Raw genomic sequence first — 55,713 nt, 5'->3', positions numbered from 1 at the left:
GCCGATGTGCTATCCACGCGGCGAATTTCTCGTCGGCGACAGCGACGTGCACCTCGGCGAGATCGGCGGCGTGCCGTTCTACATCAGCAAGCCGCAGTTCGAATACTGGAAGCACACGCAGCTGATCATCGACGTCGTCGAAGGTCGCGGCGGCATGTTCTCGCTCGAGAACGGTCGCGGCGTGCGCTTTCTCGTGCGCTCGCGCCTGTTCGAGGATGCGGAGATCGAACTGTTGCGTGAACGCGGGAGACTGGGTTGAGCGCATCGCGTGCGTCTTCGCCTCGCGCGCCGCGCCCGCACGGGCGCTCCGCCCTGCTCGCCGTGCTGGCCTGCGCTCCGGTCTTCGCCGACGAACCCGCCGCGGTCGATCTGCCCGACATCGTCGTTACCGCGACGCGCGGCGAACGCCCGGCGTTCGAGGTTCCCGGCGCGATCGACGCGGTCAAGGTCGAAGCCGGCAGCTCGCTCGGCATCAATCCATCCGAATACCTGCAAGGCATTCCCGGCCTGCTCACGCGCGACCGGCAGAACTACGCGCAGGACGAGCAGATCTCGATTCGCGGTTTCGGCGCACGCTCGACCTTCGGCGTGCGCGGCGTACGCCTCTACGTCGACGGCATCCCGGCGACGATGCCCGATGGCCAGGGGCAGGTATCGAACTTCCCGCTCGGTTCGGCCGAGCGCATCGAGGTGCTGCGAGGGCCGTTCTCGGCGCTGTACGGCAACTCCTCGGGCGGCGTGATCCAGATCTTCACCGCCGACGGCGGCGACCATCCCGAGCTGCGCTTCGATGCGGCCGGCGGCAGCTACGGCACGCTGCGCCTCGGCGCGAACGCGCGCGGGCGCGTAGGCATCGTCGGCTACAACATCGACCTCTCGCAGTTCCACACCGACGGCTACCGCGGGCACGGCTACGCCGAACGCAGCAACGGCAACGCCAAGTTCAGCGTCGACTTGGGCGAGGGGCGCAAGCTGACGCTGCTCGCAAACGCGGTGGCGCTGCCGAATGCGGACGACCCGCTCGGCTTGACCCGTGCGCAGTTCGAGGCCGATCCGCGCCAGCCGGTCACGAGCGCGGCGCAGTTCGACACGCGCAAGAGCGTGCACCAGCAGCAAGGCGGCGCAATCTACGAGCAGTCGCTGGGCGATTCGCAGAGTCTGCGCGTGCTCGGCTACGCCGGTCATCGCGACGTCGAACAGTACCAGTCGATCCCGGTGGCGACGCAGAAAGCGCCGACCAGCCCCGGCGGCGTGATCGACCTCGACGGCGACTACGGCGGCGGCGACGCGCGCTGGAGCTACCGTGGCGTCCTCGCCGGCCGGCCATTGGATGTGTCCGCCGGGGTCAGCTACGACCGCCAGAACCAGCATCGCCAAGGCTACAACAACTACCTCGGCACGATGCTCGGCGTGAAAGGCGTACTGCGTCGCGACGAGCAGAACCTCGTGTTCAATTTCGACCAGTATGCGCAGGCCACCTGGAGTTTCGCCGAGCATTGGCTCGCCAGCCTCGGCGCACGCCACAGCGAAGTGAAATTCTCCGCCGCCGACCACTACATCGCGCCGGGCAATCCCGACGACAGCGGCCGCGCGAACTACGCGGCGACGACGCCGGTCGCAGGCCTGCTCTACCGCGTGAACAGCCAATGGCATCTCTACGCTTCCTACGGGCGCGGCTTCGAGACGCCGACGTTCAACGAACTCGGCTATCGCCCCGACGGCAGCGCCGGCATCAACTTCGGCCTCGTGCCCGCGCGCAGCCGCAACAGTGAAGTCGGATCGAAATGGCGCTTTGCGGGTGGCGAATTCGATGTCGCCGTGTTCAACGCCAGCACGCGCAACGAAATCGCCGCGGCCACCTCGAGCGGCGGTCGCACGACCTATCAGAACGTCGATCGTGCGCGCCGGCGCGGTGCGGAATTCAAGCTCGACCTGCCGCTCGCCGCACGCTGGCACGCACAGTTCGCCTACACGTATCTTGACGCGAAATTCCTCTCGCCGTTCCTGACCTGCCCGGCGGCGTCGACCTGCACGAAACCGAACACGCCGGTCGCCGCGGGGGCGCGCATCCCGGGCGTGCCGCGCTCGAACCTCTACGCCGCGCTGCGCTGGGGCGAAGCACTCGGCTGGAACGCGACGATCGAAGCGAACGCCGCAAGCGCGACGCCGGTCAACGATCTCAACAGCCAATACGCGCCGGGCTACGGCACACTGTCGCTCGGCACCGGCTACGTGTTCGAGACCGCCGCGACGACCGTTTCCACGTTCCTGCGCGTACAGAACCTGTTCGACAAGAACTACGCCGGATCGATCATCGTCAACGAGAGCAACGGCCGCTACTTCGAGCCGGCGCCGGGATGCTCCGTGTTCGGCGGCGTGCACGTCACCTGGAAGCAATGATCCGATCTTGTGCCTGGCCGCGTGAGGCTCAATTCGCAATACCGCACCGCGCAGCGATGCGGGCCAATTGCGCACTGTTGGTTGCGCCGAGCTTGTGACGAATCGACGTCTGCAGATTCGCCACCGTTTTCGCGCTGAGGCGAAGACGCTCGCCGATCGCCAACGGCGAATGGCCACCGACGATCAAGGTAAAAATCTCGAACTCGCGCGGCGACAGCGCGTTCAGCGCATCGGCCTCGCCCACCGAAACCTCGCTGCCCAGCGTCCTGGTCACATCGCGGCTCAGATAGCGCTGACCCAGGGCTACGGCACACACGGCCTCCACCAGCACCTCGGGTGCGCTGGCTTTGGTGATGTAACCCGTCGCCCCCGCTTCAAGCGCCTTGCGCACGAAGATGCCTTCGTCATGCATGCTGAAGATCAGCACTCTCGCCGAGTTGTCCCTGGCCAGCAGCCGCCGCGTCAGCTCGATGCCACTGCTGCCGGGCAGGCCGATGTCCACCACCGCCACGGCCGGACGAAGCCGTGCGAAGTCGCGATAGGCCTGCTCGGGGTTCGACGCCTCGGCGCAGACAATGATGCGCGGGTCGCGTTCGAGCAAGCGGCGGTAGCCTTCGCGCACCACCGCGTGATCGTCCACCAGCAGGACGGTGATCGGTTCACTCATGACTTGCTTCGCTGTGCACAACCGGAATACTTGCGACAAGGCGGAAACCCCACCCGGGCGCGGTTTCGATGCGCAATTCGCCACCCAGCGCCTCGATCCGCTCGCGCATGCCGATCAGACCGAGGCCGGCATTGCCGTCCTCGTCGCGGCTCCGGCCACAGCCATCGTCGGATATCTGGATGCGCAGTTGCGCCTGCCCCTCGTCTGACTCCGCCCGCCATACACGCACTGCCACACGCGACGCGTGCGCATGCTTGACCACATTGGTCAGTCCTTCCTGCACGATGCGGTAGGCAGCAAGGCTGACCGCATTGCCGAGGCTGCAGAGATCGCCATAACATTGCAAGGTCACCGCTGCTTGCGGCAATCGTTCGCGCCAGCCGGCGATATGGTGTTCGAGCGCCGCCTCGATACCCAGTTCATCGAGCCCCACGGGGCGCAGCTGCCGGATCAGCCCCGCCACCGCTTTCTGCATGTGATCGAGATTGCCCACGATCGAGCGGGCAATTTCGCCGATGTCGTCGGCCTGCCCGCGCCGCTGCGCGAGCGATACGGCGTCGATCTTGACCGCGTTGAGATACTGGCCCAACTCGTCGTGCAGTTCGCGACTCAGGCGCGCGCGCTCGGTCTCCTGCGCTTCCGCGTATTGACGGACGAGGCGGCGGTTGTCCAACAACGCCACAGCCAATTGGCGCTCGGCCTGGACGCTATGCGCCAGGGCCCGGCGCGTCTCACGGTAGCGTCGCCACGCGTACCACAACGAGCCGGTCGCGATGACGAGCAGCACCCCGGGAGCCTCGTCCAGCTGCAGGTTTTCGGCAAGGTGGAACTCGCCGGCAAGGAACTCGGCGAAATCCCAGTGAGCCGAAGCAAACGCGGCCAGGATCGACAACGCGACCACCAAGGCCAAATCGCCGCGCCAGCGCGAATGCTGTGTCGGCGGCGGCACAATCTGTGCGATCTGCGGTCGGCTCATGCACGCATTTTCGGCGGAATCGTCCGCCATGCAAGCCGCAATACACGTCGGGAATTTTTCCCGCCCGTGGGCTGGCAGACTCGCGCCCTGCTCGTTGCGCACCGACAAGATTTCCAAAGTGCGCGCTGCGGCGCAGAACCCATCACCACAGGACGACCAGGGGTAGTCGAATGACGCGTGCGATTCCGGTAAAGAACCCGTTTGCGCCCGCCGCGCTTGCTGCGGCCTTGCTGGCCACGACCGGCAACGTCGCTTTCGCCGTCGTCGCGGACGCGGACGCGAGCAGGGACGCTTCCGCGAAACTGCCGGTCGTCAACTTCGACACGATCGAAGTGACGCCGCTCAACGGCGGCGCACAACCGCGCAACGCGATCGCCGCGCCGGTGCAGACGGCCAGCGGCGACGACCTGCGCAACAGCAACGCGATCGACCTGACCGAATTCCTCAATCGCAAGTTCAGCGGCGTGTACTTCAACGAGTCGCAGGGCAACCCGCTGCAGCCCGACGTCAACTACCGCGGCTACACCGCATCGCCGCTGCTCGGCACGCCGCAGGGACTCTCGGTATACATGGACGGCGTGCGTCTCAACCAGCCGTTCGGCGATGTCGTCAGCTGGGACCTGATTCCGCGCAGCGCGATCGCCGGCATCACGCTGATCCCGGGATCGAATCCGCTGTTCGGCCTCAATACGCTCGGCGGTGCACTCTCGCTCGAAACGAAAAGCGGGCGCACCGATCCGGGCACCACGGTCGAACTGGGTTATGGCGCGCATGCACGCGGCACCGCGGATATCCAGTCGGGCGGCGTCGACGGTGCCTGGGACTGGTACCTCAATGCCCACTATTTCACCGACGGCGGCTGGCGCGAATACTCGCCGACCGACCAGGGCCAGTTCTTCGGCAAGCTCGGCTGGCACGATGAAGGCAGCGATTTCGAACTGAGCTACGCCTACGTCAAGGACTCGTTGATCGGCAACGGCCTGCAGGACATGCGTCTGCTGGCGCAGGACTACAACAGCGTCTACACCATTCCCGACCGGACCAAGAACCAGTCCCACTACCTCAACCTCGAAGGCAGGCATGCTTTCAGCGATGCGTTGTCGGTCGCCGGCAACGTGTACTACCGCAAGATCGATACGCGCACGCAGAACGGCGATCTCAACGACGACTCCATCGGCGAATCGGTGTACCAGCCTTCGGCTGCGGAACGGGCGGCGCTGACCGCAGCCGGCTACAGCGGTTTTCCGGCCAGCGGCGCGACCGCGGCGAACACGCCGTTCCCGAAGTGGCGCTGTATAGCCAATGTGCTGCTCAACAGCGAGCCGAACGAAAAGTGCAATGGCATCGACACGACGACGCGCACGCATCAGCACAACTACGGCGTCAACCTGCAGTTGGACTGGAATGCCGAATTCGGCGGCAACCGCAATGCATTCCTGGTCGGCGGCGGTTACGACGCGGACCGCATCCGCTACGCGCAGTCGGCTCGCTTCGGCTATCTCGCTGCCAATCGCAGCGTCGTCCTCGTCGACGGCCCCGGCGCCTACGCCGACGGCTCGCAGAATTCCGAAAACGCGTTCGACTCGCGCGTCGACCTGCGCAGCCGCGCGCACACCTGGAGCGCGTTCTTCAGCGACACGCTGACTCTCGCCGACGTGTGGAACCTGACCATCTCCGGCCGCTACAACCGGCAAACCGTCATCACCCGCGACCTGCTCGATCCCGACGGCGGCATCGACTCGCTCAACGGCAACGACACCTACCGCCGCTTCAACCCGGCCGCAGGACTGACCTGGTCGCCGAGCGCGGCGTTCAACGCCTACATCGGCTACAACGAAGGCAGTCGCGCGCCGTCAGCCGTCGAACTCGGCTGCGCAAACGAGAACAACCCGTGCCGCCTGCCCAATGCCATGGCCGGCGACCCGCCGCTCGCGCAGGTGGTCACGCGCACGCTCGAAGCCGGCCTGCGCGGTACGCTGTGGGACAGCACGCACTGGAACGTCAACATTCATCGCGCGGAAAACAAGAACGACATTTTGTTCGTCGCCGCGCCCGATGCACCCGGCGCGGGATTCTTCCAGAATTTCCCGAAGACCCGGCGCGAAGGCTTCGACCTCGGTTTCGACAGCAGGGCGTCGGCGTGGAGTTACGGCGCGCAGTATTCCTACGTTAAGGCCACGTACCAGGCCTACGGCCTGTTCCCGGGCGACGGCAACAGCACGAACAGCTTCGCCGCGATGGATCCGGCATTCCGCGGCCTCGCGGGCGGCACGATCACGGTAAGCCCCGGCGACCGCATGCCGCTGATTCCGAAGCAGACCTTCAAGGCCTTCGTCGGCTACGACTTCGGCGAGACGTTGTCGCTGAACCTCGATTTTCGTGCATCGGGCGGTGTTTACGCACGCGGCAACGAAAACAATGCGCATCAGCCGGACGGCACCTACTATCTCGGCCCCGGCAAGACGGCCGGCTACGGCGTGTTCGACCTAGGCATCAACTACAAGCCCACGCCGAAGTTGACCTTCTTCGCCCAGATCGACAATCTGCTCGATCGCGAGTACTACACGGCGGCGCAGCTCGGGGCCACCGGCTTCGATGCAAACGGTAGTTTCCATGCACGTCCGTTTCCCAAGGTGGCAGGCGCGCCCGGCGATGAAAATTATCCCGTTCCGCGCACGACGTTCTTCGCACCGGGTGCGCCGCGGCTGATCTGGACCGGAATCAAATACCGCTTCTGATCCGCGGTGCCCGCCGAAGAATGGCGCGCGCCGGAAGCCGCGCAGGGCGCGGTCGAGAAGAGGACGTTTGTAGCGCTCGCACGCGGTTACCAGGCAATCCGGCGGCGCCATCGCGCACGGCACGCAAAGCTTTTTACCGTATACTCCGCCGCGCACCGTCCGCCGAGCCATGGTCACCCGCTCACATGCCCGCGCCCTTGGTATCCGTCGTCATCCCGGGATTCAATTGCGCGCAACACGTTGTCGCGACGCTGGAGAGCGTGTTCGCGCAAACCCATCCGAACATCGAAGTGATCTTCGTGGACGATGGCTCGACCGACGACACGCCGAAGATCCTCGAGCAATTTCGCCAGCGCATCACCATCATTCGCACCAAGAATGGCGGCCTGGGTGCAGCAAGGAATGCCGGAATGGCGCATGCCCAAGGCGAATACATCGCCTGGCTCGACGGCGATGATCTCTGTGAGCCGGAACGTATTGCGGTGCAGGCAAGCTTCCTGGCGCATCGGCCTGAAGTCGCCGTCATCTCGACCGCCTTCTCGACATTCAATGAAGAAGGACTCATTGCAGCCTCCGGGGGCCCCGCGTACTACACCGCGCTGAAGCGTTACCCTCTCGATACATTGTTTTCGCATCTGGACGTCTTCACCGGGGCGGATGTCGGATGGCTCGGACGGACGTTCGAACCGGTCCATCGCATCTACTGGGGGCGAATCTGGGAACGCCTCATCCTCGGCAACTTCATGCATCCGCCTACCCTGATGATGCGGCGCGACGCGCAGCGCGAGGTCGGGAACCTGTCGCTGGGAATGGATATCGGTACCGACTGGGACTACATCTTGCGACTCGCTCACGTTGGCCCGGCCGCGCTCGTCGACACTCCGTTGCTCAAGTACCGGCGGCACGGCGAGCAAATGTCCGGCAGGCTCTTGGAGGGCCAGCTCACCGCAATCCGCGTGCTCCAGGCGCTGCTCGCGCGGCACGGCGACGAACTCACCGAACTTCGGCCTCAAATCGAGCGGAAATTTGCGCAGTGTCATGCGCTCGCGGCCTATTTCCTCGCCGAGGAATCGCGCTCACGCGCTCTGTCCCATCTCGTCAGCGCCGCTTTGCGGGATCCTCGTGAAACCCGCGTGGGGTATCACCTTTCCCGTATCATCGCCGGCCGTTCCGGCCTCGCCCTTCTGCGTCGATTGCGGCGGCAGCCCACCGTTCGACGTTGAGCATCTCCGGAAGAAGCGGAAAAAGGCTCGTTTCTCCACGAGCCTGGCCGAACTAAGCTTTCACCCACACGCCGCACAAGTGCGACGGAATGGTGGGCCCGCCAGGATTCGAACCTGGAACCAAGAGATTATGAGTCTCCTGCACTAACCGTTGTGCTACAGGCCCTGCGTCGTCGAAGTATGCAACTGCGTGCGGCAGGATGCCGGGCCGCCGTCGTGATGGCAAGTCCATGCCGGCGCGATATCGTGGCCACGGACTACATCACGAAGCCGGTGCGGGCGCGAGGCAGGCGTGCGGGTCAGGGCCCGGCGTAGCGCACCCGCCAGATTGACCCCGTGCCGTCATCGGTGACCAGGAGCGAGCCATCGCTGGCCACAGCGACGCCGACCGGGCGGCCCCAGACGGTGCCGTCGTCGAGGACGAAGCCGGTGAGAAAATCCTGATATTCGCCGCTGGCGCGCGCGTTGCCGTGGCGCGACACGCGGATCACCTCGTAGCCGGCGCGCGCGGAGCGGTTCCATGAGCCGTGTTCGGCGGCGAAGATGTCGCCCGAGTATTCCGCCGGAAACTGCTTGCCATCGTAGAAGGCCAGGCCGAGCGAGGCGCTGTGCGGCTGGATCAGCACGTCGGGCACGATGACCTTGTCCTTGAGCTCGGGGTGCTTGCCGGCGTGGCGCGGGTCCTGGTTCGCGCCGATGTACCACCACGGCCAGCCGTAGAAGCCCCCTTCCTGCACGTGCGTGATGTAGTCGGGCACGAGGTTGTCGCCGAGCATGTCGCGCTCGTTGACGCTGGTCCACAGCTCGCCCGACTTCGGATCGATCGCGAGCCCGACCGGGTTGCGGATACCGGCGGCGAACACCTTGCGCCCGGCGCCGTCGGAATTGTATACAAGTATATTCGCGCGAAATTTCTCCGCCGGCGTCGTATCCGGATCGTCGACGTTGGAGCGCGAGCCGACCGCGACGAACAGGCGCTTGCCGTCGGCCGAGAACACGACGTCGCGCGTGGAATGCCCACCGCTCGGCAGGTCGGCAAGCTTCTCGGGCTTGCCGCTCGCCTTGAGATCGCCGTTGCGATATGGCAGGCGCACGAGCGCGTCGGTGCTGCCGACGTAGAGCCATTGCGGTTCGGCGCCGGGCGGATAGAACGCGAGACCGAACGGCTCGTTCAACCCATTTGCATACACTTCGACCTTCTGCGGCTTGCCGTCGGCGCCGATGCCGCGCAGCACGCGGATGCGCCCGGCGGCGGTTTCGGCGACGAAGATGTCGCCATTCGGTGCGCGCCGGATCTGGCGCGGGTTGTGTAGATCGCTGGCAAACCACTCGACCTTGAATCCCGCCGGCACCTTCGGCCACACGCCGGCCGGCCGCGGCACCATGTGCGGGCCGTTGCCGACGCCCTTGGTTGCATACGGCGCAGGCAGGTCGGCCGGCGTGATCTTGCGCGTGGTGCCGGGCGATTCGTAGCGGAAATCGGTGAACGGCGGTGTCGGCGCGGGCGCGTCGAACTTGCTCGCCGCAGCCTGCTGCGCGAGCACCGGAACGCCGGCAAGCAGCGCAGCGGCGGCGATCAAGGTGAATGCTGGGTGGATCATGGCAACTCCCGTGCGGGTAGCGGACGCGCCGGTCCGGGCGCGAGTCGGACCGTTATTCTGCAACGACGACAGCGCGAAGTCGCGACGATTTTCATTACGTGCTGCTAACAGAATGTCTACCGTTTCTCGGTATACTCGCGCCGAATTCCCCACCGCAGACCGCAACGGTAATGTCGAACCCCCGGCCCGGGCGCCCGCACAACCTGCTGATCGATCTCGCCTGGTTCCTGCCGGCACTGGCCGTCTTTTCGCTAGCCGCCTTCGTTCGCCACCCCGCGGTGGCCATTGCCCTGTTCGTCGGCAACGGCCTGACCATGGTCGCGATCACCCACGCGCTGCACCTGCGGCGGCGCCCGGTCGACATCGAGCCGCTGGTTCTCGGCGGCGCGGCCTATGGCGTGCTGCTCGCGGTCTATGCCGCCGTGTTCGCGCTCGTCGCATTCTTTCCTTCACGCCTGATCCTCGCCCACGTCTCGTTCGCCACGGCGCTGCTGCTGGCGGCGGCGGTCGTGCTGCTGCTCGCGCCGTGGCGCGGCTGGCCCGCGTTCGGCCTCGCCGCGTTGCTCGACGAGTTGCGCACGCGGCGGCGTCCGCCCGGTCTCGGCGAAACGGTCGGCAACAGCGTCGACCTCGCGCATCGCCTGACCGCGCGTGAAGACCTGTATTTCCCGCAGGGCCTGGTTGTGTCGCTGGCCGTGTTCGCGCTGACGCTCGGCACCTTCGCCATTGCCGGGATCGGTGTCGATCTGCCCGAAACAACGCGCCTGTTCGCACTTGGCGCCTACGCGCTGGTGCTGGCACCGCTGTGCCACTGGTTGATGGTGCGTACGAGTCTCGCGGCGATACTCGATCAGCGCGATCTGCTGCGCCCCGCGCATCCGCGCGACGCGCGTCCGCAACGGACGCCGCCGTCGCTGGATACCACGGTCGCTCCGGCTCAGCCCGTTTCGGCTGCGGCGCCTGAGCCGGTCGCGGTACCCGCGCCGGCTTCCATTTCGCCCTCCACTCCCGCGTCGGTGCCGGTCGATCAAGCGCAGCTCGACGCGCGGCTGCTGCGCCATGCGCGCGCCTGCGACGGCGTGGCCGCACTGGCCGCGCTTGCGCAAGGCGCCGACCCGAACTTCGTGCCGCACGCGGGCGAGCGCGACCAGCGTTCGGTCGTCGTGCTCGCCTGCGTCGCCCAAGACCTGACCCTGCTGCGGGCACTGATCGCCAAGGGCGCCGACATCAACCGCGCTCACGCCGGCCTGACCCCGCTGATCGCGGCGACGCGCGACAGCTATCAGGGTCGGCCCGACGTCGTCGTCACCCTGCTCACCAACGGCGCCGATCCGCACTGCGTCGACGCCGAGGGTAACACGCCGCTGCATTTCGCCGTGCGCGCGGCCGAGCCTACCGTCGCCGCGTTGCTCTGCGATGCGTCGGCGCCGGTCGACGCGATCAATCGCGAAGGCCACACCCCGCTCGCCATCGCCTGCGCGCTGGGACGCAGCGACCTCGTGCGCTTCCTGCTCGAGCGCCGCGCCGCGGTTCACGTCGCCGACGCTGTGCCCGCGTTGATCGCGGCCGCGGCCTCGCCCGACGACAACACCGACGTGGTCAAGCTGCTGCTCAAGCGCGGCGCGCGCGTCGACAGCACCGACAATCACGGCCGCACGGCGCTGGCGATCGCCGCGCAGCACGACAACGCCGACATCGCAGCGCTGCTGCTCAAGTCCGGCGCCGCGATCGACGCAACCGACGCGCTCGGCGTCAGCGCGCTGATGGAAGCCGCGCTCGCCGGCGCCGCCGACGTGCTCGATGTGCTCGGCGCGAACGCGCCCGCGCTCGAACAGGCCGACCACAGCGGCCGCACCGCGCTGATGTTCGCCGCCGAGTCGATCTACGCCGACGACGCCTTCGTCGCGCGCCTGCTAGCGCTCGGTGCCGCGATCGACACGACAACGCGCGAAGGCAAACGCGCGGTCGATTTCGCCGCCGCCGCCGGCCGCTGGAGCGTGGTCAAACTGCTCGACCCGGACTACGCGCTGCCGGCCAGTATCGATGCGGGCGCAACGTCCACCGCGACCGCGCGCGAGGATTCGCCCGCGCACCTGCTAGATGCACTGCGCTTCGGCCACTGGCAGATCGCCGACAGCTTCGCGCAGACCCAGCGTGCCTGGCCGATGGCGCGACGTGCGCAACTCTTTCTCGATCTCGCCGAACACCGCGACCCGGCCGCGCGCGCGTGGCTGCTGCGCCACGGCCTCGACGCGAATGCGACACTGCCCCACGGTACCGCGCTGGTCGGCGCCCTGCTCGCGCATTTGCCCGAGAGTCTCGCCGCGCTGCGCGAGCTGATCGATGCCGGCGCGCAGACCGCGGGCAGCGGTCTGCTCGGCGCAGTGTTCGATGCGCTGATCCGCCATCCCGAACGGCGCGCGGAGCTCGAGACGCTCGCACTGACGATGCTCGAACGCGGCGCCGATCCATTCGCCAGCGACGCGAACGCGCAGACGCCGCTCGCGCGCTGCATCGCCTGTGGCAGCGCGCGCATCGCGCAGACGCTGCTCGAACGCGGCGCCGATCCGAACCCGCGTGACCGCCACGGACGCACGCCGCTATTCGCCGCGTTCGCGCTGCCGCCCGATGCGGCCGACGCGATCACGCGCGCGCTCGTGCGCGCCGGTGCCGATCCAGAGCTGGCCGCCGCCAACGGCGAAACCGCGCTCGGCCTCGCCCTCGCCTCACCGCAAACGGGCCTGCGCCGCTGGCTGGACTGGACGCGATGGAAACTGCCCAAACGTGCGCTGCGCGCCGCCGACCTGCCTGCCGCCGCGCAACTCGGCGACGCCGATGCGGTGGCGAAACTCATCGACCTCGGCCTCGCCATCGATGCGCCCGATGCGCAGGGCGCAAGCGCGCTGCTGCGTGCCGCGGGCGCCGGCCGCGTCGACCTCGTTGCGCTGCTGCTCGATCGCGGCGCCGACCTCGCGCAAGCCGCAGCGAGCGGTGCGACGCCATTGTCCGCGGCGGTCACCGCGCGCCGCACCGGCGTGGTCGACGCGCTGCTCGACCGCGGAGTCGCGGTCGACCAGCGCATGCCGGGCGGCAGTACCATGCTGATGATCGCCGCGGCGCTCGGCTATCCCGACCTCGTCGCCGGTCTGCTCGCGCGCGGCGCCGATGCCAACGCGCAGGACGAGCGCGGCAAACGCCCGCTGCACGCTGCCGCGCAATTCGCCTTCGCCGGTCGCGACACTGCGCGCGCGCGGCAGACGCTGGAACTGCTGATCGGCAAAGGCGCCGAACTCGACGCGCGCGACGCCAAGGGCGGCACCGCACTGCACACCCTGCTCGGCGCGCACGCCGCACCCGGAAGCGTTGGCGACCAGCACCATTTGCAGGCCCTGCTTTCGCTGTTTCTCGTCGGTCGCGCCGACGTCAACGTGCAGGACGAACGTGGCGTCTCGCCGCTGCACGCCTGCGCGATGCATGGTTTGATCCTGCCCGCGCGCGCGCTGCTCGCCGCGCGCGCCGATGCGGAAGCAACGGACTCGATGGGCCGCACGCCGCGCGACGTCGCCAACCTGCTCGGCTTCATCGACGTCGCCGCCGAACTGACCGCGCGCCTGCCGACGGCGATGCCGCTGCCCGGGCGGCCGGCGGCACAACGCTAATCGCGGAAATTCTCGTACTGCAGCGGCATCTTCAGATCCGCTGTGCGCAGCAGCGCGATCGCCATCTGCAAGTCGTCGCGTTTCTTGCCGGTCACGCGCAGCTTGTCGCCCTGGATCTGCGCCTCGACCTTGAGCTTGGCGCCCTTGATCATCGCGACGATCTCCTTGGCCAGCGGCTGCTCGATGCCCTGCTTGAGCGTCACCTTCTGCTTCGCGCTGGCGAGATTCGTTTCGGGATCGTCCACTTCCATGCAGCGGATATCGATCTGCCGGCTGGTCAGGCGCTGCTTGAGGATGTCGAGCATCTGTTTCAGCTGGAACTCGGCCTGCGCCTTCATCGTGACCACCGTTTCCTCACGCTCGTAGACCGAGCCGGTACCCTTGAAGTCGAAACGATTGGTCAACTCGCGATTGGCCTGATCGACCGCGTTGGTCAGTTCGTGCAGGTCGAGCTTGGAAACGATGTCGAACGAAGGCATGGCGGCGGCGTTGTGTGGGAGTCACGGCATTCTAGCAAGCGCGAATTCGGCGTGTGCTCGCCTGCTTCGCGGCCGGAGCCGCACACGCAAGCAGCGCGTGGACGGCCGCCTCGAGAGGCCAAGCAACCTCTGCGCCGGAATGGCGGCGACCTATTTTTCAGCCACGTCCTGCCACCCGAACCGCTCAAGCACCTTCAGCCAAACCGGGTCCGGTCTTGCGACCAATGCCATGCGCGTACCCGACATCGGATGCACAAATTCCAACTGCCACCCATGCAGCAACATGCGATGCATGCCGAAATGGATGCGCCACAGCCGGTTGTGATCGCCGCGCCCATGACTCGTGTCGCCGACGATGTGGTGCGAGACGTGGTGGAAGTGTTTGCGAATCTGCCGGTAGCGACCGGTCTCGGGCAGCGCTTCGACCAGCGCGTAGCGTTGCTCGGGATACCGGCCCATTTCGATCGGCACCGTTGTCGTCGCCAGCGTGCGCCAGCGCGTCAGCGCCGGCTTGCGCGGCCCGTGCTCGCGCACGCCGGGCAACGGATAGTCGATCGCGCCCTCGCCCGCCGGCCAGCCACGCACGACCGCGAGATATTTTTTCGTCACCTCGCGCGCCATGAACGCGCGGCCAAGCTCACCGGCGATTTCGCGCGACTTCGCCAACAACAGCACGCCCGACGTCGCGCGATCGAGACGATGCGCGAGATACAGATTCGCACCGGCCTGCTGCTTGATCCGGTCGAGCAGGAAATCGGTCTCGTCGTTGGCGATCTTGCTCTTGTGCACGAGCAATCCAGCCGGCTTGTTGACTGCCAGCAGCTCGTCGTCTTCGTGGATGATCTCGATGGATTCCGGCAATGTCATTCCAGTCGCACAGGAACCACGTTCCGCATGCCTTCGGGTGGAGGTCAGTGATAATCCTGCTCGACCTGATGCCGCACTGCCAGCACCAATACGAGGTTCGGCGGAATGATTTCATATAACGCAACGTATCCGCGGTTGCCGAACGGAATCGGCAATTCGCGGCGCAAGCCATTCTTGCCGTCGCCTGCCTTGCGGTAAATCATCGGCGATTGCGCCAGATGCGTGTTGACTGCGGCGTCGATCGCGCTCAATGCCTGCTCGGCGATTTCCAAATCCTCAACGTATTTCGCGCGGTCAATCAAGAATGCATACAGCCGCCGCAAATCCTCTTCGGCAGCAGGTGCGAACTTGACGCGAAATATCACGAGCCGCGCTTGAGCTGCTTGCGCTTGGCTTCCAGTTTGGCGCGCAAGTCCGCCAGCACTTTTCCTGCGGGACGAGCAACGCCGTCACGCTGGAATTGCCGGAATGCGGCGTCGCCGCGCGCATGGAAGGCCTCCTGGATGCGCCGGTATTCCACCGCACCACGAACGCTGGCCTCGACGAAACCGGACAGGGTTTCGTCTTCGCGCAAAACGCTTTCCAGTTCGGCGCGCAATTCGGGAGCGACGCGGACTTGTGGCAGCACGGCTGTTTTCATGTGCATGATGTAACGCATTCGCGTTGCACGGTCAAGCGGCCGCACAACCCACGAATTGACAAGCGCCAAGGATGCGACGCAGATTGTCGCAACATCGTGCGATAGCGCCTCTTTCACAAAAGGCATCCTCGCATGACCGCCAAATCGAACAGGGTTGCGATCATGTCCAAGCATCAGGATGCCTTGCTGCGCCAATGGATCATGCTGCGGCATGTGCCGCGGTATCCGCGCAAGATCACCGTGCAGGAGTTGCGCAGCGCATTGGCCGACGAAGGTTACGACATCACCGAACGATCGCTGCAGCGCGATCTCAATGAGCTTTCCGGCGCATTCGCGATCACTTGCGACGACCGCGAAAAGCCCTACGGCTGGAGCTGGCAGAAGGACGCGCCGAGCTTCGACCTGCCGGGCCTGACCGCCGCCGAAGCGCTGACGCTGGCGATGACCGAGCAGCACCTGCAACACCTGTTGCCCACGCCGATGCTCGAACAGTTGCGCCCGTACTTTCGCGCCGCGCGCCAGCGGCTCGACGCGGAACCCGCGCCGCGCAGAAGCCGCAGTTGGCTCGGCAAGGTGCGTTCCGTGCCGCCGACACAGCCGCTGCTCGCGCCGAAGATCGAAGCAGCCGTGCAAGACGCCGTCACAGAAGCGCTGCTGCACGAACGCCAACTCGACATCTGTTATCGCAAGCGCGGCGAGCGTAATGCCGAGGAATACCGCGTGCAGCCGCTGGCACTGGTGCAGCGCGGGCCGGTGCTTTACCTGTCCTGTCGCTTCTTCGACTACGAGGACGTGCGAATCATCCCGCTGCACCGCATCCTTGCCGCGACGATACGAACCGAACCCGTGCGCTACCCGAAGAATTTCTCGCTCGACGAGCAGATCGAGCAAGGCGCGTGGGCGTTCGGTTCGGGCAAGAAGATCAAGCTGGAAGCGATCTTCAGCGCCGAGGCGGGCGAGCATCTTTACGAAACGCCGCTGTCGAAAGATCAGACTATCGAAGTGCAGCCCGATGGTCGCCTGCGGGTTACGACGACTGTGGCCGATACGCCGCAGTTGGTGTGGTGGTTGCTGGGGTTTGGTTCGGGCGTGGAAGTGACGGCGCCACGAAATTTGAGGGCGAAAGTTCGCAGTGAAGCGCTTTTAATGAAAATTCAGCACGAAAAAGGGTGAAATCGACCGCTTGTACGTTCTATGGTTGGAACAACTCTTTTCTGTGCGTTTGTGGGGAAACATGAGTATCGAACTGTCGATTTCAGTGCGTGAAGACGCACTTTTTTCAGAGTGGAAAGTACATCGCCCGGCATTCGTTGCCGACGGTGTGGTCAACGAAACGGACTACATAGGCTCCAGTCCTCGCCTTCTTTTCGTCCTAAAGGAAGTCAACGATCCAGATGGGGGAGACTGGGATTTGCGCGAGTTCCTCCGAACTGGAGGTCGCCCGGCAACTTGGGACAACCTGGCTCGATGGATAGAAGCTATACGTAGTCCAACGATTTTGCCTTGGGAGCAGATAGAGACTATCGACATCCAGCGTCGAACCGCTGCTTTGCGCTCAATTGCTGCTGTGAACTTGAAGAAGACTCCTGGGTGGTATACATCGGACCCCAATGAAGTGAGTCGTTTTGCCGACGAAGACTCGAAATTCCTGCGACTGCAGATTGATCTTTACAAGCCGCACTTGGTCATCTGCTGCGGCACTGGAGACTGGTATAAACACATCATGGACGCTAGCAATCTGCGTGAGTGGCGCCGCACAAACCGAGGAGTCTGGTACTACGTCGATGCCACTGACGTTCCAGTTCTGGCGTTCGCCCATCCCGAGGCAAGAGTTCCAGCCCAATACCTCCACTACGCGTTGCTTGACGCAGTGAGGGAATTGCGCGGTTCGTTGCCTCAAACCACTCTTCGATGATGCTCACGCATGTACTGACGCGACATAGTCTGTCGCTTGCTTCGACATACTGGCAGCGGCTCGAATCGCTGCCATGACTGCGGGGCAACTATCAGTCCGTGGGCTTCGCAACTGAGATGAGAGAACATGATTCTGCTACACATTCCTGATGCGCCGCCGATTCGATGCACTGAACAGGTGTCGCTTGCCGTGACGCCGGCTTGCGCAAATCCGTTCGTCTTGAAAGCCATGACTGCCACAGCCGCGACGTTCGTCTACAGGGTCGAATACAAGCTGCGTAACCGTGAAACGGGCTCCACGGGAGATACCCACGCCACGTATATCCGCGCTGCGAGCGAGGCCAATGTGCTAACCGAGTTGAACAAGCAGAACCCCGGAAAGGATGTCGTGGTTCTTTCGCTGGTCAAGCAGTAGCGGCGAATCCCGCGACGCTATCTGCGAAGCCACCCATAAACCCATGCAATGGCACCTGACTCCCGACCCATGGGACTTCCGTCGCGGTGCGGCGACCCTGCTAATCACCGATCACCCGGTCGTATGGCGTTTTCGTGATTGTTTCGCGGAAACCGGTATAGACCTGCTCGACCCCGGCAATGCACACGAAGTGGAGCTTGGCCCGGCGCTGCGCAGCATCGATTCGCCATTGATCGCCGTGGCCTTGCGGGACACTAGCCGATACGGATCGACCGTCATTCACTATGCAAAGACGAACGGAGTGCTTGGCTCGTGCCTGTTTTACATCGGCAATGGGCAGTGGTTGCGCGGCAGTCATCCGCAGCTATTGGCGCAAATCGAAAATCCGGCAAGCAGCGCATCCGGCTCGTTGGACAATCTCGCAGACATCATCGCTTTTGCGCGCCTTGTGCAGATATTGAAGCCCAATCTGATCAGCGTGGACGTCGTCGATATCCTTGCATGCCTGGACCTATCCAGACACGATTGCGCAATTGTCATTGGAACATTTCACCTGCCGCGCGACCCGGCGCAGGTAGCCGATTCGTTCAGTCGCTGGATGCGCGAACAAGGCATCGCAGCGCCATGGAACTGCGTATTCTGTATCGAAACCTCGCACGTCGAAAACAGTATGGCGTTCTTTAATCAATGCGCCGACGCTGTTCACCATGAGCTTCGCAAAGACGCTTTCGTCGTTGTCGGCACCCACTTGCGCCCTTCGATCACAGCGCGCTGCACTATGGCTCTTCTCAGTTCACGCGAGCCCTTGAACTGCTCGCCCATGACTTGAGCAAGCGCGCTGGCGGTTTTCCCGAAGACTATTCAAGCAATCAAGGAAATCCATGACGCTTTGACAAGCGCCTTCACGTGGTTGGGTTTTCGCGGTTACGTTTCGGCCAATCCTCGAACTTGGCGTATTGCGGCAGGTATCGCAGCTTCAAGGAACCCGTGCGCTCATTGCGATTTCGCGCGACGATGATTCGTGCTTCCTGCTGCTTCGCGGATTCGCCGGATATCGACTGATCCCTGTCCAGCAGCAATATCGCGTCGGCATGATTTTCCAGCGAACGATCCACCAAGCGAACCTGCTCGCCGACAGGCCCGCGCGTTTGCGCAAGCACGATTACTGTCACGTCGAACTCACGCGCGAAGGCACGCAACTCGAACGCCAAATCTGGTTTGTCCATCAATTCGAGATGATCGATCACGACCAGCCGCGCAGCGTGCATGCTGCGCATCCCGCGCATGCGGGCCCGCAATGACGCCGCCGATTGCGATGGTGTGGCGTCGATGATGATTGGCGCATCGCTCAGAGCCTTGATCGCGCTGGTCACGCGCGGCCAATCCTTTTCTCTTATCCGGCCATCCCGCAGATGTTCCCGATCGATGGGGCCGAGTGCGGCGATCAAACGCAGCGTATATTCTGTCGCTGCCCGTTTCATCGAGAACACGCAGACGTGTTGTTCTGCTGTCGAAACGTGCATGGCGATCTGTGCGGCCAGTGCCGATTTACCTGCGCAAGGTTCCGACGCCACCGCGATCAACTCGCCTGAGCGCATCCCGCCCAGCAATGCATCCAGTTCGGTGAAGCCCGTGTACAAGCCCGCCAGCGCATCCTTTTTCTCGTGACGCGCGTGGATGACCTGGAATGCGATCTGTACTGCGGAGCGCAGACCCACCGCTTCTGCATCGTTCCATTCCCCCTCGTCGGCGATTTCGCGTACCCACTGCGAAACGGTCGTCGTTATTTCGCGGACTTTCTCCGCGGAATACGATTCGCTTTTCGTGGCGAGCGAGATCGTGCGCGTGCAAGCTTCGATGAGCTTGCGCAGAATGGCGTGTTCATTGGACATGGCTGGTTCTTTCGTATACGAAGCCGTTGGATCGCGCGCGATCCGGCTTCAGTTGGTCAGGACAGGAATGATCGGCTCGGCTTTGGCATCCGATGCGTTCCTTCGAGCGGCGAACGGCTCGAACTTGTTTCCAAGTCAAAGAATCACGCGGGAATGCGGCAAAAGCAGCGAACGCAACAGCAACAAGACGATGAGGAGGAAGACCAGAAGAATCCCGTAGCGAAACGCCGGGAATGGTTCTGTTCGAGAAGGTTCGATGCTGGATGAAGTCGTCATGGCAGGACAGTGATGAATCCCGCCCGCCATTCTTCACGTTGCTGCGACAGATTGCGTCGCAGCAGTTCATCCAGTCCAGAAGCGCGGCATTCTCGCGTTTCGATATTTCGCGAATGCAAATTGTCGCGCAACGACTGAAGAAGGCGCTCCGGCGCTTCAGCGTGCGCGTCGCCAGGCAATGAAGAACGTGATTGCGCTGACCGCCAGCGCAATCCATGCCGACACCGGCACGTGCGCCCACAATGCACCGCGTGTGTCGAAAGCGTAGAGCAGCGCGGCGCTGACCAGAGACGCTGCAGCCAGCGGCAACACGGCGAGCTGGCGGCGTTGCATGCGCGCCAGCCTTTCGTTCTGTTCGAGCGCGGCGGTCTGTGCCTGCAATGTCAGTTCACCGGCGGCCGCGCGCTGCAAGGTCGAGTGCACCAGGTCGGGCAGATCCGGCACGGCGGCGAGCCATTCGGGAAGCCGCTTGCGTACCTGCTTCCACGCGTGGCGTACGCCATACCGCTTGCGCAGAATCCCGGCGAGCACGGGCCGCGCCACGGCCCAGATGTCGATCTGTGGATGCAGCAGACGGCCGACGCCTTCGATGTTGAGCAGCGTCTTCTGCAGCAGGATCAGCTGCGGCTGTACGGTGAGCTGATAGCGGCGCGCGACCGAGAAAAGTTTGGCGACGACTTCGCCGAGCGATATTTCGCTGAGCGGGCGCGTGAAGTACGGCTCGCATACGGTGCGCACGGCGGCTTCGAGTTCATCGATGCGCGCGGTCTTCGGAATCCAGCCGGCGGCTACATGCAGCTCGGCGATGCGGCGATAGTCGCGGTCGAACAGCGCCATGAAATTCTCGGCGAGCCAGAACTGGTCCGCGTCGGGCAGCGAGCCGACAATGCCGAAATCGAGCGCGATGAAGCGCGGATTCTGCTTGCGCGCGGGATCTACCCAGATGTTGCCCGGATGCGCGTCGGCATGGAAGAAGTTGTCGCGGAACACCTGCGTGTAGAACAGACGCACGCCCTTCTCGGCCAGCGCGACGCGATCGATGCCGGCGGCGTCGAGCGCCTTGAGATCATCCACCGCGATGCCACGCACGCGCTCGAGCGTGAGCACGGACTCACGGGTCTGGTCCCAGTAGACTTTTGGAATGTAGACATCGTCGCCCGCGGCGAAATTGCGTTTGAGCAAGCTTGCGTTCGCGGCCTCGCGCTGCAGGTCGAGTTCGTTCTCGAGCGTGGTCTCGATCTCGGCGACGATGTCGCGCGGGCGGATCTTGTCCGCTGCCGGATGCCAGCGCTGGGCGAGTTCGCCAAGCGCGCGCAACAGCGCGATGTCGGCGCGGATGCGTTGCTGGATGCCGGGGCGCAACACCTTGACCACGACTTCCTCGCCCGTGCGCAGGCGCGCGGCATGCACCTGCGCGATCGACGCCGAGGCAAGCGGCGTGGTGTCGAAGTTCGCAAACGCCGACGCCACCGGCGCGCCGAGCGCGGCCTCGACCGCGGCGCGCGCCTGTTCACCGGGGAACGGCGGCACGCGATCCTGCAGCAGTGCCAGTTCGTCGGCGACATCGGCCGGCAGCAGGTCGCGGCGCGTGGACAGGATCTGGCCGAACTTGACGAAGATCGGGCCGGCATCGATCAGCGCCGCACGCAGGCGCGCGCCACGCGGCAGCGCGGCGACGTCCGCGGACGGTTTCGGCAACACGGCGCGCAGCAGGCGCAACGCACGCGGCGGTTCGAAGCCGTCGATGATGGCGTCGAGCCGATAGCGTGCGATCGTCGCGACGATGCCGGCGAGGCGCGGCAGCTGCCCGAATGTCGTCATGCGGCGTCCTTGCCGCGACCCACGCCGAGACGCTGCACGCGCGCTTCGAGCCGGTCGGTACGTTCGCGCAGCGCGTCGACCTCGTCGAGAAACGATTCCATTTCGGCCGGCGCGACGAGATCGCGGCTTTCTTCGCGCAGAAATTCAGCGGTGTCCTGCGTGGCCGCGCGCGCGGACTCGCGCGCGTACGCGAACGCACGCTGCAGTGCGCGTGCGAGTGGCACGCCGGCGATGTCGCCGAAGGTTAGCGCAAACGCTTCCTCGATGTCGGGACGGTAGCCGCGCAGCAGTTTTTCCATGCGCCGGGCGAGATCGGCGTCGCCGGAAATCTCGACCTTGCCGGGCACGACCGCACCATCGTCGCCACGGCGCAGGGCAAACGCGAGCAGGCTCGCCGGTGCCGCGCGCAGATTCAGATCGCCGGATTTTTCCCAATGCGGACCAACCACGAGCTTGCCGTCGACGACTGCGATCGCAAGCGCGAGTCCGGTGCCGCGCAGGTCGACGCCGATGCGCTTGCCTTCGAGCGCGGACAAGCGCGCCCGGGTTTCCGCGTCGAGCGCTAGCGTGCGGTTGAGCGCGGATGCGAGCGCGACGCCGAGGCGTTGCAGGAGCGGATGGGGCGTGCGCGGTGCGGACATCGTGCGACGGTTCGAAGACAGGCCGCTATTGTAGCCCGCGCGCACGGCGCTTTTGTCCGCCTGCGCTGCGGTTGTCCTCGAGATGCTGCGCCAGCCGCCGTATGCCTTCCTCGAAACCGACCTGCGGCGCGTAGCCGAGATCGCGTCTGGCCGCGGCGATGTCGAACCAGTGCGAGGTGGAGAATTCCTCGACGATGAAGCGCGTCAGCGGCGGCTCGCCGCGCACGCCGAGTGCGCGCCAGGTGCCTTCGAGCGCGACAGCGAGCGTATGCGCAAGCCAGCCGGGAATGCGCCGCGTCTCCGCCGGCAACCCCGCGGCGGCGAGCCAGGCGCCGAACAGGCGCGCATGCGTGATCGGCTCGCCCTGGCTGATGAAATACGCCTTGCCCGCGATCGGCGCGCCGACGTGGAGCTTGTCGAGCGCGAGCACATGGGCACGCGCGGCATCGTCGACATGGACGATATCGACGCGCTTGTCGGCCTTGCCGATCAGGCGCAGGCGCCCCGCGCGGGCGCGCGCGAGCACGCGCGGCAGCAAGTTCGGATCGCCTGGCCCCCAGATGAAATGCGGGCGCAGCGCGACCGTGGCGAGGTCCGCGCCGTTCGCGGCGAGCACGCGCTGCTCGGCCAGCGCCTTGGTTTGCGCGTACACCGATGCGAAATGCGCGGGATACGGCAGCGACTCGTCAGCGCCTTCGATGTCGCTGCCACGCTGCACGACGCTCGGGCTCGAGGTGAACACGAGCTTGCGGATGCCATGCTGCGCACAGGCGGCGAGCACGTTGTCGGTGCCACGCACGTTGATGTCGTGGTATTCCCGCGCCGGACCCCAGGCGCCGACCTTGCCCGCGCTGTGCACGATCGCATCGACGCCCGCGGACGCGGCGAGCACGTCGCCGGGATTGGCGATGTCGCCGCGGCGCGGCTCGATGCCTGCCGCGGCGGCCGTCGTCGCCGAACGGTTGAACGAACGCACTTCGTCACCGCGCGCAGCCAGTTGCACGCAGATGGCGCTGCCGAGAAATCCACCACCGCCGGTAACGAGAACCTTCATCGCCCCTCCTTCGAGAAGTCCATCGTAGCGGAAGCGTCAACGTCCGGGATTTACCCGCGTTTCAGCAACCAGGGATGATCATTCCACGAACGGGTCACGACATGGGGAACAGGGCGATGCGACATCGTTTGGCAACCGGCCTGGCGGCGCTCGCCGGCGTGTTCGCTTGCGCCGATGCGGCGCAGGCCGTGCAGATGCTGAGCGGACAGACCGCCTCCGGCGCCTATTACCAGATCAAGGCGCCCGACGGCTGGAAGGCGGGTGACACCCTGGTGCTGTTCCAGCACGGCCTGTCGTTCGATCCGCCCAAGCCCAATCCGAGTCTCGGCCCGCTCGCCGACCTGCAATTGAGCGAGGGCTACGCGGTCGCCGCATCCAGCTACAGCCAGCGCGCATGGGCGCTGTTCAACGCGCCCGACGACAACGCGCAGTTGCTGGCCGTGTTCAAACAAAAGATCGGCGCGCCGGGCGCGATCATTCCGTGGGGCGGCTCGCTCGGCGGGCTGATCTCGCTCAAGCTCGCCGAGGACGCGCGCTTCGCGCCGGTACCCGGCGTGCTCTCGCTGTGCCCGCCCGCGGCCGGCTCGCGCACCTGGGACTTCGGCATCGACGCGCGCCTCGCCTACGATGTGGTGTGCAAGGATGTGAACAGCGCGGGGCAACTGCCCAAAGGCGCCGCGCCGATGACCTGGGCCTACAATCTGGGCGACATTCCCGACAATCTTTCCGACCTGCAGGACAAGGCGGAGCTCGCGCGCACGCTGCTGCCGGTCAATGTCTGCACCGGCGTCAGCCTGCCGCCGCTGCTGCAGAACGACGCCATGCTGCGCCGGCTCGACCAGCTGAAGAACTTCGCGCACATCACCAGCGATGATTTCTTCCTCACCGATCTAGGCTATGCGACCTTCGGCCTGTCCGACCTCGTGCGCGCGCCGGACAAACTCGGTGGCATCAATCCATTCACCACCACGGGCGTCATCTATGCCGACGCAGCGATCGACGCCGGCATCGCGCGCATCACCGCCGATCCGTTCGCCCAGCTTTATCTGCGCTGGGCCTCGGACTTCCGCGGCCGCGTCGATGCGGCAACCAAGGTGATCTCGTTGCACACCAGCCGCGACGAACTGGTGATTCCCGCGCACCAGTCGGTGCTTCGCGCGACGCTGCCGGCGATGCAACTGACCAGCGCGCTGGTCAACGAGTCGAGTCCGAGCCATTGCGGGTTCAACACGGCCGAAGGCATCGCGGCATGGGAAGCGCTGCGTGCATGGATCGCCGGCGGCAGACAACCGACCATCGCCAACCTGCAAAGCGACTGCCAGAGCGCCGTCGCCGCCGGCGTCAAAGGGCCGTGCCGCATCGATGCAAACCTGACGCCGCCGAGCTTCGACAGCCAGGTTGCACCGCGCCCGGCCTCGACCGCGCCCGGTGTCGACGCCAGCTACAGCGGTCTGTGGTACGACCCCGCACGCAGCGGCGAGGGCATCGAGCTTGAAATTCTGCCGAACGCCAGGGCGTTGCTATATTTTTTCACCTATCCGCCGATCGGCGCAGCCGGCAAGCAGGCCTGGCTCATGGGTATCGGTGACATCGTCGGTAACGGCATCGAGTTCGCCGATGTGCTGCGCGGCGCGCGTGACGCGCAAGGCAAGGTGACTTCGCAGCACTGGGGCCGCATCGCGCTGACCTTCGACAGTTGCGGCAGCGGCGGCATGCGCTGGGACGGTCCGGCCGGTTGGGGCTCGATGGAAGTTCCGCTGTACCGGCTCAGCGCGCTGCAAGGGCTGGGCTGCCTGCCGCCGGGCTATGGCACGCGCGTGATCCCGCCGCAGCAGGCCTCGGGTGCCTGGTACGACCCGGCGACGACAGGCAACGGCTTCCTCGTCGAGCAGACGGACGCAAGCCAGCTGCAGGTGCTGTATTTCCAGTTGAACACGGACGGCACGCAGAACTGGATGACGGCCGCGGCCACACTCGGCGACGACGGCGCCTACCACGCACCGATGTACCAGCCCGGCGGCACACATTTCGGCGCGGCGTTTGACAAGACGCAAATCGTCAAACCGGCCGACTACGTGTTGAACATGCGCCTGGGTTGCGCAAGCGGCGATGCGACGATTTCCGCGCGCGGCGACGGCTCCAGCGTGCAAACGTTCGCCCTGCGCCGCCTGACCACGCCGGCGGGCATCGCAACCTGCACACCCTGACGTCCGCTGACGTCGCGCCCGGGGCGAGCGCGTTCCGGGATCAAACCCAAAGGTCGTTCTGCGCGGTGAGTTCGCCCTCGGTTTCGCCGGTGTTGACCACGCCGCGCGGCTCGATGATCAATGCGTGGCATTCGTTCGATGCGCGCGTTATGTGCTCGACGCCGCGCGGCACGACGAACAACTCACCCTCGCCAACCGTCACCTCGCAGTCGCGAAACCCCACTTGCATTTCGCCTTTGACGACGAGGAACACTTCGTCGGTGTCCTTGTGCTGATGCCAGACGAATTCTCCCTGCAGCTTGACCAGTTTGAACTGGTAGTCGTTCATTTCGGCGACGACGCGTGGCGACCAATGCTCGGAAAATTTGGCGAGTTTCTCCGCTAGATTGATGGCATCGGCGGCTTTCATGTGGTCGGCGAACGATGGCTGACGAGCCTCAATGCTCCTTGACCGGAAACGTCTGCACGCCGTCCTGGGCCGCGGCCGGCTGCGTGGCGGGTACCGACGCTTCGCCGCGCTGGCGCAGCAGGGTCTTGCCGCAGACGTAGGCCTGGAAGCGCTGCGCGCCGTCCTTCGGCTCGCTGCGCGGCACGATCGTGTCGGCCGGCAGGCTCGCCGCTTCGTTGCGCGCCATCGTCTCGAGTTCGTCGGCGACCTTGTATTCGTTGCGGTGGTAGAAGGCGATCTTGTCGGCGACGGTGACCGCGACCGTGCCGGCTTCGCGGCAACCGGCGATCTTGCCGTCGTAGGCGACGCGCACGGCATTGCCGCTCACGGTCGGCTCGACCCAGGTACAGGCGGCCGGAAGCAGGGAAAGCGAAAATATACAAAAACACAATGCAGCGTCTTTCATGGCTGTCCGGAAAAATGGATGGCCGGCATGAGCCGGCCATCGTTCGCGTTGGTGACGATGACCCGCGCTACTTTACTACGTTGCCGTCGGCGTCGATCACCTTCGTTTCGCCGATCTTGAGCGCACGCACCGGTTTTTCGATCTTGGCCAGATCGCCGACGATGACCCAGGTCAGCGCGTTCGGTACGAACAACGACTTCGCCGCCGCATCGACCTGGGCTTGCGTCTGCGCCTCGATCTTCTGCTTCAGCGTCGACACATAGTCGTCCGCGCGGCCGTACAGCTGGTTCGTCGCCAGCGCCCCGAGCACGGCACCGGTCGTCTCGTAGCTGCCCGGCAATGCGCGCACGCGCTGCGCCTTGATCTTGTCGATCTCGACCTGCGTCGGCGGATTGCTGCCGGCGACGCTGCGCACTTCCTTGAGTGTCTCGGCAACCGACTCGGCCGTCTTGTCGGTCTGTACCGGCGCCTGCAGGATCAGCGGACGCTGGCCCAATGCGTCGGACAGGCTGCTGCGCGCACCGTACGACCAGCGCTTGTTCTCGCGCAGGTTCATGTTGAGGCGCGAGGTGAACGTGCCACCGAACACCGAGTTTGCGGTCTGCGTCGGCAGGTAGTCGGACGAGGTGGTCGGATCCGCGAGGCTGCCGGCGAAGATCAGCGACTGCGGCGAATCCTTGCGGTCGATCAGGAATACGCGTGGCTTGGTCTGCGCGGCGACATGGGCGATTTTCTTCGCCGGCAGCGGCGTCGCCGGCGCGGTCCAGTCGCCGAACGCCTTGTCGAGCAGCGGCACGATCGTCGCCAGCGTGGTGTCGCCGGCAACGAGGATTTTCACGTTGTCCGGGCGATACCAGGTTTGGTGGAACGCGGCGAGATCGGTCGCGCCGAGCGACTTGATCGCCGCCTCCGTGCCCGAGCCGGTGAACGGAATGCCATAGGCGTGATCGGCGCCGTAGAGCAGCGGCGGCAGCGTGCGCAGCGCCATGCCCTGCGGCTGCGTCTTCTCCTGCGCGATGCCGGCGAGCCACTGCGCGCGGATGCGCTCGATGTCGGCGTCGCGGAACGCGGGGTTGCGCACGACGTCGGCGAACAGTTCGATCGACGGTGCGAGATTCGCATTGAGCGCATTGAGGCCGACACTTGAGGTATCGAGACCGGTGCCCGGGCGGATGATCGCGCCAAGGCTTTCGCGGCGCTTGGCGATTTCGATCGAATCGAGCGTCTTGGTGCCCTCGTCGAGCATCGAGCTGACGAAACTCGCGGTGCCGAGCTTGCTGCCATGGTCGGCCGCATAACCCGCGTTGAACTGCATCTGGATCTGCGTCACCGGAATCGTGTGGCGCTCGGCAAGGATCACCTCGATGCCGTTCTTGAGCTTGCCGCGCTGCACGGCCGGGAAGCTCAGCTCGGGGAACTGGCTGACGTCGGGAACGCCCCTAGAGCGATCGACGTCGCTCTTTTCAGTGGTGTAGTTCTTCGCTGGTGGCGTCACCGAGGCAGGCTTGCCGTCGCGCGCGGGCAGGCCCTGCACCGCCTTGTCCTCGGCGGCGAGATCGGCGCCCGCCTTGGCCGGCACCACGGTCAGCGTGTAGTCGCCGCGGGCGATCCATTTGCGCGCGGCTTCGAGCACCGAGGCCGGCGTGGCCGCCGCGGTGCGCTCGAGATCCTTCTTGTACGCGCCGGGATCGCCGAGATAGACCTGGCTCTGCGCGAGAATCACCGCCTTGCCGCGGAACCCTCCAACTTCCTCCAGGCCGCGGATGAAGCTCGCGCGCACCGATGTCTGCGCGCGCGCGAGTTCATCGGCGGTGGGGCCATCCTTGAGGAACTTCGCCCATTCGTCGGCGATCGCGGCTTCGACCCTGGCTGGGTCCACGCCCTTCTTCACATCGGCGCTGAGTACGAACTGGCTGGCGAGGGCGAAGGTCTGCAACTCGACCGAAACGTCGTCGACGAGCTTGTCCTGATAGACCAGGCGCTGGTACAGGCGCGAGGTCTTCCCGCCGCCGAGCACTTGCGCCGCGAGTTCGAGCAACGGATTGTCCGGCGCGCCGAGTTGCGGCACGTTCCATTCACGGTAGATGCGCACCTGGGCGACATGGTCCGATTGCGTACCTTGCGTGGACGTCTCGCGCTGGGCGACCCACGGTTGCTGGCGCGGTACCGGCGGGCCGGCCGGGATGTCACCAAAATATTTCTGCACCTTCTCCCGGGCCACGGCCGGGGTGATGTCGCCGGCGAGCACGATCGTCGTGTTCGCAGCGCCGTAATAATCGCGGAACCACTGCTTGACGTCGTCGAGCGAGGCCGCATCGAGATCGGCCATCGAGCCGATCGTGTCGTGCTGGTACGGATGATTCGCCGGGAACGCGTTGGACAGGATGTTCTGGTCGGTGCGGCCATATGGGCGGTTCTCGCCCTGGCGCTTCTCGTTCTGCACGACGCCGCGCTGGGTGTCGAGTTCGGGCTTGCCGATCGCCGACAGCAGATGGCCCATGCGGTCGGACTCCATCCACAACGCCATGTCGAGCGCGGTCGTCGGCACGGTCTCGAAGTAGTTCGTGCGGTCGAACCAGGTCGTGCCGTTCATGCCGGTCGCGCCGGCCTTCTCGAACGGAGCGAAGTAGGTGCCTTTGTGATTCTCCGAGCCGGAGAACATCAGGTGCTCGAACAAATGCGCGAAGCCGGTCTTGCCGGTCGGCTCGTCGGCCGAGCCGACGTGATACCAGATCGACACGGCGACGACGGGCGCCTTGTGATCCTCGTGCACGACCACCGTCAGGCCGTTACTGAGCTGGAACCTGGTGAACGGGATATCGATCATCGGCGCGGCCGTCGGTGTGGTAGTCACGGGTTTCGTATCGTGCGCCGCGGGCGTGCTGGCACAACCGCTCACGGCGATCGCCAACGCAAGCGCGGTCGATTGGATCAAGCCGGTCCGCAGCGAACGGAAGCGGATCGGGGCGTGGGTCGAACGCGAAGTTGCGGCGGGCATCATTTCCTCCGGCTGGCGAAAAGTGGACGAGCCTAACCGACGGCGGGTGACCCGGGCAATGGCCGAAAGTCAGGGGCCGGCCGCCTTGGCTTGTGCACCGCCTTGTGCACACCGATCGCGCAACGCGTTGAATATAAATAAATAATTGCCCTGAATAAATACTATACCGAATAGTTTCGTATCAGTTCAGGATTGGGCTCGTATGATGCGCCGCAACAAAGTAGTCCGCCGTCATCGATCGGCCCGCGTACCCGCCGCCAGCGCTATTGCGCGACAGGCTCCGGGTTCCTCCAGAGCCCGATTTTTGAGGCTGACATGGGACGCAGGGATATCCCACCGGACCCCAGCGCGGCCTACTTCGCAGAGACCATGCATTGCCATCGTGGCCGGCGAACAACACAGACCAGATGCCCCAACGACAAGGATAAAACATGAACTTCAACACTCAGATCAAATGCGCCGTCGCCGCACTCGCGCTGTTCGCTGCGGTCGGCGCCACCGCCCTGACGCGCGCCGAAACGACAGGCAAATCGACCGCGACCGACGTCGTGCATACGCGTATCGAAATCAGCGCGCCGACATCGATCGATGCCGACAGCGCCCCGATCGCGCGCGTGCGGGTCGGCAGCCCGGTCATGGTCGAGGCGAATCCGACCACCGCCGACATCGAGCGCGCTTCGCGCTGACGCAAGCGCCAGCTCATCGGCGTGAACAGTTCGTTGCAACGATCGGCGAGCCTCGTGCCCGCCGATTCGTTCTTGTGTCAGGTGGTTTTCGCGTCATCGATCACAACGGACGGACAGTGTTTGTCCGCGGACACCCGCCGCTCCGTGCCGGAAGTCACGATTGGTTTAGCGCGCAGTCAGCCGCAGCCATGCCGGAAGTCACGATCGCGGAACTTCGTGCAACCCCGGGCCTCGATAGCGCATCGAAATCACCGAACAAAACGCGAATCCGACATCGTTGGCACAGGGTTTGCAATTTGCACAAATACCAAAGTATACGAAGGAGCAAGCCATGAACCCCTCCATCCACATCCATCGCGGCCTCGTCGCCATCGCGTTGTGCGCAGCCGTCAGCGCCTATGCCGTCGCCGCCTCGCATCCGACGGTCGCCGTCGGCGCGCCGCAGGAAATGCAGATGCTCGGCACGATCACCATCACCGCCTTGACTGAAGACATGGACGACAGCGTCGTCTACACCCAGGTTCAAGGCAAGGCGCGCGTGACCGTCGGCGAGCCGGTCACGATCGGCCCGAAGGAAGACCCGCGACTGATCGCGATGCGTTGAGGGCCCAGGATGCGCAACCGCGCACGAGCTTGCCGTCCGCGCGAGAAGCGCGAAATAATCGCGGCATGTTGCACGTCGTCCTCTACCAGCCCGAGATTCCGCCGAACACCGGCAATGTCATCCGCCTGTGCGCAAATTCCGGCGCGCACCTGCATCTGATCCGCCCGCTCGGCTTCGAGCTCGACGATGCGAAACTGCGCCGCGCCGGCCTCGATTACCGCGAGTTCGCCGCGATCGACGTGCACGACGACCTCGACACGTTCATCGCGAATGTCGAACCCGAACGCTTGTTCGCGCTGTCGACGCGCGGTCGCACCATGTATACGAATGCGCGGTTCCGCAGCAGCGATGCGATCGTATTCGGCCCGGAAACTCGCGGCCTGCCGCAGGCGTTCCTCGATTCACTGCCGGCAGAGCAGACCTTGCGCCTGCCGATGCGTCCGGACAACCGCAGCCTCAATCTGTCGAATGCCGTCGCCGTGGTCGTCTACGAGGCGTGGCGCCAACGAGACTTCGCAGGCGGGGCGTGAGCGTGCGCGAACACCAAAAAAACGTTTGCCGCGGATGAACGCGGATTGGAAGCATGGAGCACGGAGCACAACCGATGGAGCAGGAATTCGGCTTTTAGCTCGATCCGTCGTTGCCCGTGGCAAACGCCCTTGTCTGCTTTCTAAGCCGGATACTCGGGTTTGCGCTCGCGCGCGAGCAGTTGGCGCAGGCCTTCGGCTGGCGTGATTTCTTCGTGCAGTACGCGTTGCACGCCGCGCGCGATCGGCAGTTCGATGTTGTGCTCGTTGGCCAAACTCATCACCGTGTCGACCGTCTTGATGCTTTCGACGACCTGGCCGATCTGTGCAACGGCGTCTTTCAAGCTGATGCCGCGGCCGAGCGCGAGGCCGAGACGGCGGTTGCGCGAGAGATCGCCGGTGCAGGTCAGCACGAGGTCGCCAAGGCCGGCGAGGCCCATCAATGTTTCCGCGCGCGCACCGATCGCGGCGCCGAGGCGCAGCATCTCGTTGAGTCCGCGCGTGATCATGCCGGCGCGCGCGTTGAGGCCGAGCTGCATGCCGTCGGCGACGCCGGTGGCAACAGCGAGCACGTTCTTCATTGCGCCGCCGAGTTCGGCGCCGATTACGTCGCTGCCGGTGTAGGCGCGGAAATTCGTCGCGTGCAGCAACTGCGCGACGGTGTGCGCGAATGCTTCGTCGGCGGAGTGCACGGTCACCGCGGTTGGCAGGCCCTGCGCAACCTCGCGCGCGAACGAGGGGCCGGTGACGATCGCCGCGGGCACACCGGGCAGGCGCTCGGCGACGATCTCGTGCAGAAAGCGGCCCGAAGCCGGATCGAAACCCTTGGTCGCCCAGGCGACACCTGCACCCGGTGCGACGGCGCCGGCGATGCGCGCGATCAGCTCGGCGAAGGCATGGCTCGGGGTGACGATCAGCAGCACTTGCGCGCCGCGCACGGCGGCAGCGAGATCGGCTTCGTAGCTCAGCGACGCCGGCAGTTCCATCTCCGGCAGGTAGCGCGCATTGCGATGCAAAGCGCGCATCGCATCCAGCGCCTGCGCATCGCGGCCCCACAACGTCGTCGGCACGCCGTTGCGTGCGAGCACGGCGGCGAGCGCCGTGCCCCACGATCCCGCACCAAGTACTGCAACTGCAGGCTTTTCGCTCATTTGAAAAGTGCGGCCACGGAGGGCCGCTTTTTGATTCTCGCGATCATGGACGAGCGCAAAAAATAACGCAAAGTGCGGCCATGAACGGCCGCTTTTTGACTCTCGCGATCAGAGGCGAGCGCAAAGGTTCAGGCGTTGCCGCTGAGGCCCTGGCCTTCGGCCTGACGACGCTGCTGCTCTGCGTAGAGCGCGTCAAAGTTGATCGGCTGCAGCAGGAACGGCGGGAAACCGCCATTCTGAACCAGGTCGGAGATGACCTGGCGCGCGTACGGGAACAGCACATTCGGGCAGTAGGTGGCGAGCACCGCGTCGCGCGAGGCCGCATCGAAACCGATCACGCCGAACACGCCGGCCTGCTGCACTTCGGCGAGATAGGCGGTCTTGTCTTCGAGCTTGCAGGTCACGGTGACCGTGAGCACGACTTCGTAGACGTCCTGCGCCAGCGTGCCGACCTTGTGCTCGAGGTTGAGTTGCACCTGCGGCTGGCCCTGCTCCTGGAAGATCTGCGGCGCGGACGGCACTTCGAACGAAGCATCCTTGATGTAGACCTTCTGCAGTTGCAGTTGCGCGCCGGCGTCGGCGCTGCCGTTGGCGGGAAGGTTGTCAGTCATTTCGATAACTCCAAAAAATCAAAATTGAATTGAAAAGTGCGGCCAGGGATGGTCGCTTTTTGATTCTCGCGATCGGGCATGATCGCAACGAACCAACCCAAAGTGCGACCACGGATGGCCGCTTCTTGATTCTCGCGATCAGGGGCGATCGCAAAGACAAACCCGTGGATTATCCCATGCGCGCGGCTTGCGCGCACCCGTGGGCACAATCAGCGACCCTTGGCGACCGGCAGGTTGGCTTCGCGCCACGCGGCGAGGCCGCCACCAAGCCAGAACACCTGCTTGAAGCCGGCCTTGACCAGCTTGGCCGCAGCCTGCGCCGAGATCGTGCCGGCGCGGCAATAGACCGCAACCGGACGGTCTTTCACCGGCGCCAGGTCCCTGTTCTCGGGGTCGAACTGGCTCATTTGCACGCTGCGCGCGCCGGGAATGTGCGCCTTCTCGAAGTCGGCCGCGGGCGACAGGTCCACGAGCAGCGGGCCTTCGCGGTTGATCAACTGCGTGAGCGCAGCCGGCGTCAGCTCGCGATAGCCGCGGAACAGGCGCGAGAACTCGTTGCCGATCAATGCGACCAGGACGCCCGCGAACAGCATCGCGAGGACGAGGTGATTGCCGAGGAATTCCGGCAGGCGGTGAAGGATGTCGGACATGGAATGCGGGCGCGGCCGGCGCCGTTGAAGACTTGCGGGCACGGATTATCCGTCAGAGCGCGCCCTCAAGGCAAAATCGCGGCGAAAAGCGCCGCGCCACTCAGCGTTGGGTGATGTCCGGCAGGCCCGTGACCAGCCACCAGCGCCGGGCCTTGTCGTCGTAGCGCCAACGCTGGCGGTCGAGCACGCTGCGCACGCTTTGCGTGTTGTTGTTGGTCAGCACGACCTCGGCCGTCAAGGCGACTTCGTTGTCGCCGGTGGGGCGCGCCGGCTGCGCGTTGTAGCCGCTGATGCGCACCTGGCGATAGCGTTCGAAATCAAGCGCGGTCAACGGATGTGCCTTGAGCGTCTCCGGATCTACAAAGGCCGCGGCGTCCTCGAAATTGCCCCAGCGTATCGTCGCCGCGTAGCTTTCCAGCGTCGTCTCGAGCAGGTCGCCTTTCGATTTCTGCGTTGCGCAGCCGGCGAGAAGGCTCAGCGAAACCAGCACGAGGAAGATGCGCAGCATGGCGATATCCGGCGAAAACCGCGGTCATTGTATATGCGCCGCGCAGGACATGCGCCAGCGCCATCAATTCGCGGCGCGGACCGCGACGAAGCGCGCGTCGAGCGTGCACGCGTCCTTGCCGTCCGCGAGCGGCACGCGGCAAGCCAGGCGCAGGCGGCCGCGGCCACGCGCAGCGAGCGCCTCGAGGAACGTCTGCCACGACTCGCCTTCGGCCAACATCGCGGTCGCGACCAGCTCGCCCCATACCGGGGTGAGGTAGCGAATCGTCGAATCCTGTACGTAGACCTCGCACTCCAGGCCGAGCGACTCGAGCTTCAGCGCGATCAGACCCCAGCCGGCCAGCGTGGTCAGGCCGGCGAGGCTGCCGCCGAACGCGCAGCCCTTGTCGTTGACGTTCGGCGCGAGCGGCGCGGCCAGGGTCAACGATTCGCCGTCGCAGTCGCGCAGCGCGATCTGCATCGCGCGCGCCAGCGGGATCGCGGCCAACAGGGAATCCAAATGCGCATGCGCAAACGCAAGGTCGGGAACGGGTTTCATGGCCAACGACAAGGCGAGAGGCACGTAGTGTGCGCAGGCGGGCAGCCGCGATCAAGCGCGCTTGCTACAGTAGGCGACATGGCAAACCCGTCGTCGGCCCAGCACACCCTCACGCCGCCGCTGGCCGGCGCGACCGTGGTCGCGACCCGGCCCTCGACCTCGGCCGGCGCGATCAAACGCCGCATCGCCGCGCTCGGCGGCGCGGCACTTTCGCTGCCCGGCGTCGGCGTACGCCGCATCGACGATGCGAGCGGCGCGCGCGCGGCGCTGGGTGAGGCGCGCCGCGCCGACGTCGCCATCTTCGTCAGCCCCAATGCCGTACGCCATGCGTTCGCCCTGCTGCCGACGCTGCGCTTCGCGCGCACGACCACGGTCTGCGCCGTTGGCCGCGCGACCGCGCGGGCGCTGACACGACGTGGTGTGAGCAACGTGGCACAACCGGGCTCGCGCCAGGACAGCGAAGGCCTGCTTGCGTTGCCGCAGCTCGTACGCCTGCACGGGCGCCGCGTCGCCCTGATCGGCGCTGCGGGCGGACGCGAGCTGCTGCCCGCAACGCTGCGTGCGCGCGGCGCAACACTGCAAAGTGTCCATGTATACCAGCGCTGCACGCCGCGCTGGAACCGCCGACACTTCGCCGCACTCGAAAACGCCGCGATGCCGCTGCTGACCCTGGTGTCGAGCGCCGAGGTCATCGCCAACCTCGCGCGCTGCCTGCCGCGAGAACTGTTCGCCAGGCTGGCCGCGGGAGAATGCGTGGCCAGCAGCCTGCGCCTCGCGCAAAGCGCGCGCGCCGCGGGTTTCGCGCGCGTGCATGTCGCCGCCTCCGCCGGCAGCGACGATCTGCTGGCCGCCGCGCAATCCGCGCTCGCGCAGCACCGACTTTGACAACGGCTATTTCGCCAGCCAGCGCGTCGCCTCGGTGAGACCGTCGGGCGTCAGCGGATACATGCGTTCCTCGACCAGATCGCGGATCATCTGGTTCGACATCGTGTAGCCCCACTGGCTGCGCGGGGTCGGATTGAGCCAGACCACCTTGCGGAAGTGCGCCGTAATGCGGCGAAACCAGGCCTCGCCCGCCTCTTCGTTGCCGCCGAAGTCGTCGATGCTGCCGCCGGCGTGGGTAATCTCGTACGGCGCCATCGCCGCGTCGCCGACGAAGATCACCTTGTAGTCGGCGTTGTAGCGGCGCAGCAGGTCGCTCGTCGCGACGCGCTCGGACATGCGCAGCTTGTCGGTGCGCCACAGGCTCGAATAGACGAAGTTGTGGAAATAGAAGTGCTCGAGGCGCTTGAACTCGGCCCTGGCCGCGCCGAACAGCGCCTCGCAGGCGTGGACGTGGTCGTCCATCGAGCCGCCGATATCGAGCAGGAGCAGTACCTTGATCGCGTTGTGCCGCTCGGGCCGGAATTTCACCTCGAGCATCGCTTCGCGCGCGGTCGCCTCGATGGTCGCGTCGAGGTCGAATTCCTCGGCCGCGCCTGCGCGCGCGAAGCGGCGCAGGCGGCGCAGCGCAAGCTTGAAGTTGCGCGGCGACAGGTCGGCGTCGCCGTCGAGCGGCTTGTACTCGCGCCGATCCCAGACCTTGACCGCGCTGCGAGCGCCGCCGTTCGGTCCGACGCGCATGCCCATCGGGTTAGCCCCGCCGGCGCCGAACGGGCTGGTACCGCCGGTGCCGATCCAGCGGTTGCCGCCGGCGTGGCGTTCTTTCTGCTCTTCCAAGCGCTTGCGGAATTCCTCGAGCAGCTTGTCGAGTCCGCCAAGCGCTGCAAGCCCGGCTTTTTCTTCCTCGCTGAGCAGGCGCTGGAAGCTTTGCCTGAGCCAATCCTCGGGAACCCGCGCGAGCAGCGTCGGGTCGATCTTCGCCACACCCTCGAAGTACGCCGCGAATGCGCGCGCGAAGCGGTCGTAGTGGCGCTCGTCCTTGACCAGCACCGTGCGCGCGAGATGGAAAAATTCCTGCGCATCGGCGATGGCGAAGTCGCGGTCAAGCGCGGCGATCAGGTCCAGCCACTCGCGCAAGCTCACCGGCACACGATGCGTGCGCAGGGCTTCGAACAGGCCGACCAGCATGACCGCTCGCTCCGCGCCGAACCGGCTAGCCGCGCCCGGTGCGGCGATGCATGAAGGCGAGCCGCTCGAGCAGTTGCACGTCCTGTTCGTGTTTGATCAGTGCCCCGTACAACGGCGGGATCGCACGGGCCGGATCGCGTTCGGCTAGCGCGGAGGCAGGGATATGATCGGCCAACAAGAGCTTCAACCAGTCGATCAACTCCGAGGTCGACGGCTTTTTCTTCAATGCCGGCACTTCGCGCAGCTCGAAAAACATGTCGAGCGCCCGCGCGGCGAGGTCCTGCGCGATGCCCGGGTAGTGCACGTCGACGATGCGCTGCAGGGTCGCTCGGTCGGGGAAGGCGATGTAGTGAAAGAAGCAGCGGCGCAGGAACGCATCGGGCAGTTCCTTCTCGTTGTTCGAGGTGATGACGATGATCGGTCGGTGCTTCGCGCGCACCGCCTCGCCGGTCTCGTAGACATGGAACTCCATGCGGTCGAGTTCGTGCAGCAGGTCGTTCGGGAATTCGATGTCGGCCTTGTCGATCTCGTCGATCAGCAGCACCGCGCGCGCGTCGCTGTCGAACGCCTGCCAGAGCTTGCCGCGCTTGATGTAGTGGCGCACGTCGGCGACGCGCGGATCGCCGAGCTGCGAGTCGCGCAGGCGGCTGACCGCGTCGTACTCGTACAGGCCCTGATGCGCCTTGGTCGTCGACTTGACATGCCAGGTGTAGAGCGGCGCGCCAAGCGCCTGCGCGACCTCTTCCGCGAGCAGGGTCTTGCCCGTGCCGGGCTCGCCCTTGATCAACAGCGGACGCTGTAACGCGATCGCGGCATTGACCGCGAGCTTGAGCTCGTCGGTGGCGACGTAGCGTTCGGTGCCGTTGAATTTCATTGCCGCTCCCGCCGATTCATCGGCGTTGATTGTAGTGATCGCATGCCTTCCCGACGATACCGGAACGAGGAAAGACTATTTTTTCCGCCGCGCACGCGGATGCGCCGTGTCGTAGACGCGGGCGAGATGCTGGAAGTCGAGATGCGTGTAGATCTGCGTCGTGGCGATGTCGGCGTGACCGAGCAGCTCCTGCACCGCGCGCAGGTCGCCCGAGGACTCGAGCATATGGCTGGCGAACGAATGGCGCATGAGGTGCGGATAGACGCGCCGTTCGATGCCCTGTGCCTTGGCCCACGCCTTCATGCGCGTGCGCACGCTCGCCGCTCCGATCGGCGCACCGTTGCGACCACGGAATACCGGCTCGTCTTCGCTCGCGACCTGTTCGAGTTCGCGCAGCACGCGCAGCGCGGCCAGCGCCTTCGCGCCTACCGGCACGATGCGCGTCTTGCGGCCCTTGCCGGTGACGCGCACGCTCGCATCGGCAAGATCGAGGTCGCGCCATCTCAGGCCGACCAGTTCGGAGATGCGCAGTCCGCTCGAATACAGCAGCTCGAGGATCGCGCGATCGCGTCGGGCCTCGGCGCCGTCGGTCGGGATCTCGACGAGCGTGGCCATTTCGTCCACGTCGAGCACCTGCGGCAACTTGCGCGGAGCCTTCGGCGCACGCACGCCGGCGGCGGGATCGTGCTTCAATTCGCCGCCGCGCAGCAGGAACTTGAACAGGCTGCGGCAGGCGGACAGGCGCGCCTGCAGCGTCTTCGGCGCGATGCCCGCGCGGTGCTCACCGGCGATGAAATTGCGCAACGCATCGCTGCGCAGTGCGTCCCAGCCGGCGAGGTGGCGCGCCTCGGCATAGGCCACCAGCCGGGTCAGGTCGTGGCGATAGCGGATCAGCGTTTGCGGCGAGTAGTTCTTCTCGACCTGCAGATGGTCGAGAAACCGCTCTACCGCCGCAGTCAGCGATTCGCTCATCCGTGCGCCGGAAACCTCGCGATTGCCGCAGAGACGGTTTCGGCGATCAGCTTGAGGAATATCGTGCCCATGCCGGGGTGAAAGCGGTTCGCATCGGCGCTGCCGATCGCGAGCAGGCCGAGCGGCGCATCGCGCTCGCCCAGTGCGACCAGTGCGGACGAGTGCACCTCGTCGGCATGCTTGCCGAACAGGAAATCTAGTTTCTCGGCGTGCAGGCGGCCGCACAAGGCTTCGCCATTGCGGAAGAATTCGGCGAATTCGGGCAGCGCCGGCATGCCCTGCGGCTGCACGATCAGCCAATCGGCGGCTGGCAGTTCGGGGTCGGCGCGCAGCAACACCAGCCTGACGAAGTCGGTGGAAAAATCCTCGCGCAAGCCGGCGACGACGCGGCGCACGCTGCCGGCCAGCGTCGCTTCGCGCATCAGCGAGAGATTGAGCGCGTGCACCCGCTGCATGAGTTGTTCGTTCTCGTTGGCGATGCTCACCAGCTCGGTCAGCCGCCGGCCCAGATCGCGATTCTTGTCGCGCAGCACGTCGAGTTGGTAGCTGGCGAGCGAAGTCGTCTTGCCTTCCTCGCGCGGCGGCAGCAGGGTCAGGGCGAGGTCGGGATAGTCGTGCAGGAACGCCGGATGGCGGCGCAGGTAGCTCGCCACTTCGGCCGGAGTGACGCCGTCCTTGCTCACCGTGTCATTCATGCCAGTCTCCTTCGTAGACGAATGCAGCCGGACCCGTCATCCACAGCGCGTGGCCCGGACCGTCCCAGCGAATTTCGAGCCTGCCGCCCGGCAAGTCGACGGCGACGGTGGCATCGACCTTCGCACGCCGACGCAGCACCGCGACCGCGGCGCAGGCGCCGGTGCCGCAGGCCAGGGTTTCGCCGGCGCCGCGCTCGCGCACGCGCAGCTTGACGTGCGTGCGATCGACGAACTGGACGACACCGATATTGCAGCCTTGTGGAAAATGCGCATTTGTGGACAATGCCGCTCCGATCTGCGCCAGCGGCGCGACGGCGACGTCGGCGACCTCGATCACCGCGTGCGGATTGCCCATCGACACGGCGCCGAACTCGATGCGCTCGTCGTCGACCACCAGCACATACGGATCGGCCGCGGGCAGGGTCAGTGGAACATCGTCCGGGGCGAAACGCGGCTCGCCCATGTCGACACGCACGCGGCCGTCGGCCAGCAGTTCGACCGCGACCGGCCCGGACGGCGCCTGCAACCGCGCCGCGCCCGTGCCGAGCGCGCCCGCGCGCTTGAGCCAGGCGGCGACGCAACGCACGCCGTTGCCGCACTGCCCGCTCTTTGAGCCGTCGGCGTTGTAGATGCCGTAGTAGAAAAGACAGGACGGATCGCGCGCCAGCTCTATCGTCAGCAACTGGTCGAAGCCGATGCCCACATGGCGGTCGCCCAAGGCCACGATCTGCGCTGCATCGAGCGCGAATGGCTGCGTGCGGCAATCAAGCACGACGAAATCGTTGCCGATGCCGTGCATCTTGGAGAAATGCAGACCCATCGGGCGCCGCCGACCTCAGCGCCGGCCCGCCGCATCGCCGCTTCTGGCGGCCGGCGCCGGCGCACTCGCGGGCTGGTCCTTTTGCTTGTCCTTGCCCTGCTGCTGTTCCGGGGTCTTGTCGGGCAGCACCAGGGGACCCTTGTTGCCGCAGGCGCTGAGCGCGAGCGCGGCGGCGAGGACGAGCGAGGTGAGACGAAGTGCGTGGGACATGATTCGTGTGCCGAAGGGCCAGACGCCGCAAGTATAACCTGCGTGCCGGCGCGCTTCGCCGCGGCGGCGCGTCCGCGCGATCTGCACTGGGTGTGTGCCGACATCGCGCGACGACCGCCGCCCGGCAGGCGGCAATCGTCGTCAACAGCCGGAGTTGGGCTTGCCCGCGATCCACCTCCCAGGGCGACCGCAACACGCAACGTGGCGCGCTATTGCTTCTTTGCGTCCTTGTTTTGGGACGCGTCAGCCGCAGGGACGGGCGCCGCGTTCGGCTGCGCGAGTTTGTCGATCGCCTTGCCCTGCTCCTCAAGCGAACCCACGGTCACCGTGGCTTTCCATTCGCGGTCGCGCTTGGCGAAGTACAGATCGGGATCCCAGTTGTCCTTCGCGTACATGTCGCTGCCGCCGCAGCCGGCCTGCGACACAGTGCGGCCGCCGACGACGAGGGCGGGGCCGCAGTTGTCCTTGGTGTTGAGATGGCTCACGCCCGAATCGAAGCCGGTGCGCGATCCGGTGAGCTGCATCTGCCCCTGGCGCAACTGCACGGCGAGGCGCGGCTTGGCCACCGCGTCGCCATAGCGCTCGGCAAGCTTGGCGCGCAACTGCATCGCCTGCACGAGCTGCTCGGGAGTGAGCTCGGCCTTGAGACTGTCGCGCGTGGCGACGAAGTCGGGATAGTCGCGCTCGGCGGCAAGATCGATCCACGCGAACGCCGTGACCGGGTCCTTCTTCACGCCCTCGCCGTTCATGTACATCAGGCCGGTGCTGAGCTGAGACAGCTTGTCTGCGTAGTACGCCCCGATCTCGAAGTACTTGAGCGCGCCGGCATAGTCCTTGTGCGCGTAGCGGCGCATGCCCACGGTCATGCCGAACAGATCAGGATGGAACCAGGTCGAAGCATTGGCCATCGCGCGCAGGGTCTTCTGCACGCCGGGATCATCGAGCGGATCGTCGTCCGCATGCGCCACCGGGGACAGCGCCAGCACAGCTACCGTCATGTACAAGATTCGCTTGCCGAAACTTCCACGCATCGCACTCTCCTTGGGTTTGCGTCGCCGCGGCGCCATGGCGGCGGCGACAACAGTCTGTACAACAGGCCGGCCTGCGACCAGTGTCAAAAGACATGGGATGCGGGGCTAGGGTTCCGCAGCCACGAAAGGCGTGCCGGGCTCAGCCGGGCGCGGGCCCGGGCCCGGCAGCGTAGGCGCTGGGCGCCACACCGGTCTGGCTGCGGAACATCTGCGTGAACGCCGACGGGTTGGCGTAACCGAAGTCGAGTGCGATGGTCGTGATCGAATCGCCCGCGGCAAGGCGCGGCAACGCGGCGACGACGCAGGCCTGACGGCACCAGGCGGCGAAGCTGGTGTCGGTCTGTTCGCGGAACAGGCGCGTGAACGAGCGTCGCGACATGTTGAATTCCGCACACCAGTCGTCGATGGTCTCGTGCGGCGTCGGCTTGTCGAGGAACGCGCGGCAGCGCGCGGCGAGTTTGGGTGCGGTCGGCAGACTGATGTTGAGCGGCAGGGTCGGCAACTGTTCGATCTCGGCGATCAGCAAGCGCATGATCAAGCCGGCGCGCGCGTGCACGTCGTACTTCGCCGGCAGGTCGACGGCTTCGAGCAACAGCGCGCGCACCAGTGGCGTGATGCCCAGCACGCGGCATTCGTCCGGCAACTTTCTGGTGACCGCAGGCTCGAGGAAGATACTGCGGGTGGTGACCGGGCCGACCGCGTAGACATCATGGTAGACGCCGGCCGGTATCCACAACGCGCGCTGCGGTGGTACCACCCAGCGACCCTGCGGCGTGGTGACAATCATCAGTCCGCTCGCGCCGTAGAGCAGTTGATTGCGCCGGTGCTGATGCGAGCCGCGGGCGACGCCGGGAGCGTAGTCGTTGCCGACCGAGATGATCGGGCGCGGGGTCGCTTCATAGTCGTCGACGTTGGCGTTGCGCATGCGTGCACTCAATCGGCAAGGGGACCAAAGAGCTGACCGGAGTCGCGCTTGCGCGCGACACTTGCGTCGGTGGCCCAACCTCGCAGATCGTTGACCTGTCTGCGGCGGTGGGCGAATGCGAACGATTCTAACCTGCATGCGTCGAATCCGTAGCACCGGGCCGAACCGATGAACACCAATTCCGCTGTCGCCAGCGGCAACGCCTCGACCGCAATACCGGCCGGCTCCGGCACGGCACTGGGTGTGCTCGCCGCGGTCAGCTCCTCGCATTTTCTCAACGACCTGATCCAGTCGCTGCTACCGTCGATCTACCCGATTCTGAAAAGCAACTACGCGCTGGACTTCGGCCAGATCGGCCTGTTGACCTTCACCTATCAACTCACTGCCTCGCTGCTGCAGCCGCTGGTCGGCGCGTACACCGACCGCAAGCCGCTGCCGTACTCGCTGCCGGCCGGCATGGGTTTCACCCTTTGCGGCTTGCTGCTGCTTTCGCAAGCCGGATCGTTTCCGATGCTGCTGCTCGCCGCGGCCTTGATCGGCACGGGTTCGTCGATCTTCCATCCCGAATCCTCACGCATCGCGCGTCTGGCCTCGGGCGGGCGCCACGGCTTCGCCCAGTCGTTTTTCCAGGTCGGCGGCAATGCGGGATCGGCGCTGGGACCGCTGCTTGCCGCGTTCGTGATCCTGCCGCATGGACAAGGCGCGCTGGCCTGGGTCTCGGCGCTGGCGCTCGCGGGTATCGTGCTGTTGACGCGCGTCGGGCTATGGTACGCGCCACGCGCGAAGCCGAAGGCAGCCAGGGCCGCGACCGCAGCGGCCACGCTACCGAAGCGCAAGGTCATGATCGCCATCGGCGTGCTGCTGGCGCTGATCTTCTCCAAGTACTTCTACCTGATCAGCCTGTCGAACTACTATACTTTTTACCTGATCGAGAAATTCCACGTCAGCACGCAAAGCGCACAGATCCACCTGTTCTACTTTCTCGGCGCGGTCGCGCTCGGCACGCTGGTCGGCGGACCGATCGGCGACAAGGTCGGGCGCAAGTGGGTGATCTGGGTATCGATCCTCGGCGTGCTGCCGTTCTCACTGCTGCTGCCGCATGCGGGTCTGTTCTGGACCACCGCGCTCACGGTGGTGATCGGCCTGATCCTGTCGAGCGCGTTCTCGGCGATTCTCGTCTATGCCACCGAACTTCTGCCCGGCAACGTCGGCATGGTCGCCGGCATGTTCTTCGGCTTCGCCTTCGGCATGGGTGGCATTGCCGCCGCGGTGCTCGGCGAACTTGCCGACCTCAACGGCATCGAGTACGTCTATCGACTTTGTGCCTGGCTGCCTGCGATCGGCCTGCTGACCGCCTTCCTGCCGGACCTGCATCGGCCACGCATTGCGCCGGGCATGGCCTGATCGGTGCGCAGCACTAGACGGTACGCGCGTGCCCTGCGTCGTGAGCGGGGCGAAAGAGACGAAGCTCGACGGCAGCAACAGCCGCCTGCTCACGGACGACATGCTCACGCTCTACCCGCAATTGTGGAATGCGATCGCTTGCCAGGTGCTGTTGCTCGGCATGAAGCGCCACACGCGCCTTGCTGCGGCCGCCCTGTGGATCGCCGGCTGCGACGATTCGGACCAACCCGGGGAATGGACGTTCATCAAGACTTTCTCGCCATGTCAAAATGTGGAAAAAAAGGGGAAAAGTATCCTCCCCTGCTGTTCACCACCTCGACGCGCGACGACCGTGTCGTTCTACGAGAACATCGGAGGCGACCACGACGCCGCAGCCGGCAACGAGCAGGCCGCGTTCATGTCGCGTTGGGGTACGAATACCTCTGGGCGCACGTAAAATGAGAGCGCCTTGGCATCATTTTTGCCCCGACCGCGTGCCGTCCTGCGCGCAGTCATTGCGGGACGCGGAAAAGCGGAGTAGCGTCTTCCGCGCTTGATCAAGAGACGACATGTGGCAGCAGCGATCGCGCTGCTGCCTTGGCACCCGTATTGTCCATCCACCGCAACGGAGGGTTGGAATATGGCGAAGTTGCCTGTGGTGCGCGCGCTTGCGGGTATCTGCGCGCTTGCGGCCTTTGCGCCTGCCGCGGGCGCGGCCGACGAGCCGGACGTGAAAGCCGACGACGAGTCGCTTTCCTGCGATGCGATCTACGCCGAGGGCTTCAAGATCGTTCAGAGCGAACAGCAGCAGCGCGACGCCGTTCGCAACAGGATGGACGCCGAGGCAAAGGGTACGGCGGCGCTGGTCGCGACCGCGATGACGGTGGGACAGGCCGACCCGACGCATGCGACTGGAATCGCCGCCAAGGCGGCGCTCGAAGGCATGGTGAAAAGCCAGGTGGACCTGGGTACACAAGCCTCCGCGGCACGACCCGATGCTCGCAAAGAGCGTCTGCGCACACTGTGGACGCAGAAGCACTGCACGAAAAACTAGGAGACTGCCATGAAAAACCGATGGCTGAGGCCGACCCTGCTCCTTGCTTGCGCTTTCATCACCGCAACCTGTTTCGCGGCCGGTGACTCCGGCGCGCGGCCCGGCGACGAGGCGATGAGCTGCGCGCAAATCGCCTCGGAGATGCAGCCCTATGCTGCGGCGATGCGTGGCAACATCGCCGCGCTCAACGACACCAACATGCAGCTTCTCGCGCTGGGGCAAAAGCAGCAAGCGCGGGACGCGCCACAAATCAACGCCACGACCCAGGCGGCTGGTGCTGCCTGCGGCTATGTTGGCGGTCCGGCGTGCATGGCGGCCACCCGGGCCGACCAGGCGAACCGCGACGCCGTCAAGGAACGCGAAGCGGCCGAATCCAAGCCACTTCGGGACCAGAACCTGGCGCAGTCCAAAACCTTGGTCGCGCAGAGCCAGCAGATGCAGTCGAACGAACGCCTGATGCACCTCATGCAGCTTGGCCACGCCAAGGGTTGCGACCGCAGTTCACGCCCCCGGTAACAGCGAGATGTCGGCGACATCGAGGAACATGCGGCGCAGGCGCGTCAGCAGCGCGAGACGGTTGGCGCGCCTGGCGGAGTCGTCGACCATCACCATGACGGCGTCGAAAAACTTGTCGACCGGCTCGCGCAGGCCCGCGAGCTGGCCGAGCGTCTCGACATAGCGGCCCTGCGCGGCGAGCGGCGCGATCGCAGCAGCGGTCGCTTCGACTGCGCGATGCAGGTCGGCCTCCGCACCGGCGTCGAGCAGGGCCGGGTCGATCTTGTTGCCCGGCTCCCCACCGGCCTGGCGCAGAATGTTGCCGATGCGCTTGTTCGCCGCGGCCAGCGCCTGCGCCTGCGGCAGTTTGGCGAATTCAACTACGGCGCGCAGGCGGCGGTCGAAGTCGGCCAGATCGGCTGGCGCGAGTGCACGCACGGCTTCGAAGGCTTCGGCGGCAATGCCTTGATCGACGTAGTAGCTGCGCAAACGATCAAGCACGAAGTCGTACAGTTCGGCCGCGAGCGCCTCGCGACGCATACCGGCGTTGAGCGCAGGTTGCCTGCCATCCTTGCCTTTCGGCAGGCCCGCGGCGAGCGCGCTGTCGGGCAACAATTGCAGGGCTTCGACGAGCAGCGCCGTGAGATCGAGCGCAAGATCGCCTTCGATCAGATTGCGCGCAAGCCCAAGCGCGGCGCGGCGCAGCGCGAACGGGTCCTTGTTGCCGCTCGGCTTCATGCCGACCGCGAAGATGCCGGCGAGCGTGTCGAGGCGTTCGGCAACGGCAAGCACCTGACCGACCTTGCCCTGCGCGATCTTGTCGCCGGCGAAACGCGGCGCGTAGAACTCGTCGAGCGCTTGCGCGACTTCGGCGTTCTCGCCGTTCGCGCACCCGTAGTAGCGGCCCATCACGCCTTGCAGCTCGGGGAATTCGCCAACCATGCGCGTGAGCAGGTCGCACTTCGACAATGCTGCTGCGCGCGTGGCCAGGCCCGCGTCAACACCGAGGCGATTGGCGATCACGCGCGCGAGTTCCGCGACGCGCACGCTCTTGTCCCAGACGCTGCCGAGGTTTTGCTGATAGGTCACCGACTTCAACGCATCCTGCTGCGCAGCGAGCGGCGTCTTCAGGTCTTCGTCCCAGAAGAACTTCGCGTCGGCGAAACGCGGGCGGATCACGCGCTCATAGCCTTTGCGGATCTCGCCCGGATCCTTCGATTCGATGTTGGCGACGCCGATGAAATGCTCGGTGAGCCTGCCGTTCGCGTCGAACACCGGCACGAACTTCTGGTTCGTCTCCATCGTCGTCACCAGCGCTTCCTGCGGCACGGCGAGGAATTCGCGCTCGAACGCGCAGGCGATCGCGACCGGCCATTCGGTCAGGTTGGCGATCTCGTCGCACAGCGCAGCGGACAGGCGCGGCACGCCTCCGGTCTGCTTCGCGGCGCGCGCGACTTCCTCGCGCACGCGCGCGCGGCGCGCGGCCGGATCGGCCAGCACCTTCGCCGCGCGCAGTGAGTCCAGCCAGGAATCCGCGTCGGCGACAGGCACGGGCTGCGGATGGTGGAAGCGGTGGCCGCGCGACTGGCGCCCGGACTTCAGGCCGAGGATTTCGCCCTCGACGACGTCGCTGCCGTAGAGCATCACCAGCCAGTGTGCCGGGCGCACGAAGGCGTAATCGTGATTGCTCCAGCGCATCGGCTTCGGGACCGGCAGCGCCTTGAGTGCCTCGGCGACGATCTCGGCAATCAGTTCCGCGGTCGGGCGACCCGGCTTCTCGCTGCGCGCGACGAAGCGTTCGCCTTTCGCGTCGACGATGCGCTGCAATTGATCGATGGCGACGCCATTCTTTGCGGCAAACCCGGTCAGTGCCGGTGTCGGCGCGCCATTCGCATCGAGACCGATGTTGAGGTACGGCCCCAGCACTTCGGACTTCTGCGGCGGTTGCTCGGCGGCGACGTCCGGGATCAGCACGGCGAGGCGCCGTGGCGAGCAGTATCTTTCGAACGAAATCCTGCGGGCGCCTGGGACGAGTGTGCTTTTCTCGGACGAGTTTGTGCCAGCACCGGTGAGAAGCTGCGCGAATTCTCCGAACGTTACCGGCTCACCAGCCAATCCTCTGGTAGTCAGCCCTCTAGAAACGACGTTGCCAAAACTTTCTGCAAGTTCGTCGAGCGCCTTCGGCGGCAGCTCCTCGGTACCGAGTTCAATCAGCAGAGACTTCTTCGTCGCCGTGGACATCAGGCGGCTTCCTTCTTGTTCTTGATTCCTGAATTTTTCAAGCCCGGAAATCCGAGTTTCTCGCGCTGCGCGTAATAGGCCTCGGCGACTGCGCGCGAAAGCGTGCGCACGCGCAGAATGTAGCGCTGGCGCTCGGTCACGCTGATCGCGCGGCGCGCGTCGAGCAGGTTGAAGGTGTGGCTGGCCTTCATCACCTGCTCGTAGGCCGGCAGTGGCAGGCCGGCCTCGACGAGTTTCTTCGCCTCGGCTTCGCAGGTGTCGAACCAAGCGAACAGTTTCTCGACGTTGGCATGTTCGAAGTTGTACGTCGATTGCTCGACTTCGTTCTGGTGGAACACGTCGCCGTAGGTGACCACGCCGTGCGGCGCCTGGGTCCAGACCAGGTCATAGACGTTGTCGATATTCTGCAGGTACATCGCGAGACGTTCGAGGCCGTAGGTGATCTCGCCGGTCACCGGCCGGCATTCGAGGCCGCCGGCCTGCTGGAAGTAGGTGAACTGGGTCACCTCCATGCCGTTCAGCCAGACTTCCCAGCCCAGGCCCCAGGCACCCAGGGTCGGCGATTCCCAGTTGTCCTCGACGAAGCGCAGGTCGTGCACGAGCGGGTCGACGCCGAGTTCCTTCAGCGAACCGATGTACCGGTCGAGGATGTTGTCCGGATTCGGTTTCATCACCACCTGGTACTGATAATAGTGCTGCAGGCGGTTCGGATTCTGGCCGTAACGGCCGTCGGTCGGCCGCCGCGAGGGCTGCACATAGGCCGCCGCCCATGGTTCCGGGCCGAGCGCGCGCAGGAACGTGGCCGGGTGGAAAGTACCTGCGCCGACCTCGGTGTCGAGCGGCTGCAGCAGTACGCAGCCCTGTTCGGCCCAGTAGCGGTTCAGGGTCTGGATAATGTCCTGGAAAGTCGGGCCTGCCATCGGATTCACATTGTCTGCGCGGTTGCGGGCGGAAAGCGCGTTAGTATATCGGCAGACGTGCGGCCGCGCTGCGGCGCAAAAACCATGGCGCGCAGGCAAGGGGACGTGATGGCCACAGCTCCACAACGCAGCAACGCATCGGCTGCAGCGCAGACGGCAAAACCCGACCCGGAGTTGTCGCTGCACCGCAAGCTCGACCTCGACGCTGTGCTCGGCGTGCTTCAGCGCGATGGCATCCTCGGCAAGGACGACGCGCTCAAGGTTCGTGCCGATGCGCGCACTGCCCGCAACCAGATCGAACTGCACCCGCTGGCCCTGATCGCTAACCTCAAACTGGTCAACGCATGGGACAAGAAGCCGCTGAGTCTGGAGGTACTGACTCAGTGGCTCGCCGACAAGGCCGCGCTACCCTACCTCAAGATCGACCCGATGAAGGTCGACGTCGCCGCGGTGACCCAGGTGATCTCGCATGCGTATGCGCAGCGCTACCGCATTTTGCCGGTCGAGGTCAGCGCGCAGCAGGTGACGATCGCCAGCTGCGAACCGTTCGACACGCGCTGGCTGGCGGATATCGGCCATATCCTGCGTCGCGAAGTGCGCCGCGTCGTGGTCAATCCGGTCGACTTGCAACGCTACCTGGTCGAGTTCTATGGCGTGCAGCGCTCGATCCAGAAGGCGCGTGACGCGAAGACCGACACAAACGCCATCCTCAATTTCGAGCAGTTGCTGGAATTGGGCAAATCGGGCGATGTCGGTGCCGATGACCGCCATGTCGTGCACATCGTCGACTGGCTGCTGCAATACGCGTTCGAACAGCGCGCCTCCGACATCCACCTCGAGCCGCGCCGCGACACGAGCCCGATCCGCTTCCGCATCGACGGCGTGATGCACAAGGTGTTCGAGCTGCCGACGCCGGTGATGACCGCGGTGACCGCGCGCGTGAAGATCCTCGGTCGCATGGATCTGGCCGAGAAGCGCCGCCCGCAGGATGGCCGCATCAAGACGCGCTCCGGCGGCGGCCGCGAAGTCGAACTGCGCCTGTCGACGATGCCGACGGCGTTCGGCGAGAAGGTCGTCATGCGCATCTTCGACCCGGACATCGTGGTCAAGGAGTTCCGCCAGCTCGGCTTCTCGATGGACGAGGAACTGATCTGGCGTGGCTTGGTCGAGCGGCCGCACGGCATTGTCCTCGTCACCGGGCCGACCGGCTCGGGCAAGACGACGACATTGTATTCGACGCTGAAGCACCTGGCGACGCCCGACATCAACGTCTGTACGGTCGAAGACCCGATCGAAATGGTTTCACCTGAATTCAACCAGATGCAGGTGCAGACATCGATCGATCTCGATTTCGCGACGGGCGTGCGCACGCTGATGCGCCAGGATCCGGACATCATCATGGTCGGCGAGATCCGCGACCTCGAGACCGCGCAGATGGCGATCCAGGCCTCGTTGACCGGCCATCTCGTGTTGTCGACCTTGCATACCAACGATGCGCCGAGCGCGCTGCCGCGCCTGCTCGACCTCGGCGCGCCGCACTACCTGATCCAGTCGACGCTGACCGGCGTCGTCGCCCAGCGCCTCGTGCGCACGCTGTGTCCGCACTGCAAGGCGGAGACCGCGCTCGACGCGCGCGCCTGGGATGCGCTGGTGCATCGTTGGGGCATCCCGCCGCCTGCGCGCGTCTATGGCCCGACCGGCTGCCTGGAATGCCGCAACACCGGTTTCCTCGGCCGCACCGGCATCTACGAAATGATGCGCATTTCCGCGCCGATCCGGCGCATGATCCAGCCCGAGATCGATCTCGGCCGGCTGACCGAAACCGCGCTCGCCGAAGGCATGCGGCCGTTGCGTGTGTCGGCGGCGGCGCAGGTCGCACGCGGGGTCACGACGATACCCGAGGTGATCGGAGTGCTGCCGCCGGTCGAATGAACCGGTGGATGCTGTGTTGTATAGAAAGCAGCATTTTACAAGCCCGCGACAAAAAAAGCGGCCGCATGGCCGCTTTGCTTTCCCCTGCCGCAGCGATCGCGCTGCGGATCGTGCGATTCGTGGGCCTTGCTTACTTCTTCGCCTTGCGCGTCGTCGCAGCCTTGGCGAGGAAATTGTTGATCGCCTCGTTGGTCACGTCGTACAAAGGCCGGCCCGCATTCGCCGCAGCAGCCTTGAGCGCATCGCGTACTTTCTTGGAAACGCGCAACGAAGCGTCGCGGGTCTCTTCTTCGTTCTTTGCCATAGGAAGCTCCGGATAGGGGTAAACAGCTTCGAGAAGATTGCGCAAACATTGTATACAGGGATGAGTGAAAAGCAACGTGCGGCCGCAGCACGGTGCAAATTTTCACAATGATACAAAGTCGGCAGCGCGTGGCCGCGCCTAGGTCCGCGTCACGTCCGGTCGTTGTTCGGGTTGTGCGCGGGTAAGGAGGCGTGCGCCGATGATGCCGAGCTCGTAGAGCACGCACATCGGAATCGCGAGCATCAGCATCGACAGCGCGTCGGGCGGAGTCAGGAACGCGGCGACCACGAATGCGCCCACGATCGCATAGCGGCGGCTTTCGGCCAGCTGCGCCGGCGTCACCACGCCGACGAGAACGAGAATCAACAATACCACCGGAATCTCGAAGCACAGACCGAAGGCGAGGAACAGCAGCAAGGTGAAATCCAGATATTTGCCGATGTCGGGCGACACGGTCACACCGGCCGGCGCGAAGCCGGCCGTGAACTTCGCCACGGCCGGCAGCACGAGGAAGTAGGCGAAGGCGCAACCGATATAGAACAAAATCACCGCCGAGACGAGAATCGGCACCGCGAAGCGCTTCTCATGCTTGTACAAGCCGGGCGCGACGAAGGCCCAGAGTTGGTAGAGCACCACCGGCATCGCGAGCACGAGCGCGACGAAGAAGGCGAACTTGACCGGAATCAGGAACGGTGAGATCACCTCGATCGCGATCATCGATCCGCCGTGCGGAAGATGCGCGACCAGCGGCAGCGCCAACCAGCCGTAGAGTTTGTTCGCGAACGGCAACAGGCACAGCAGCACGACCATCACCGCCACGACCGCCTTGAGCAGACGTTCGCGTAGTTCGATCAAGTGCGAGATGAGGCTCTGCTCGCCCTCGTCCCCGGATTCAGCGTTGCTCATGACCGATGGCGTCCTGGGCTGAATTCGGTGGTTGCGCCGGGACGGACGAAGCAGTGCCTGCGGCCTCGACGTCGGCGGCAGTCTGCTCGATCGATGAACGCACTTCGGCCGAAGCACCGCGGATGTCGTTCTGCAGGTCAGCGGCGGCGTTCTTGGCATCCTCGATGCTGCGCTTGAGGTCCTCTGCCTGCAGCTCGCGCTCGATCTCATCACGCACACTCTGCCAGCTGTTGCGCGCGCGCCTGGCGAGCGCGCCTGCGGTGCGCGCCACGCGCGGCAGGCGCTCGGGGCCGAGCACGAGCAGGGCGACGACCGCGATCAGGCCCATTTCGCCGAAACTGAAATCGAACATGACGGGATTGTCGGCGTCGGTCAGTGCGAATCGACCTTGTCGGCCTTGGTTTGCGCGTTGTCGGCTTGCGCCGGCGGATCCGCCTTCAATTGCGCCTGGTCGTCTGGATCGGCCATGCCCTTCTTGAAGCCCTTGATCGCCTGACCGACGTCTTCGCCGATGTTGCGCAACCGCTTCGTACCGAATACGAGGGCGACAATGACGAGCAGGATGAGCCAATGCCAGATGCTGAAACCACCCATAAACCCTCCGAAAACCGTTGCAATCGAGGGATGGGATGATATCGCATCGGCGCCGGGGAAGCCTTAGTGCCCGTATTCCTCGAGCCGGTCGCGGAAGTCGACGATCGCGTTCGGCACATTGCTGACGCCGCCGGCGAAGATGCGCCGCGGCGTCACTCCGGCACCGTAGACCGCGGCATTCGCGTCGTTGTCGATCGAGATCACCGAGCCGTCGAGTGCGGCACCTGCGAACAGTCCGCGCGCACGCGAGTAGGAAAAGATCTCCGCCTTCATCTGCGCGTCCGTCGATGCCTGCGCGCTGCGCCCGACCGGGCCGGCCGCGGCGGAGGCATCCGCGCCGAGAGTGAACTTGCCATGCACGATCGAATCGACGCCGCGCTGGGTACGAAACACTAGGATCACGTCGGTCGAGGACACCCCGGCCTGGAAGCCGATGCTGCCGCCCGACATCGAAATGAAGCTCGGATTGCTCCAGGTTCCATTGTCGGTCTTCACCGAGATCAGTCCCAGGCCATGGCGACCGCCGATCACCAGACCGGCCTTGATCACATCCGGAATCACCGCAACCGCATATGCGTTGGCGATCATGTCGGACGGCAGACCCTTGTCGGGCGCCTGGGTCAGATCGCGCAGCACGCGCACGGCGTTGGCCGCGCGCTGGTTTTCCGCCTCGCCGGCGGACGCAGCCGAGACGCAGCCGAAGGTCAGTGCAAGAAAGAGTAGCCAGCTTTTCACTTACATATCCTCGATGCGGCAATCCACTGAAAGTAACCCGGCGCGCATGAACATGTCGACAACCGGGCCCGCGGGACGCACACGTATAATCGCGCGATGAGCAACATTATCTCGCTTGGAGAGGCCTCCGGACACGTGCCCGTCACGAATGCCGCGGTGCTGCTGATCAATCTCGGCACGCCCGATGCGCCGACGCCGGCCGCGGTGCGTCGCTACCTCGCGGAATTCCTCTCCGATCCGCGAGTGATCGAAACGCCGCGCTGGTTGTGGTGGCCGGTCCTGCACGGGGTGATCCTGCGCGTGCGTCCGGCGCGCTCGGCCCATGCCTATTCGGGCATCTGGACCGGGCAAGGCTCGCCGTTGCTCGTCCACAGCCACGCGCTGGCCGCAAACCTGCGCAAGCGGTTCGAGCCGGCAGGCGTGCTGGTCGAGTTGGCCATGCGCTACGGCAATCCATCCATGCACGAGACGATCGCACGCCTGCACGCGCAGGGTGTGCGACGTCTGCTCGTGCTACCGCTGTATCCGCAGTACTCCGCCGCCTCGACCGGCTCGGCATTCGACGCTGCGACGCGTGCGCTGCAGGCATTGCGCTGGCCACCTGAGTTGCGCTTCGTCAATGACTATCACGACGATGCCCGTTACATAGATGCGCTTGCAGGAAGCGTGCGCGATTTCTGGCGACAACACGGTCGTGCGCAGAAGCTGTTGCTGTCGTTCCATGGTTTGCCGCGACGCTGCATCGATCATGGCGATCCATATCTCGATCATTGCCGCGGGACCGCGCAATTGCTGCGCGCCAAACTCGGATTGAGCGAGGAAGAATGCGTGCTGGGCTTCCAGTCACGCGTCGGACGCGAAGCCTGGATCCAGCCGTACACCGAGGAGTTACTCGATCGCTGGCCTGGCGCGGGCGTGCGCAAAGTTCAAGTGCTCTGTCCCGGCTTTGCGGTGGACTGCCTGGAAACGCTGGAGGAAATCGCAATCCGCGACCGCAATCGTTTCATCGCGGCCGGCGGTGAGTCGCTCGACTACATTCCCGCGCTCAATGCCGGGCAAGCGCATGTCGATGCGCTCGCCGTGCTGATCGGGCGGCATCTGCAAGGTTGGACGCAATCCACTCATGCGCACACGTGAACGCACGATAGTCACGCCGTACCTGCGACTGGCGGCAAAGGAGTGGGGCGATGCGGCTTTGCCGCCACTGATCGCCATCCACGGCTGGCTCGACAATGCGGCCAGCTTCGACGCGCTCGCGCCGTTGCTCGCCGCACACTTCCATGTCGTCGCAATCGACCTGCCAGGTCACGGCCGCTCGCAGCATCGGCCAGCCGGCGTGCGCTACCACTTCGTCGACTATCTCGATGATGTATTGGCGACGGCGGATGCGCTGGGCTGGAAGAAATTCAGTTTGCTCGGCCATTCGCTGGGCGGCGGCATCGCGAGCTTTGTCGCCGCGGCGTTTCCCGAACGCGTGGAGACACTGTTCCTGATCGAAGTCGCCGGCGCGGTCAGCGCGCCGGTCGAAAAATCGCTGGAGCAACTGCGGAAGGGCATCGTGCAATCTCGCGAGAATGCGGGCAAGGAGTTGCGCGTGTTCGCCGACATCGAGATCGCCGTTGCAGCGAGGCGCAAGGCCGGCGATTTGTCGGATGCCGCGGCACGTGTGCTCGTGCTGCGCGGTATCCGCAAAGTCGAGGGCGGTTGGTCGTGGTCGTCCGATCCACGCCTGATGCCGGCTTCGCCGCAGCGTTTCTCCGAAGACCAGGTACTTGCGATCCTCGCCGGGGTGCAGGCGCCGACGCTGTTCGTCCTCGCCGAACCGATTGCGATGCAGATTCCCGAAAGCCCGATGCTCGCGCGCGCCGCGCAGATACCGAAGCTGAACCTCGTGAGCCTGCCCGGCAACCATCATCTGCATCTGGAAGATGCCCGCCCGGTGGCTGCAGCGATGCTGGATTTCCTTGGCAGCTCGACAGCTCCTCTGCAAACCACGACGACGGGTTAGAAGCCGCTTACCGAGCCGTAGATCACGAGCGCTGCGCCGCAGGCGCGGCGCGAACGGCGCAGCCGGCCTGACGCCGGATGAGGTCTACTTAGTCGTCTCTGAAAAATCTCCACGGGCAGGTCATGCACGACGCCCCGGGCCGGTTCAAAATGCCCAAATAGAAAACCCTCGAGCCTTTCGACTCGAGGGTTTTTGGATGAAGCCCCTGGCAGTGACCTACTCTCGCATGGCTTAAGCCACACTACCATCGGCGCGGGTGCGTTTCACTTCCGTGTTCGGGATGGGAACGGGTGGGACCACACTGCTGTATCCGCCAGGGAATCGTTGGAGTTGCTGCCGGATTCGAACCCGAATCGGCGCAACCCTGCATTGGGACCTGGGACGTAACTTGCGTCGAGCTCTCTCGAGCGACGTGCATTGAGTCAATTGCTTGGCGAGTTCTCAGTGAGTCCTCTCAAAGCCAAAGCGACTTTGAGTTATATGATCAAGCCACACGGATCATTAGTATCGGTTAGCTCGGCATTACTGCGATACACACCCGACCTATCAACCACCTAGTCTTGATGGTTCCTTCAGGGAGCTTAAGCTCCGGGATGTCTCATCTTGAGGCGCGCTTCCCGCTTAGATGCTTTCAGCGGTTATCGCTTCCGTATATAGCTACCCGGCAGTGCCACTGGCGTGACAACCGGAACACCAGAGATACGTCCACTCCGGTCCTCTCGTACTAGGAGCAGCCCCTCTCAAACATCCAACGCCCATGGCAGATAGGGACCGAACTGTCTCACGACGTTCTGAACCCAGCTCGCGTACCACTTTAAATGGCGAACAGCCATACCCTTGGGACCGGCTACAGCCCCAGGATGTGATGAGCCGACATCGAGGTGCCAAACACCGCCGTCGATATGAACTCTTGGGCGGTATCAGCCTGTTATCCCCGGCGTACCTTTT

56 protein-coding genes, 1 tRNA gene and 2 rRNA genes (1 of these 59 only partly in view) are annotated in these 55,713 nt (G+C 65.1%); 22 read left to right on the top strand and 37 right to left on the bottom strand.

The genetic code is table 11. The features are described 5' to 3' along the window. Both AC16HO_RS06300 and AC16HO_RS06295 read left to right on the top strand, forming a co-directional pair. Positions 1-259, top strand: the 3' portion of a protein-coding gene (locus AC16HO_RS06300; RefSeq protein ID WP_395641212.1) for a DUF779 domain-containing protein. Its footprint begins 140 nt before the window's first position; only the last 259 of its 399 coding nucleotides appear in the window; its start codon lies beyond the left edge, outside the window; it ends in the stop codon at positions 257-259. Beyond that, complete coding sequence (locus AC16HO_RS06295) at positions 256-2,400, top strand: TonB-dependent receptor family protein (RefSeq protein WP_395641211.1); 2,145 nt, start codon at positions 256-258, stop codon at positions 2,398-2,400. The genes AC16HO_RS06300 and AC16HO_RS06295 overlap by 4 nt, the downstream gene beginning before the upstream one ends. A gap of 28 nt (positions 2,401-2,428) precedes the next feature. On the opposite strand, the gene AC16HO_RS06290 is transcribed toward AC16HO_RS06295, so the two are convergent. Together AC16HO_RS06290 and AC16HO_RS06285 are read right to left on the bottom strand one after the other, a co-directional pair. Next, positions 2,429-3,067, bottom strand: a complete 639-nt coding sequence (locus tag AC16HO_RS06290; protein WP_395641210.1) for a response regulator transcription factor — start codon at positions 3,065-3,067, stop codon at positions 2,429-2,431. Continuing rightward, positions 3,060-4,073: an ATP-binding protein gene (locus AC16HO_RS06285; RefSeq protein ID WP_395641209.1), complete on the bottom strand. Its 1,014-nt coding sequence runs from the start codon at positions 4,071-4,073 to the stop codon at positions 3,060-3,062. Before AC16HO_RS06285 ends, AC16HO_RS06290 begins: the two co-directional genes overlap by 8 nt. A gap of 140 nt (positions 4,074-4,213) precedes the next feature. Here AC16HO_RS06285 and AC16HO_RS06280 point away from each other — a divergent pair, with 140 nt between their 5' ends. Together AC16HO_RS06280 and AC16HO_RS06275 are read left to right on the top strand one after the other, a co-directional pair. Beyond that, the gene (locus AC16HO_RS06280; RefSeq protein WP_395641208.1) at positions 4,214-6,781 is read left to right on the top strand and encodes a TonB-dependent receptor; all 2,568 of its coding nucleotides are present in this window, start codon (positions 4,214-4,216) and stop codon (positions 6,779-6,781) included. A 185-nt stretch (positions 6,782-6,966) separates the two neighbouring features. Next, a complete protein-coding gene (locus AC16HO_RS06275) occupies positions 6,967-8,004 on the top strand; it encodes a glycosyltransferase family 2 protein (RefSeq protein WP_395641207.1) in 1,038 nt (345 codons plus the stop codon). A gap of 90 nt (positions 8,005-8,094) precedes the next feature. On the opposite strand, the gene AC16HO_RS06270 is transcribed toward AC16HO_RS06275, so the two are convergent. Continuing rightward, positions 8,095-8,170 (bottom strand) — tRNA-Ile (locus tag AC16HO_RS06270). Positions 8,171-8,303: 133 nt separating this feature from the next. Next, complete coding sequence (locus AC16HO_RS06265; RefSeq protein ID WP_395641206.1) at positions 8,304-9,605, bottom strand: PQQ-dependent sugar dehydrogenase; 1,302 nt, start codon at positions 9,603-9,605, stop codon at positions 8,304-8,306. 170 nt (positions 9,606-9,775) lie between these two features. Here AC16HO_RS06265 and AC16HO_RS06260 point away from each other — a divergent pair, with 170 nt between their 5' ends. After that, positions 9,776-13,264, top strand: coding sequence for an ankyrin repeat domain-containing protein (locus AC16HO_RS06260; protein ID WP_395641205.1), 3,489 nt, complete (start codon positions 9,776-9,778; stop codon positions 13,262-13,264). Here AC16HO_RS06260 and AC16HO_RS06255 read toward each other — a convergent pair. The 4 genes from AC16HO_RS06255 to AC16HO_RS06240 form a co-directional block, all read right to left on the bottom strand. Next, positions 13,261-13,743 (bottom strand): YajQ family cyclic di-GMP-binding protein, encoded by a 483-nt coding sequence (locus AC16HO_RS06255; protein WP_395641204.1) that lies wholly within the window; start codon positions 13,741-13,743, stop codon positions 13,261-13,263. The genes AC16HO_RS06260 and AC16HO_RS06255 overlap by 4 nt on opposite strands. 150 nt (positions 13,744-13,893) lie before the next feature. Then, positions 13,894-14,610 carry a pseudouridine synthase gene (locus AC16HO_RS06250; protein WP_395641203.1) on the bottom strand — a complete coding sequence of 239 codons (717 nt, stop codon included), beginning with the start codon at positions 14,608-14,610 and terminating at the stop codon, positions 13,894-13,896. 44 nt (positions 14,611-14,654) lie between these two features. Continuing rightward, positions 14,655-14,975, bottom strand: coding sequence for a type II toxin-antitoxin system RelE/ParE family toxin (locus AC16HO_RS06245; RefSeq protein ID WP_395641202.1), 321 nt, complete (start codon positions 14,973-14,975; stop codon positions 14,655-14,657). Next, positions 14,972-15,445, bottom strand: a complete 474-nt coding sequence (locus AC16HO_RS06240; protein WP_484335338.1) for a YlcI/YnfO family protein — start codon at positions 15,443-15,445, stop codon at positions 14,972-14,974. Before AC16HO_RS06240 ends, AC16HO_RS06245 begins: the two co-directional genes overlap by 4 nt. Here AC16HO_RS06240 and AC16HO_RS06235 point away from each other — a divergent pair. From AC16HO_RS06235 to AC16HO_RS06220, 4 genes are all read left to right on the top strand, one after another. Beyond that, on the top strand, positions 15,413-16,423 hold the full coding sequence (locus tag AC16HO_RS06235; RefSeq protein ID WP_395641200.1) for a helix-turn-helix transcriptional regulator: 1,011 nt from the start codon (positions 15,413-15,415) through the stop codon (positions 16,421-16,423). The genes AC16HO_RS06240 and AC16HO_RS06235 overlap by 33 nt on opposite strands. 61 nt (positions 16,424-16,484) lie before the next feature. Then, positions 16,485-17,165, top strand: coding sequence for a uracil-DNA glycosylase family protein (locus tag AC16HO_RS06230; RefSeq protein WP_395641199.1), 681 nt, complete (start codon positions 16,485-16,487; stop codon positions 17,163-17,165). Positions 17,166-17,291: 126 nt separating this feature from the next. Then, positions 17,292-17,579, top strand: coding sequence for a hypothetical protein (locus AC16HO_RS06225; RefSeq protein ID WP_395641198.1), 288 nt, complete (start codon positions 17,292-17,294; stop codon positions 17,577-17,579). 43 nt (positions 17,580-17,622) lie between these two features. Next, the gene (locus AC16HO_RS06220) at positions 17,623-18,408 is read left to right on the top strand and encodes a hypothetical protein (protein ID WP_395641197.1); all 786 of its coding nucleotides are present in this window, start codon (positions 17,623-17,625) and stop codon (positions 18,406-18,408) included. Positions 18,409-18,481: 73 nt separating this feature from the next. On the opposite strand, the gene AC16HO_RS06215 is transcribed toward AC16HO_RS06220, so the two are convergent. After that, positions 18,482-19,471, bottom strand: a complete 990-nt coding sequence (locus tag AC16HO_RS06215) for a replicative DNA helicase (RefSeq protein WP_395641196.1) — start codon at positions 19,469-19,471, stop codon at positions 18,482-18,484. A 233-nt stretch (positions 19,472-19,704) separates the two neighbouring features. Here AC16HO_RS06215 and AC16HO_RS06210 point away from each other — a divergent pair, with 233 nt between their 5' ends. After that, positions 19,705-19,929, top strand: a complete 225-nt coding sequence (locus tag AC16HO_RS06210) for a hypothetical protein (RefSeq protein WP_395641195.1) — start codon at positions 19,705-19,707, stop codon at positions 19,927-19,929. On the opposite strand, the gene ubiB is transcribed toward AC16HO_RS06210, so the two are convergent. From ubiB to AC16HO_RS06195, 3 genes are read right to left on the bottom strand one after another with little or no spacing between them, the layout of a single operon-like run. Then, the gene (gene ubiB / locus AC16HO_RS06205; RefSeq protein ID WP_395641194.1) at positions 19,904-21,568 is read right to left on the bottom strand and encodes a ubiquinone biosynthesis regulatory protein kinase UbiB; all 1,665 of its coding nucleotides are present in this window, start codon (positions 21,566-21,568) and stop codon (positions 19,904-19,906) included. The genes AC16HO_RS06210 and ubiB overlap by 26 nt on opposite strands. Further along, positions 21,565-22,209, bottom strand: a complete 645-nt coding sequence (locus tag AC16HO_RS06200) for a ubiquinone biosynthesis accessory factor UbiJ (RefSeq protein ID WP_395641193.1) — start codon at positions 22,207-22,209, stop codon at positions 21,565-21,567. Before AC16HO_RS06200 ends, ubiB begins: the two co-directional genes overlap by 4 nt. A gap of 25 nt (positions 22,210-22,234) precedes the next feature. Beyond that, entirely contained in the window at positions 22,235-23,263 is a 1,029-nt protein-coding gene (locus tag AC16HO_RS06195; protein WP_395641192.1) for an NAD-dependent epimerase/dehydratase family protein, read from the bottom strand. A gap of 116 nt (positions 23,264-23,379) precedes the next feature. Here AC16HO_RS06195 and AC16HO_RS06190 point away from each other — a divergent pair, with 116 nt between their 5' ends. Beyond that, a complete protein-coding gene (locus AC16HO_RS06190; RefSeq protein WP_395641191.1) occupies positions 23,380-25,470 on the top strand; it encodes a hypothetical protein in 2,091 nt (696 codons plus the stop codon). Positions 25,471-25,510: 40 nt separating this feature from the next. On the opposite strand, the gene AC16HO_RS06185 is transcribed toward AC16HO_RS06190, so the two are convergent. From AC16HO_RS06185 to AC16HO_RS06175, 3 genes are all read right to left on the bottom strand, one after another. Further along, positions 25,511-25,879: a cupin domain-containing protein gene (locus AC16HO_RS06185; RefSeq protein ID WP_395641190.1), complete on the bottom strand. Its 369-nt coding sequence runs from the start codon at positions 25,877-25,879 to the stop codon at positions 25,511-25,513. A gap of 28 nt (positions 25,880-25,907) precedes the next feature. Continuing rightward, positions 25,908-26,246: a DUF4156 domain-containing protein gene (locus tag AC16HO_RS06180; protein WP_395641189.1), complete on the bottom strand. Its 339-nt coding sequence runs from the start codon at positions 26,244-26,246 to the stop codon at positions 25,908-25,910. A 145-nt stretch (positions 26,247-26,391) separates the two neighbouring features. Then, positions 26,392-29,259, bottom strand: coding sequence for a M16 family metallopeptidase (locus tag AC16HO_RS06175; RefSeq protein WP_395641658.1), 2,868 nt, complete (start codon positions 29,257-29,259; stop codon positions 26,392-26,394). A gap of 494 nt (positions 29,260-29,753) precedes the next feature. Between AC16HO_RS06175 and AC16HO_RS06170 the strand changes: the two genes are divergently transcribed. From AC16HO_RS06170 to trmL, 3 genes are all read left to right on the top strand, one after another. Beyond that, on the top strand, positions 29,754-30,008 hold the full coding sequence (locus AC16HO_RS06170) for a hypothetical protein (protein WP_395641188.1): 255 nt from the start codon (positions 29,754-29,756) through the stop codon (positions 30,006-30,008). A gap of 331 nt (positions 30,009-30,339) precedes the next feature. Next, positions 30,340-30,612, top strand: coding sequence for a hypothetical protein (locus tag AC16HO_RS06165; protein WP_395641187.1), 273 nt, complete (start codon positions 30,340-30,342; stop codon positions 30,610-30,612). A 65-nt stretch (positions 30,613-30,677) separates the two neighbouring features. Next, positions 30,678-31,142, top strand: a complete 465-nt coding sequence (gene trmL / locus AC16HO_RS06160) for a tRNA (uridine(34)/cytosine(34)/5-carboxymethylaminomethyluridine(34)-2'-O)-methyltransferase TrmL (RefSeq protein ID WP_395641186.1) — start codon at positions 30,678-30,680, stop codon at positions 31,140-31,142. Between the two features lie 140 nt (positions 31,143-31,282). Here the strand turns inward: trmL and AC16HO_RS06155 are convergent, their stop codons facing one another. The 5 genes from AC16HO_RS06155 to AC16HO_RS06135 form a co-directional block, all read right to left on the bottom strand. After that, positions 31,283-32,290 (bottom strand): NAD(P)H-dependent glycerol-3-phosphate dehydrogenase, encoded by a 1,008-nt coding sequence (locus tag AC16HO_RS06155; RefSeq protein WP_395641185.1) that lies wholly within the window; start codon positions 32,288-32,290, stop codon positions 31,283-31,285. A 128-nt stretch (positions 32,291-32,418) separates the two neighbouring features. After that, positions 32,419-32,901, bottom strand: a complete 483-nt coding sequence (gene secB, locus AC16HO_RS06150) for a protein-export chaperone SecB (RefSeq protein WP_395641184.1) — start codon at positions 32,899-32,901, stop codon at positions 32,419-32,421. Between the two features lie 209 nt (positions 32,902-33,110). Next, complete coding sequence (locus AC16HO_RS06145) at positions 33,111-33,551, bottom strand: rhodanese-like domain-containing protein (protein WP_395641182.1); 441 nt, start codon at positions 33,549-33,551, stop codon at positions 33,111-33,113. Between the two features lie 100 nt (positions 33,552-33,651). Beyond that, on the bottom strand, positions 33,652-34,059 hold the full coding sequence (locus AC16HO_RS06140) for a hypothetical protein (RefSeq protein ID WP_395641181.1): 408 nt from the start codon (positions 34,057-34,059) through the stop codon (positions 33,652-33,654). Positions 34,060-34,122: 63 nt separating this feature from the next. Next, positions 34,123-34,596: a YiiD C-terminal domain-containing protein gene (locus AC16HO_RS06135; protein WP_395641180.1), complete on the bottom strand. Its 474-nt coding sequence runs from the start codon at positions 34,594-34,596 to the stop codon at positions 34,123-34,125. A gap of 78 nt (positions 34,597-34,674) precedes the next feature. Between AC16HO_RS06135 and AC16HO_RS06130 the strand changes: the two genes are divergently transcribed. Then, entirely contained in the window at positions 34,675-35,481 is an 807-nt protein-coding gene (locus AC16HO_RS06130) for a uroporphyrinogen-III synthase (protein ID WP_395641179.1), read from the top strand. A 6-nt stretch (positions 35,482-35,487) separates the two neighbouring features. On the opposite strand, the gene AC16HO_RS06125 is transcribed toward AC16HO_RS06130, so the two are convergent. The 8 genes from AC16HO_RS06125 to AC16HO_RS06090 all read right to left on the bottom strand — a co-directional run bounded on the left by AC16HO_RS06125 (position 35,488) and on the right by AC16HO_RS06090 (position 42,193). Continuing rightward, positions 35,488-36,666: a vWA domain-containing protein gene (locus AC16HO_RS06125; RefSeq protein WP_395641178.1), complete on the bottom strand. Its 1,179-nt coding sequence runs from the start codon at positions 36,664-36,666 to the stop codon at positions 35,488-35,490. A gap of 25 nt (positions 36,667-36,691) precedes the next feature. Next, a complete protein-coding gene (locus AC16HO_RS06120; RefSeq protein WP_395641177.1) occupies positions 36,692-37,540 on the bottom strand; it encodes an AAA family ATPase in 849 nt (282 codons plus the stop codon). A gap of 75 nt (positions 37,541-37,615) precedes the next feature. Beyond that, the gene (gene xerC / locus AC16HO_RS06115; protein WP_395641176.1) at positions 37,616-38,512 is read right to left on the bottom strand and encodes a tyrosine recombinase XerC; all 897 of its coding nucleotides are present in this window, start codon (positions 38,510-38,512) and stop codon (positions 37,616-37,618) included. After that, positions 38,509-39,207 carry a DUF484 family protein gene (locus tag AC16HO_RS06110; RefSeq protein WP_395641175.1) on the bottom strand — a complete coding sequence of 233 codons (699 nt, stop codon included), beginning with the start codon at positions 39,205-39,207 and terminating at the stop codon, positions 38,509-38,511. Before AC16HO_RS06110 ends, xerC begins: the two co-directional genes overlap by 4 nt. Further along, complete coding sequence (gene dapF / locus AC16HO_RS06105; protein WP_395641174.1) at positions 39,200-40,027, bottom strand: diaminopimelate epimerase; 828 nt, start codon at positions 40,025-40,027, stop codon at positions 39,200-39,202. The genes AC16HO_RS06110 and dapF overlap by 8 nt, the downstream gene beginning before the upstream one ends. A 15-nt stretch (positions 40,028-40,042) precedes the next feature. Continuing rightward, positions 40,043-40,237, bottom strand: coding sequence for an LPS translocon maturation chaperone LptM (gene lptM, locus AC16HO_RS06100; RefSeq protein WP_395641173.1), 195 nt, complete (start codon positions 40,235-40,237; stop codon positions 40,043-40,045). 209 nt (positions 40,238-40,446) lie between these two features. After that, positions 40,447-41,235, bottom strand: a complete 789-nt coding sequence (locus AC16HO_RS06095; RefSeq protein ID WP_395641172.1) for an SEL1-like repeat protein — start codon at positions 41,233-41,235, stop codon at positions 40,447-40,449. A 172-nt stretch (positions 41,236-41,407) separates the two neighbouring features. Beyond that, positions 41,408-42,193: an AraC family transcriptional regulator gene (locus AC16HO_RS06090; RefSeq protein WP_395641171.1), complete on the bottom strand. Its 786-nt coding sequence runs from the start codon at positions 42,191-42,193 to the stop codon at positions 41,408-41,410. Between the two features lie 168 nt (positions 42,194-42,361). Between AC16HO_RS06090 and AC16HO_RS06085 the strand changes: the two genes are divergently transcribed. From AC16HO_RS06085 to AC16HO_RS06070, 4 genes are all read left to right on the top strand, one after another. Further along, the gene (locus AC16HO_RS06085) at positions 42,362-43,597 is read left to right on the top strand and encodes an MFS transporter (protein ID WP_395641170.1); all 1,236 of its coding nucleotides are present in this window, start codon (positions 42,362-42,364) and stop codon (positions 43,595-43,597) included. Positions 43,598-43,637: 40 nt separating this feature from the next. Next, the gene (locus AC16HO_RS06080; RefSeq protein ID WP_395641169.1) at positions 43,638-44,033 is read left to right on the top strand and encodes a hypothetical protein; all 396 of its coding nucleotides are present in this window, start codon (positions 43,638-43,640) and stop codon (positions 44,031-44,033) included. A 183-nt stretch (positions 44,034-44,216) separates the two neighbouring features. Beyond that, a complete protein-coding gene (locus tag AC16HO_RS06075) occupies positions 44,217-44,630 on the top strand; it encodes a hypothetical protein (RefSeq protein ID WP_395641168.1) in 414 nt (137 codons plus the stop codon). A 9-nt stretch (positions 44,631-44,639) separates the two neighbouring features. Continuing rightward, positions 44,640-45,146, top strand: coding sequence for a hypothetical protein (locus AC16HO_RS06070; RefSeq protein ID WP_395641167.1), 507 nt, complete (start codon positions 44,640-44,642; stop codon positions 45,144-45,146). On the opposite strand, the gene glyS is transcribed toward AC16HO_RS06070, so the two are convergent. Together glyS and glyQ are read right to left on the bottom strand one after the other, a co-directional pair. Then, positions 45,132-47,366 (bottom strand): glycine--tRNA ligase subunit beta, encoded by a 2,235-nt coding sequence (gene glyS, locus AC16HO_RS06065; protein ID WP_395641166.1) that lies wholly within the window; start codon positions 47,364-47,366, stop codon positions 45,132-45,134. The genes AC16HO_RS06070 and glyS overlap by 15 nt on opposite strands. Continuing rightward, positions 47,366-48,286 (bottom strand): glycine--tRNA ligase subunit alpha, encoded by a 921-nt coding sequence (gene glyQ, locus AC16HO_RS06060; protein ID WP_395641165.1) that lies wholly within the window; start codon positions 48,284-48,286, stop codon positions 47,366-47,368. The genes glyS and glyQ overlap by 1 nt, the downstream gene beginning before the upstream one ends. Positions 48,287-48,394: 108 nt before the next feature. Here glyQ and tfpB point away from each other — a divergent pair, with 108 nt between their 5' ends. Beyond that, positions 48,395-50,218 carry a type IV pilus assembly ATPase TfpB gene (gene tfpB / locus AC16HO_RS06055; protein WP_395641164.1) on the top strand — a complete coding sequence of 608 codons (1,824 nt, stop codon included), beginning with the start codon at positions 48,395-48,397 and terminating at the stop codon, positions 50,216-50,218. A gap of 130 nt (positions 50,219-50,348) precedes the next feature. On the opposite strand, the gene AC16HO_RS06050 is transcribed toward tfpB, so the two are convergent. From AC16HO_RS06050 to AC16HO_RS06030, 5 genes are all read right to left on the bottom strand, one after another. Next, on the bottom strand, positions 50,349-50,522 hold the full coding sequence (locus AC16HO_RS06050; protein WP_018972274.1) for a hypothetical protein: 174 nt from the start codon (positions 50,520-50,522) through the stop codon (positions 50,349-50,351). Positions 50,523-50,660: 138 nt separating this feature from the next. Next, positions 50,661-51,428, bottom strand: a complete 768-nt coding sequence (gene tatC / locus AC16HO_RS06045) for a twin-arginine translocase subunit TatC (protein ID WP_395641163.1) — start codon at positions 51,426-51,428, stop codon at positions 50,661-50,663. Continuing rightward, positions 51,415-51,780 (bottom strand): Sec-independent protein translocase protein TatB, encoded by a 366-nt coding sequence (tatB, locus tag AC16HO_RS06040; protein ID WP_395641162.1) that lies wholly within the window; start codon positions 51,778-51,780, stop codon positions 51,415-51,417. Before tatB ends, tatC begins: the two co-directional genes overlap by 14 nt. Before the next feature lie 20 nt (positions 51,781-51,800). Continuing rightward, positions 51,801-52,022: a Sec-independent protein translocase subunit TatA gene (gene tatA / locus AC16HO_RS06035; RefSeq protein ID WP_395641161.1), complete on the bottom strand. Its 222-nt coding sequence runs from the start codon at positions 52,020-52,022 to the stop codon at positions 51,801-51,803. Positions 52,023-52,085: 63 nt separating this feature from the next. Then, the gene (locus AC16HO_RS06030) at positions 52,086-52,730 is read right to left on the bottom strand and encodes a lipid-binding SYLF domain-containing protein (protein ID WP_395641657.1); all 645 of its coding nucleotides are present in this window, start codon (positions 52,728-52,730) and stop codon (positions 52,086-52,088) included. Between the two features lie 123 nt (positions 52,731-52,853). Between AC16HO_RS06030 and hemH the strand changes: the two genes are divergently transcribed. Next, the gene (gene hemH / locus AC16HO_RS06025; protein ID WP_395641160.1) at positions 52,854-53,894 is read left to right on the top strand and encodes a ferrochelatase; all 1,041 of its coding nucleotides are present in this window, start codon (positions 52,854-52,856) and stop codon (positions 53,892-53,894) included. Continuing rightward, complete coding sequence (locus tag AC16HO_RS06020; protein ID WP_395641159.1) at positions 53,881-54,765, top strand: alpha/beta fold hydrolase; 885 nt, start codon at positions 53,881-53,883, stop codon at positions 54,763-54,765. The genes hemH and AC16HO_RS06020 overlap by 14 nt, the downstream gene beginning before the upstream one ends. Before the next feature lie 203 nt (positions 54,766-54,968). Here AC16HO_RS06020 and rrf read toward each other — a convergent pair. Continuing rightward, positions 54,969-55,083, bottom strand: a 5S ribosomal RNA gene (rrf, locus tag AC16HO_RS06015). Positions 55,084-55,245: 162 nt separating this feature from the next. Further along, a 23S ribosomal RNA gene (locus tag AC16HO_RS06010) occupies positions 55,246-55,713 on the bottom strand; the annotation flags it as partial.

This window comes from Rudaea sp. (assembly GCF_057139185.1).
The sequence above is the reverse complement of the archived record's forward strand: the minus strand, read 5'-3'. Positions and strand labels throughout refer to the sequence as shown.

Coding starts and splice junctions, on each gene's coding strand:
- AC16HO_RS06120 (WP_395641177.1), bottom strand. CDS start 37,540: ATGAAATTCAACGGCACCGAACGCTACGTCGCCACCGACGAGCTCAAG.
- AC16HO_RS06140 (WP_395641181.1), bottom strand. CDS start 34,059: ATGCTGCGCATCTTCCTCGTGCTGGTTTCGCTGAGCCTTCTCGCCGGC.
- AC16HO_RS06165 (WP_395641187.1), top strand. CDS start 30,340: ATGAACCCCTCCATCCACATCCATCGCGGCCTCGTCGCCATCGCGTTG.
- AC16HO_RS06210 (WP_395641195.1), top strand. CDS start 19,705: ATGGTTCTGTTCGAGAAGGTTCGATGCTGGATGAAGTCGTCATGGCAG.
- tatA (WP_395641161.1), bottom strand. CDS start 52,022: ATGGGTGGTTTCAGCATCTGGCATTGGCTCATCCTGCTCGTCATTGTC.
- AC16HO_RS06280 (WP_395641208.1), top strand. CDS start 4,214: ATGACGCGTGCGATTCCGGTAAAGAACCCGTTTGCGCCCGCCGCGCTT.
- tfpB (WP_395641164.1), top strand. CDS start 48,395: ATGGCCACAGCTCCACAACGCAGCAACGCATCGGCTGCAGCGCAGACG.
- glyQ (WP_395641165.1), bottom strand. CDS start 48,286: ATGGCAGGCCCGACTTTCCAGGACATTATCCAGACCCTGAACCGCTAC.
- AC16HO_RS06195 (WP_395641192.1), bottom strand. CDS start 23,263: ATGAAGGTTCTCGTTACCGGCGGTGGTGGATTTCTCGGCAGCGCCATC.
- AC16HO_RS06130 (WP_395641179.1), top strand. CDS start 34,675: ATGGCAAACCCGTCGTCGGCCCAGCACACCCTCACGCCGCCGCTGGCC.
- AC16HO_RS06215 (WP_395641196.1), bottom strand. CDS start 19,471: ATGTCCAATGAACACGCCATTCTGCGCAAGCTCATCGAAGCTTGCACG.
- AC16HO_RS06255 (WP_395641204.1), bottom strand. CDS start 13,743: ATGCCTTCGTTCGACATCGTTTCCAAGCTCGACCTGCACGAACTGACC.
- ubiB (WP_395641194.1), bottom strand. CDS start 21,568: ATGACGACATTCGGGCAGCTGCCGCGCCTCGCCGGCATCGTCGCGACG.
- AC16HO_RS06070 (WP_395641167.1), top strand. CDS start 44,640: ATGAAAAACCGATGGCTGAGGCCGACCCTGCTCCTTGCTTGCGCTTTC.
- AC16HO_RS06125 (WP_395641178.1), bottom strand. CDS start 36,666: ATGCTGGTCGGCCTGTTCGAAGCCCTGCGCACGCATCGTGTGCCGGTG.
- AC16HO_RS06110 (WP_395641175.1), bottom strand. CDS start 39,207: ATGAATGACACGGTGAGCAAGGACGGCGTCACTCCGGCCGAAGTGGCG.
- xerC (WP_395641176.1), bottom strand. CDS start 38,512: ATGAGCGAATCGCTGACTGCGGCGGTAGAGCGGTTTCTCGACCATCTG.
- hemH (WP_395641160.1), top strand. CDS start 52,854: ATGAGCAACATTATCTCGCTTGGAGAGGCCTCCGGACACGTGCCCGTC.
- AC16HO_RS06170 (WP_395641188.1), top strand. CDS start 29,754: ATGAACTTCAACACTCAGATCAAATGCGCCGTCGCCGCACTCGCGCTG.
- AC16HO_RS06225 (WP_395641198.1), top strand. CDS start 17,292: ATGATTCTGCTACACATTCCTGATGCGCCGCCGATTCGATGCACTGAA.
- AC16HO_RS06265 (WP_395641206.1), bottom strand. CDS start 9,605: ATGATCCACCCAGCATTCACCTTGATCGCCGCCGCTGCGCTGCTTGCC.
- lptM (WP_395641173.1), bottom strand. CDS start 40,237: ATGTCCCACGCACTTCGTCTCACCTCGCTCGTCCTCGCCGCCGCGCTC.
- AC16HO_RS06135 (WP_395641180.1), bottom strand. CDS start 34,596: ATGAAACCCGTTCCCGACCTTGCGTTTGCGCATGCGCATTTGGATTCC.
- tatB (WP_395641162.1), bottom strand. CDS start 51,780: ATGTTCGATTTCAGTTTCGGCGAAATGGGCCTGATCGCGGTCGTCGCC.
- AC16HO_RS06090 (WP_395641171.1), bottom strand. CDS start 42,193: ATGCGCAACGCCAACGTCGACGACTATGAAGCGACCCCGCGCCCGATC.
- AC16HO_RS06250 (WP_395641203.1), bottom strand. CDS start 14,610: ATGACATTGCCGGAATCCATCGAGATCATCCACGAAGACGACGAGCTG.
- tatC (WP_395641163.1), bottom strand. CDS start 51,428: ATGAGCAACGCTGAATCCGGGGACGAGGGCGAGCAGAGCCTCATCTCG.
- AC16HO_RS06290 (WP_395641210.1), bottom strand. CDS start 3,067: ATGAGTGAACCGATCACCGTCCTGCTGGTGGACGATCACGCGGTGGTG.
- AC16HO_RS06145 (WP_395641182.1), bottom strand. CDS start 33,551: ATGTCCGACATCCTTCACCGCCTGCCGGAATTCCTCGGCAATCACCTC.
- dapF (WP_395641174.1), bottom strand. CDS start 40,027: ATGGGTCTGCATTTCTCCAAGATGCACGGCATCGGCAACGATTTCGTC.
- trmL (WP_395641186.1), top strand. CDS start 30,678: ATGTTGCACGTCGTCCTCTACCAGCCCGAGATTCCGCCGAACACCGGC.
- AC16HO_RS06095 (WP_395641172.1), bottom strand. CDS start 41,235: ATGACGGTAGCTGTGCTGGCGCTGTCCCCGGTGGCGCATGCGGACGAC.
- AC16HO_RS06235 (WP_395641200.1), top strand. CDS start 15,413: ATGTCCAAGCATCAGGATGCCTTGCTGCGCCAATGGATCATGCTGCGG.
- AC16HO_RS06050 (WP_018972274.1), bottom strand. CDS start 50,522: ATGGCAAAGAACGAAGAAGAGACCCGCGACGCTTCGTTGCGCGTTTCC.
- AC16HO_RS06260 (WP_395641205.1), top strand. CDS start 9,776: ATGTCGAACCCCCGGCCCGGGCGCCCGCACAACCTGCTGATCGATCTC.
- AC16HO_RS06155 (WP_395641185.1), bottom strand. CDS start 32,290: ATGAGCGAAAAGCCTGCAGTTGCAGTACTTGGTGCGGGATCGTGGGGC.
- AC16HO_RS06220 (WP_395641197.1), top strand. CDS start 17,623: ATGCAATGGCACCTGACTCCCGACCCATGGGACTTCCGTCGCGGTGCG.
- AC16HO_RS06230 (WP_395641199.1), top strand. CDS start 16,485: ATGAGTATCGAACTGTCGATTTCAGTGCGTGAAGACGCACTTTTTTCA.
- AC16HO_RS06185 (WP_395641190.1), bottom strand. CDS start 25,879: ATGAAAGCCGCCGATGCCATCAATCTAGCGGAGAAACTCGCCAAATTT.
- AC16HO_RS06200 (WP_395641193.1), bottom strand. CDS start 22,209: ATGTCCGCACCGCGCACGCCCCATCCGCTCCTGCAACGCCTCGGCGTC.
- AC16HO_RS06020 (WP_395641159.1), top strand. CDS start 53,881: ATGCGCACACGTGAACGCACGATAGTCACGCCGTACCTGCGACTGGCG.
- AC16HO_RS06085 (WP_395641170.1), top strand. CDS start 42,362: ATGAACACCAATTCCGCTGTCGCCAGCGGCAACGCCTCGACCGCAATA.
- glyS (WP_395641166.1), bottom strand. CDS start 47,366: ATGTCCACGGCGACGAAGAAGTCTCTGCTGATTGAACTCGGTACCGAG.
- AC16HO_RS06285 (WP_395641209.1), bottom strand. CDS start 4,073: ATGGCGGACGATTCCGCCGAAAATGCGTGCATGAGCCGACCGCAGATC.
- secB (WP_395641184.1), bottom strand. CDS start 32,901: ATGACTGACAACCTTCCCGCCAACGGCAGCGCCGACGCCGGCGCGCAA.
- AC16HO_RS06275 (WP_395641207.1), top strand. CDS start 6,967: ATGCCCGCGCCCTTGGTATCCGTCGTCATCCCGGGATTCAATTGCGCG.
- AC16HO_RS06075 (WP_395641168.1), top strand. CDS start 44,217: ATGGCGAAGTTGCCTGTGGTGCGCGCGCTTGCGGGTATCTGCGCGCTT.
- AC16HO_RS06190 (WP_395641191.1), top strand. CDS start 23,380: ATGCGACATCGTTTGGCAACCGGCCTGGCGGCGCTCGCCGGCGTGTTC.